This window comes from Pedobacter sp. CFBP9032, from assembly GCF_034045265.1.
Classification (GTDB): Bacteria; Bacteroidota; Bacteroidia; order Sphingobacteriales; family Sphingobacteriaceae; genus Pedobacter.
On the sequence record NZ_JAXCWE010000003.1, the window covers coordinates 1 to 57,671 of the forward strand.

Below are 57,671 nucleotides of genomic sequence, written 5' to 3' on the forward strand. Positions count from 1 at the left end.
AGTAGAAGAATCAGTTAAAGTTGTATCAGCACCTTCAGCTTTTTTTTCTGAGTTACAAGCAACAACTGATAAAGATAAAGCTAAAGCTAAGAAGCCTAATTTGAATGCATTTTTCATTTTTGAATTTTTTTAAGTAATTAATTTTCTTGTTAATGCCGCAAAGTTAAAAAGGTAACCCAACAATTTTTAAAAAAGTGAAAATATTTTTTAATCAGCTTTTTGGGTTACCGTTTGTATAGATGAGGTATTAAAGTCTGTTAGTGGCTGTAAATTTTTTTGTCTAATATTGGGTTACTATTTACCGAAAAATGTATTAACTAGTGAATAACAGTTTAAAGAGTTCAGTTCCAACGGATAGAGAGGTTATTTTGGGTATTCTAAATAACTCTGAAGATACACTTAACAAGTTGTACAAGGCTTATTTTGCGATGGTTTTGCAATTTATCCTGAATAATAATGGTGATGAGGACGATGCAAAAGATGTTTACCAGGAAGCGATAATTATTTTATATAACAAAATTAAGGAGGGTAACTTCGAGCTCAGCAGTAAACTTAAAACATATATTTATTCGGTTTGCCGGAGGATTTGGTTAAAAAAACTGAGTCAGAGTAGTAGAAAAACAGGCAATATAAATGATTATGAAGATGTGTTTGCTGTAGAAGAAGACGTAGAAGAGCATGAGGAAAAAGATTTGCAATTTGTAAAAATGCAATCGGCTCTTGATCATCTTGGCGAACCCTGTAAAACCATTATTCAAGATTTTTATATACATAGTTTATCCATGCAGGATATTTGCGAAAAGTTTGGGTACACCAACACTGATAATGCAAAAACACAGAAGTATAAGTGCCTGCAACGGTTAAAGAAAATATTTTTTCAACCATAATCATTGAAATGAGAAACGATTTGGAGTTAGATGCAATTATTGAAGATTATCTTTTAGGTAAACTTAATTTACAGGAAACCGAAGCTTTTGAACAGTTACGCCGCAATGATCCGACTGTAGATCATAAGGTGGTTTCACATAAATTCTTTATGGAATCTATGGAAATGTTTGCCGCGCAAATTCGTCTGAAAGAACAATTAAATAGTATTCACGCAGAGATAGATGTAGATAGTCTGGCTACTAAGCTTGGCCCTCATCCTTCACGTTTGGTGCAGTTATGGCGTGAACATAAGTCGGTAATTGCAGTTGCAGCTTCATTCCTAGTTTTATCGTTGGTTTCTGTTTATTCTATTCAGCATAACACTAAGCAAAAAGAACAGCTTGTTTTGTTGAGCAACCAGGTAAACAAAGCAATCAAAACCCAGAATAGTTTAATCAGGAAGATAAATAATACCAATGCAAGTCCTGGTAAACCTGCAGTTCAAAATAGCTTCGGTGGTACCGGCTTTGCCATTTCTACCAATGGTTATATCCTGACTAACTTGCATGTAATTAATGGTGCTGATTCTTTATATGTTCAAAATAACAAAGGTGAATCTTTTAAAGTAAAATCAATTTATACAGATCCTCAAAATGATATCGCAATCCTTAAAATAAGCGATAAAAATTTCAGTCATTTATCAGCCATTCCTTATTCTATCAGGAAGAATACCAGCAGTATTGGAGAAATAGTATATACTTTAGGTTATCCAAAAGATGATGCAGTTTTGGGTGAAGGGTATGTAAGCTCAAAAAATGGTTTTATTGGAGACACCACGCAATACCAGGTTTCAATTCCTGTTAATCCAGGAAACAGCGGTGGACCACTTTTAGATGCTAACGGTAATTTGGTTGGTATTATCAGCGGAAAGCCAGATCAGACAGAAGGCGCTGCATTTGCCATAAAATCTAAGTATATTTTGGAAGCTATGCGTGCTATCCCTCAGGATTCATTAGGTTCTAATAAACTTTCATCTACAAAGAAAAGCTTAATGTCTGGATTGAAACGTACAAAACAGATCGAGAAATTACAAGATTATGTATTCATGATTAAAGTTTATAATTAAATAACCCAAACAAATTAATATTTGAACCCCCTGTTGCGTAACTTCTTCAGGGGTTTTTTGTACAATTATAATTTCGATGTCTAAATGCAATATTAAATCTATGTATTTACTATAGTATTGATTAGATTTGTTTAAATCAACTTAAAATCAATATTATTATGAGCATAAGATTAGGCGATACCGCACCAAATTTTCAAGCGGAAACATCAATTGGAAAGATAGATTTTTATGAATATTTAGGAGATAGCTGGGGCGTTTTATTTTCTCATCCGGCAGATTATACGCCAGTTTGTACCACAGAACTTGGCCGGACTGCTGCTTTAAAAGGTGAGTTCGAAAAGCGTAATGTGAAAGTACTGGCTTTGAGTGTTGATTCAGCAGAATCACACAAAGGGTGGATCAATGATATCAATGAAACGCAAAATACATCGGTAGAATTCCCGATTATTGCAGATGCAGATAAAACGGTGGCAAATCTTTATGATATGATACATCCAAATGCGTCAGAAACACAAACAGTGCGATCTCTTTTTGTAATTAGCCCTGATAAAAAAGTGAAACTAACCATTACTTATCCAGCATCTACCGGAAGAAATTTTAATGAAGTATTAAGGGTTATTGATTCTTTACAACTTACTGCTCAATATACGGTTGCCACGCCGGCCGATTGGAAAGATGGTGAAGATGTAATCGTAATTAATAGTATTAAAACAGAAGATATTCCTGATAAATTTCCAAAAGGACACAAAGTTATCAAGCCATATCTGCGTACTACGCCACAGCCGAACAAATAAATACTGATTTTTAGATAAATACGCAACATTATCGTTAACAAAGGATCGTTTTGGTCTTGTTGTACCCGTATTTATTATATTTGATTGTCTTGTTCGAAGATTGACGCTTAATAAGTAATTATTTTTTAAGTCTTTTAAGAAAATGAAGAACAAGATCTAAAGAATTATTTATTTATTGTTATTTTTTATTTTTATGGCGACTGGAAAAGTTAAGTGGTTTAATACTCAAAAAGGTTTTGGATTTATATTACAAGAAGATAATACCGATTTATTTGTTCATTTTAAAGATGTATTGGGTGGGATTGATGGCATCCAAGAAGGAGATCGGGTAGAATTTGAGGTAGCCGATGGTAAAAAAGGGCTGCAGGCAATCAACGTTAAAAAGATTAGCTAATTAACCGTTAAACAGAAAGAGCCCTTCTCCATGAAAGGCTCTTTTATTTTACATTTAAATCTGGAATAAAGATCCGATCCATTATTAAATCATGCTGGTTTATCATCAATAGTGTTGAATGATTGATGCTTTGATAATAATATTATCGCCATTGGCTACTTTAGTAAAGATGAAAAAAAGATCGTGATTGGGTGTAATTTTATATTTTTTGACTAAATCTTCCGGTTTTGCCGGATAATTTCTTACCAAAACATTGCCAGTTAAATTATTCACCTTTTTTAAGTCGGCGGCAGTTAACTGATCTTTGATTTCGAAAATTCTTCCAGGAAAATCTTTATTAATCTTTTTACTGCCATACAGTTGTGTCTGCGGATGTAATTTTACCAATTGATACCTGACCGCAATCAGATTAAAGGCGCCGGATTTGAGTAATGCTGCATCTGGCTCGTATAGATATAGTACATCCGAAAGATCATTAATGAATATTGCATCAACATTACTTTTAGCTTTTTCAAAGATAAAAGCTTTTTCCTTTTCATTTAATGATACCGCTGTAATTTCCGGATGACCAGAAAAGCGCTTGTCAATAATCCAAAGTAGCTCTTTACATTCATTTTTGACGCTCACAATGTGTATTTCACTTACGCATTTTAATTCACTCAATCCTGCAGTTATATCTAAGAGGGGAGCAGTTTTAATGATAATCCTTTCCGATTTTTGCAATAATAAATCCAGGTTAGCCGTAACATCTGGCGTGCAGTCTTTCAACATAAAAACTTTTCCTTTATTGGCTCTGCGCGCAGGGTCTACATAAATCGTGTCATATTGTTGTGTGCCATTATCAATAAATTCGATGCCATCAACAGCTTCGAAATGAATAGAAGATGAACCGAGTTTTTTCGCATTATGTCTTGCTATCTCTGAAAGCTCCGGGTTAATTTCACAATGGGTTACCGCAGGAACCTGCTTAGCAAAATAATAAGCATCAATGCCAAAGCCTCCTGTCAGATCAATAAGTGTATTACCAATTGCTAATTTTGATTTATACTGTGCTGTAGTTTCTGAGGAGGTTTGTTCGATAGATAAAGCAGGCGGATAATAAATGTCTGGTGTTTGATACCAGGTAGGCAGTTTCTTTTCGGATTTTTTTTTACTAAGTATCTGTCCGGCTAATTCCGCTGACGTTACCCCTTCGAATTTACTTTTAGCCAAAGCAATCTGATTTACATCTGCATTTAAGTTTGCGTTGATGTAATCTTGGACGGATTTCGCTAAAAGTTCGAGGTTCATTTTTAGAATCGGGTAATTAGTATTGGGTAATTAGTATCAAGTATTTAGTATCGGGTATTTAGTATCAAGTATATAGTATCAGGTATTTAGTATCAGAGTGGACTTATTGCTGAATTCCTAATTCAATTTGTTACCTATTTATTTTTCATTACCATCTGGCAGGTATGGCGGCTTTTCACCTCAAGTAAAATATCTTTATCTACCGTTACCCGATCAATAGTGCTTTGGTTATAATACCTGATGGTTACTAACTCCAGGTTTTTGTTATATTTAACATTAAACTCTGTTGAAAGGTCTTTGATTAATTGCGCTATCCTTTCTGATTGATCATCAACGCTCACCGAAAAGCTGATGGCCGAGTTCAACATGGTATTAATCTTAATTTTATGCTTGTGAAAAAGTTCGAAGATGTTACTTAGATTTTCTTCAATAATAAATGAATAGTCTTTTGGAAAAATAGAAATTAAAGCTTGATTAACCTTAAAGATAAAAGAAGGAATAGGAAGTGGATTATTGTCTTTCGTAATGGCTGTTCCAACACCCTCTGGCTGAATAAATGAGCGTACAAATAACGGAATGCCTTTATTTTGCAATGGTTTTATCGTTTTAGGATGAATCACCGTTGCTCCATAATAAGTGAGTTCAATAGCATCGTGATAGGAAAGCTGGGCAATTTTTTCCGTTTCATCGAACCATTTTGGATCGGCATTGAGTACGCCTGGAACGTCTTTCCAGATGGTTAGCGCTACAGCGTCCAGGCAGGAGGCAAAGATAGCAGCAGAGTAATCTGAGCCTTCTCTACCCAAAGTTGTAGTATAATTTTCGCTCGTGCCACCAATGAAGCCCTGAGTAACGATAATGTAATTATTAAGGAGAGGTACTAAATCGCGTTGAATGATTTGACTGGTTTTAGTCCAGTCTACTTTTCCTTCCCGATAAGTATTATCTGTCTGAATAAAATTTCTGGCATCGGCCCATAATGCTTTGTTATTATTTTCATTTAACCAGGCCGCTACAATTTTAGTGGAAATCACTTCACCAATAGATACAATCTGGTCATAGATATAATCAGCGTCATTATCAGGCTCATCCTCAATTAACCAATCGATCTCTACAAAAGTATTGGCAACATCATCATAAACAGAATTGGATTTACCCTCAAAAAGTTCCTCGATGATGTGAAAATGAAAGTGTTTTATTTCGTCGAAAATGGCATGGGTTTCCTCACTGCCATTTAAATAGGCATGTGTTAATTCTTCCAGCTTATTTGTTATTTTTCCCATGGCAGAAACCACCACCAGCAATTTACCATTTTGGTAATCGCGTACAATATTGCAAAGGTTTTTTACGCCAGCCGCATCTTTTACAGATGCGCCTCCAAACTTAAAAATATCCATATTAAATCCCCTTAACCTGATCTGTAGAAAGTGCCGCATTTAACCAGCCACTTTCTAAAGATGCATGGTATTTATTGTAAAAGTTAATCGCTGGTTCGTTCCAGTCTAACACCTGCCAAACCATTCCATTAAAATTACCATTCTTAGCTTCATCAATAACCTTTTCAAAAAGAAATTTACCAATGCCCTGGCCTCTGAAAGCTTCAGTAACGAAAAAATCTTCCAAATATATGCGCGAGCCTTTCCAGGTAGAGTAACGGGTGTAGTATAAAGCGAAGCCTATAATTTTTCCATCCACCTCAGCTACGAAAGCCTTCCAAACCGGGTTTTCACCAAATCCAGCTTCAATAAAGTGATCCAGGGTTACAGTAACTTCCTCTGGTGCACGTTCGTAGACAGCCAGTTCGTTAATCAGCTCAAGAATCCTCGGACAGTCTATGGCTTTTGCAGTTCTGATATTTAAATTCATTAAAGATTATCTGATGTATTTTTAAAATGTTTGATGGTGCGCTTTCCAAAAATACTACTTCCAATACGTACCATGGTACTTCCTTCTTCAATCGCTATTTTGTAATCGGCACTCATGCCTGTAGAAATTTCTTTAAAAGAATCTTCTTTCGGAAAAAAGCTTGCCTTAATGCCATCAAAAAATACTTTCAATTCGTTAAATTCAATGGTGATTTGCTTTTCATTTTTGGTATTCGTTGCTATTCCCATTAAACCAACAATCCTAATGTTTTTCAGTTCGGCAAATTCGCCTGAGCGAAGTAATTCAATGGCTTCATCATGAGCCAAACCAAATTTAGTTTCTTCGTCGGCAATATAGATCTGCAATAAACAATCTATTATGCGTTTATTTTTTAGTGCCTGTTTGTTAATTTCCTGAAGTAGCTTCAAGCTGTCCACACCATGAATCATGCTCACGAACGGAGCAATATATTTTGCTTTATTGCTTTGTAAATGGCCTATTAAATGCCATTCAATATCCTGAGGTAATTGTGCCTGCTTCTCGACCATCTCCTGCACTACATTTTCGCCAAAAATACGCTGACCAGCATTGTAAGCTTCCAGTATCGTATCGGCAGATTGTGTTTTTGAAACGGCGATCAGTTTGACGCCATCAGCCTCCACTTCGTTTTTATATTGTTTAAGATTATCAGCTATGCTCATTTATAACTATTTTTGGGTAAAATTAACAACCTTGCCGCAATTTGGGCAAAAAATAATATTTTAATTGAGCATGAAAAGATTAATTTGGGGTTTAGTGGTGGTGGTTCTGGCTTTTGGCTGCAAGTCGAAAACACCAGATGGCATCATTGATATCACCAGAATGGAAGGGATCTTATTTGATATTCATGTAGTGGATGGCTATATTTCTACCATTTATGTTCCAGATTCTGCCAGGAAAGTTGCCTCCGCTTATTATAAGGGCATTTATAAAAAGTTCGATACCGATTCTGCAGAATATACCCGGAGTTTAAATTATTATTATCAGAATCCTGAAAAGTTGCAAGAAATGTACAAAGTGATTTCTACTCGTTTAGATAAGCAAAAAGCCAATATTAAAGTGGCTGATTCCCTGTTGCAGAAAAAGAGATTCAAAACAGATTCACTTAAAATAATTAAAAAATTCAAAGCAGATTCTTTATCCATTAGAAAAAAGATGAAAACTGATTCTTTATCTAAGGTGAAAGCCGATGCACAAATTAAAAAGAAAAAAGCACAGGCTGATTCGATTTTAAATACCAGAAAAAATGGTGATTTAAGACCGTTATCAGTAGCAGTACAATAATATGTTATATCCCGAAAATTGTTTAGAACGTTTAGGTTTTGTAGAGATAAGGCAACTTATTAGCAAGCATTGTTTGAGTCCGATGGGGCAGGCGATGGTGCAAAAGATGCAGGTGATGAATCGTTTTGATCAGATCGATAAATTTTTACGTCAAACTAACGAGTTTAAAAGCATCCTGCAGAACCAGGAGCCACTACAAATTAATTCCTTTTTTGATATTAAATCTCTGGTTGATAAGATCAGGGTAGAAGGCACTTATCTTCAGGAAGATGAATGGTTTCATGTGTACACTTCTCTGCAAACTGTTTTTTCTGTTTTGCGGTTTTTTGAAGAGCGGGCGGAGGTTTATCCAACCCTGGAAGCACTTTTTGAACATTTACCCATTGAAAAAAATATCCTCAGGAAAATAGAAACGGTGATTGATCCTAAGGGAAAAATAAAGCTGAATGCTTCGAAAGAATTACAAGAAATTACCTCTTCAATTTCTCGTGCCGAGCAGGATGTGCGGAAGCGCATGGATTCGATTTATAAACAAGCCATTGCCAATAACTGGGTAGCCGATGGAAGTTTAACTATTCGGGATGGCAGAATGTGTATTCCGGTGTTGGCTGAAAATAAACGCAAATTGAAAGGTTTCGTTCATGATGAGTCGGCTACGGGGCAAACCGTTTACATTGAGCCAGAAGAAGTGTTTACGCTAAACAATAAGCTTCGCGATTTAGAATTTGATAAACGAAGAGAAATTATTAAAATTTTAATAGCACTTACTGATGATTTGCGTCCTTATTCACCTTTACTGCTTTCCTATCATGGCTTTTTAACCAAACTGGATTTTGTACGGGCGAAGGCTTTATTTGCTTTAGATATCGAGGCAGAAATGCCTGGTTTACTGAAAGAACCGAAGACAAAGCTAATCAATGCAAGGCATCCTTTACTGGCACTTTCTTTTGCAGCAGAAAAGAAAACCGTTACTCCACTCAATATTCATATCGATGCAGAAACCCGTGTTGTTTTAGTTTCCGGACCAAATGCAGGCGGTAAATCTGTTTGCATGAAAACAGTGGGTTTACTCCAAATTATGTTGCAAACAGGATTATTAATTCCGGTTGATGCGAATAGTGAGGTTGGTGTTTTTGAAAATATCTTTGCAGATATTGGTGATGATCAATCCATAGAAAGTGATTTGAGTACCTACAGTGCCCATTTAAAAAAGATGCGTTATTTCGTAGAGCATGCTTCTCCAAAAACAATGGTTTTGATTGATGAATTTGGTACAGGTACCGATCCTCAATTTGGCGGACCGATGGCAGAAGCGGTTCTGGAAGTGTTGAACAACAAAAAAGTTCGTGGCGTAATTACCACTCACTATTCTAACTTAAAACTATTTGCAGGGAATACGCCCGGTTTAGAAAACGCATCTATGCTTTTTGATAATGCAAAGATGAAGCCGCTTTACATTCTGGAAATGGGTAAACCCGGAAGTTCTTATGCTTTTGAAATTGCGCAGAATATCGGACTCCCGAAAGAAGTTATTCAGTTGGCGAGAGAAAAGACGGGTTCAAACCAGAACCGTGTGGATACGATGCTTGTGGATCTGGAGCGTGATAAAAAGAACGTTTATGATGCAAAGGTAAGTTTAGCCAATCAACAGAATAAGGCTAAAAACTTAATTGCGGAGAATGAAAAGCTAAGAGAATTTTTAGACGAAAATAGGCGGATTTTAATTAAGGAGGCTAAGCAGGAGGCACAAAACATTATTAAAAATGCCAATAAGCTGGTCGAAAATACCATTGCTGAGATTAAAGAAAAACAAGCAGATAAAGCCATTACAAAAGAACTTCGTCAGAATTTGCAGCAAGAACTTATTAAAAATACAGTGCCAAAAGAGCGGCCTAAGCCTGCGCCAATAGTGGTTGGTGGAGAGATTGCAATTGGCGACTGGGTAAAGTTTACTGATAGTGAAACCACTGGAGTTGTGATGGAAATTAACCGCAATGAATTGATTTTAGCCATTGGCGATTTACGTTCTACAGTTAAAAAGAATCGTGTACAGCGGATTAGTAATAAAGAGGCGAAGAAAGTAGTACAAAGCATTGGAAGTTCATTCGCAGGACGAATGAATGATGCTGTTTCAGGTTTCCGGGCAGAATTAGACTTGAGAGGTAAACGTACTGAAGATGCTTTGTTTGAAGTAGAAAAATACCTGGATAAAGCTATTATGTTAGGCTTTCCGTCTATAAAACTTATTCACGGTAAAGGTGATGGGATTTTAAGAAAAATGATCAGAGAATACCTTCGGAAATATAGCCAGGTAAATAGGATGGAAGACGAACATGCGGATAGAGGCGGAGACGGAATTACCTATGTGTATTTGAATTAGAGAAGTAGAAAGGGAAATAGGAAATTGCGAAAAGAGAAATAGATTGGGACGTTATAAACGAAGGATGTTATACGCAAAATAGTTAGGGAAATACTTTATTGTATTAAAACGAATAATGTTAAACGACTAAGAAAATAGATTCATTAAACGAATAACGTTAAACGGTACTTAGGCGAAATACCCAACAGCTTTACTTCTTCTTATCTCCAGGACACTTCTTACAACGCTTCCCTTTTTTATATTTTTCACAACACTTTTTGTGTTCAGCGGTACAGCTGAAAATAAACCCCATTCCTTTTTGAAATTCAGGATCGGTAGGGATAATCATTGTTTTGTCTTCGTCTCTCTCGTAAATCATTGCTAGGCAAAGGTAAGTGTTGTTTAGATTAATTCCAATTTAATGTTATTCTAAAAAGATTTAAAAGCAAATGTTTGTTTAATATCTAAAGGCATTTACTAAATTAGCGAACTAACCAAAAATTCGTAAAATGATAAATAAAGTGGTATCAGGCGCTGAAGAGGCGATCAAAGATATTTCAGATGGCGCTACAATTATGCTTGGCGGTTTCGGGCTTTGTGGTATTCCGGAAAACTGCATCAATGCCTTAGTAGAAAAAAAAGTAAAAAACTTAACCTGCATATCCAATAATGCTGGTGTAGATGATTTTGGTATTGGTTTGCTGTTAAAGCAACATCAGGTGAAGAAAATGATTTCTTCTTATGTTGGTGAAAATGCTGAGTTTGAAAGACAGTTGTTGAGCGGAGAACTGGAAGTTGATCTCATTCCGCAGGGAACACTCGCAACCCGCTGTATGGCTGCAGGATATGGTATGCCAGCAATTTTTACACCAGCAGGTGTGGGAACCGAGGTTGCTGAAGGTAAAGAAATTCGAAATTTTGATGGGAAGGATTATCTGCTGGAATATGCATTCGATGCAGATTTTGCCATTGTAAAAGCCTGGAAAGGCGATGCTGCAGGTAATTTGGTATTCCGGTCGACCAGTAGAAACTTTAATCCGGTAATGGCAATGGCCGGAAAAATTACTATTGCTGAAGTTGAAGAGTTAGTGGCCGTTGGAGCATTAGATCCAGATCATATTCATACACCAGGAATTTACGTTCATCGCATCTTTCAGGGCAAGGATTATGAAAAAAGAATTGAACAGCGAACTGTTCGTGTGAAGCCTTAAGGCCTGCATTCGCACCATCCATTCATTCATTCAATCAATCAATCATTCACTCATTCAATCAATCAGTCACCCATTCGATCCCTCAAAATCATTTTATGCCATTATCTAAAGAAGAAATAGCGAAACGCATCGCAAAAGAAATAAAAGACGGTTATTATGTAAACCTTGGAATAGGAATTCCCACCCTGGTGGCTAACTATATTCCTAAAAACATAAATGTTGTACTACAATCAGAAAATGGCTTGTTAGGCATGGGGCCTTTTCCTTTTGAAGGGGAAGAAGATGCCGATTTAATCAATGCCGGAAAACAAACCATCACCACCCTTCCTGGTTCATCTATCTTTGATTCGGCCATGAGTTTTGGGATGATAAGGGCACAGAAGGTAGATCTGACTATATTAGGTGCAATGGAAGTTTCAGAAAACGGAGATATAGCCAATTGGAAAATCCCGGGCAAAATGGTGAAAGGAATGGGTGGCGCCATGGATTTGGTGGCCTCCGCTAAAAATATCATTGTAGCCATGCAACATGTCAACAAAGCTGGCGAAAGCAAATTATTAAGTAAATGTACACTGCCGTTAACGGGGGTAAAATGTATTAAAAAGATCGTTACCGAAATAGCAGTACTTGCTGTTTTGCCTGAGGGTGGCTTTCAGTTGCTAGAACGGGCACCGGGAGTGAGTATTGAATTTATTCAACAATCTACTGCAGGTAAATTGATTGTAGAAGGGGAAATTCCGGAAATGAATTTTGATTAAATTAATTTCTTCTAAACGAGAAAAGGATAGCAGAAGCTATCCTTTTCTCGTTTAATATATGTTTACCAAAATATTGTTCCGGAGATCATTTGAAATGTCTTCCGTAATGGCAATTAATTCATCTGGTTCGTTAGTGTTGTTCATCACCACCTTATCGCAATTATCTCTATAAGGTAAAAGATATTCCTTATAGGCAGGTACAACATGATTATGCCACTTGTAGATCACATCTTCTTCAGGATAACCACGTTCTAGGCCATCACGTTTAACACGACGGTCTAACGCAACCTGTTCGTCGGCATCAACAAAAATAGTATGGTCTAACAAGGCGGCAATTTCTTGAAAGTGAAGAATAAAAAGACCTTCTACAATAATAATTGGAGCAGATTTAATTTCTAAAATCTTAACCACTGCAAGTGGGTTATTGAAACTATATTCCTTTTTATACACCACCTCGCCATTCAGCAACTGCTTAATATCTTTCAGAAATTGTTCGCTATCTATGGTAGACGGGAGATCAAAATTATAGAGTTTATTTTCTTCCTGTGTCATGTCTCCTGCCGGGATGTAATAATCATCCTGGGAAACCAGTGTTACTTCATCTTGTTTAAAATGGTGAAGAAAGCAGTTCAAAAAAAAAGTTTTACCAGATCCGCTACCGCCGGCAATACCAATCACAAAGGGTTTTTTGTTTAAACTCATTGAGCACTATAGGTTAAATTACATAAAAATCGCTTGTCTAAAGCACCTAATGAATCGGCAACAGCTTTAGTCATTACAATGATAACATCTTTTGTCGACTCGTTCTCTGTAAATTTACCAACAACCTTGGCGAAGGTGGTACGATTTGTCATTGGGTTCGTTAATTTAATTACACGTCCAACAGGTGCACTGCGGTGTAAAACTAACATTTTGGTGCCATCTAAATCAGCATCAGCAATCCATATGGCGGTGCCTTTTTCTTCAATCTGGCTCAAACCATAAACACTCGGATCGCGACGAAGTTTCGGATCTTTCACCATCGTGCTATCTGGTTCATTTTCCTGCTCCTCTTTAGACAAGTCATTAACTGATCTTGGCTGTGGCGGTCTAGGGATGATTAATTTCTGATCAGTTTTAATGGTATTTTCATCCATTTTATTTGCTGATCTGATTTGATAAGCGGTAATATTATATTTTTTAGCAATAGTAAAAATGGTTTCACCGTCAGATACGGTATGGATAAAGCTTTCATCTTTCGATGCAGGCGCCGGTTTAGCTGTTTGTTCGGCTTGTTTTTCCTTTGGAACCTGAACTTCGGTAACAATTCCACCTGGAACCTTCAAAACCTGGCCTATGGTAATGGCATTATCTGGTAAGTTGTTTAACTTTCTCAACTGGTAGGCTGTAACACCATACTGTTTAGCAACAGTAAAAATGGTTTCGTTTCTTAGTACAGTATGCGTTCCAGATGCATCTGGAGCTTTTGCCGTATCGGTATTTGCCGGCGTTTGTTCTGAAACACTCACTACCTTGTTTTCTTCTACGTTTTTAGTAGCAGGGATTTTTAACTTCTGTCCGATACGGAGATTATTTCCCGATAGGTTATTGGCTTTTTTAACTTCCTCTACGGTGGTACCATATTTCTCAGCAATTTTACCTAAAAATTCTTTTGACGCTACCGTATGTTCGATCATGGTTGGATCTGTTGCAACTGCAGGAGTTTGTTGAGGCGCCACAACTGGTGTTTCTGGCTTTGCCGTTTGTGTAGGTACGGTCGGAGCATCTGCTACGGTCGTATTTTTTGAAGCAATTTTAAGCACCTGGCCAATGCTCAGATTATTGCCTTTGAGATTGTTCAGTTTTTTAATTTCGTTAACGGTTGTACCGTATTTTTCTGCAATGGCATTTAAATTATCCTTTGCTTTAACGGTATATTCAATTATGCCGCCATCTGTAATAGTGGAAACAGTGGGAGTGCCAGGAGTTGATCCCCAGGGAAGATTAGTAGGAATTTTAATGATTACCCCAATTTGCAGATACTTGTTTTCGTTGAAAGCCATGATATCTTTTGGAGATACATTGTACCTTCTTCCAACAGAATAATAAGTGTCTTTGGCTACAATTTGATGAACAATAAGTTTTTTGCCATTATTATTTTCTACGCCGATAGAGTCTCTCGCTGTGTTGGCTTTCGCATTTGCAATATTTAAAGCAAATAGAACAACAGCAGATAAATATATTTTGTGCATTTATTTTTTATAAATTTCTAAGTCAAATTAAGCAATTATACGAATAATATTATTAAACATATCCAGATTCTGGAGGCAACATCAACTGAGGAGATCTTTCTTTAAAGTTGCTTTTTAATCTATATAATTCATTCACAATTACTTGTAAAGGCATTAATTGCTATGGTATTGATTAATAAACGCACTAATAAATAAGGTATTGCATGGATGCAGGTTTAGATTAAAACTTTTATAAAACTTGTTTGTTACGTTCACATTAAAACAATAATAAATACTGTAATAAAATGGACGCTAAAGAAATAAGCTTAAACGAAAAAGAGGTTAAACCGGTAGTTGATCTTTTAAATGATTATTTGGCTAATTATCATATTCATTACCAGAAATTAAGGGGATGCCATTGGAATATCAAAGGACAAAACTTTTTTACGCTTCACGTAAAGTTCGAAGAATTATATACTAATGCACAATTAACAATTGATGAAATTGCAGAACGTGTGCTTACGTTAGGGAAACCGCCACATAGCCGTTTTGCAGATTATATTAAGGAATCGCAAATTAAGGAAATTGATACCATCGGCATGAAGGATCTTGATATGGTTGATGCCCTCCTTGATGATATGGCGAAATTAATAGAAATCGAAAGAGCGCTTTTAGAAGCAACTGATGAAGCCGGAGATGATGGGTCTAACGATATGGTGAACCGTTTCATGCAGTTTAAAGAGAAAAACACATGGATGTTGCGTTCTTTTGCTGGAAAAAAATAACACTATAATTAATGTAAAAGCCTCAGGTAAATTGATTTTATAAAATCTGTTTATCTGAGGTTTTTTGTTTTTCCAAAATTCTAAATATTTATCTTTGGACATGGCGTACAAAAGTTTAGCAGAATGTGTATCAGATCTTGAAAAAAATGGTCATTTAATCAGGATAAAAGAGGAGGTAGATCCTCATCTGGAAATGGCTGCTATTCACCTGAGGGTTTACGAAAATCAGGGGCCGGCAATATTGTTTGAAAAAATTAAGGGAAGTCCTTTTCCTGCAGTTTCAAATTTATTTGGTACGTTGGAGCGCTCTAAATTTATTTTTAGAGATACTTTGCCCAAAGTACAGCAACTGGTTTCCCTGCGGAATGATCCAATGAAAGCATTGAAAAATCCTTTTAAATATGCAGGTTCGGCCATGTCTGCTTTATCAGCGCTGCCAATGAAAACGCCGGCTGCCAAAAATAAGTTTTTAAAAACCACAATAAGTGCCTTGCCGCAGGTTGTTAACTGGCCAATGGACGGAGGGCCATTTGTAACGATGCCGCAAGTGTATACGGAAGATGTGGAAAAACCTGGAATCCTGAATGCAAACCTGGGAATGTACCGTATTCAGTTAGCTGGTAATGATTATATAAAGGATCAGGAAATAGGTCTACATTATCAGATTCATAGGGGAATTGGCGTTCATCAATCGAAAGCTAATAAGCTCGGACAGCCCTTAAAGGTGAGTATCTTTGTAGGTGGTCCGCCTTCGCATCCTTTGGCTGCGGTAATGCCTTTACCAGAAGGTTTATCTGAAATGACGTTTGCAGGTGCGCTGGGCGATCGCAGATTTCGTTATTTTTATGATGATGAAGGTTTTTGTATATCGGCAGATGCTGATTTTATCATCACGGGAACGGTTTACCCGAATGAAAATAAAGCTGAAGGGCCTTTTGGCGATCATTTAGGCTATTATAGTCTAACCCATCCTTTCCCTTTGATGAAAGTGCATAACGTTTATCATAAAAAAGACGCCATCTGGTCGTTCACGGTTGTTGGCCGTCCACCCCAGGAAGATACCAGTTTTGGGGCATTAATTCATGAAATTACCGGTTCTGCTATTCCACAAGAAATTCATGGTTTGAAAGAAGTTCATGCGGTTGATGCAGCTGGCGTTCATCCACTTCTTTTCGCCATTGGCAGTGAGCGGTATACACCTTATTTAAAAGAAAGAAGACCACAGGAAATTTTAACTATTGCCAATCATATTTTAGGTAAAAATCAACTTAGCCTTGCCAAGTATGTTTTCATCACTGCGCGGGAAGATGATGAAAAGTTAAGTACACATCATATACAAGAATTTTTGACTCACATTTTAGAGCGAATAGATTTAACCCGAGATGTACATTTTTATACGAACACTACAATTGATACTTTAGATTATAGTGGGGATGGTTTAAATAGTGGCTCGAAGGTAGTAATTGCCGCTGCAGGCGAAAAAAAACGCGAGCTTTGGGATAAAATCCCTGCTGATCTTAAACTCGGAGATGGTTGTTATACCTCAAAAATTGCTATCCCGGGCGTGTTGGTTTTGGAGTGCGATAAGTACATCAGCGTGGAAAAAACGGCAGCTGAAATCGCAGCACTAAACATTTCTTTAATTGATCAGGATCTTCAAGGTTTGCCTTTCATAGTGATTGCAGATGATGCCGAATTTACGGCAGCCACTATCGATAACTTAGTTTGGGTGACTTTTACAAGGAGTAATCCGGCGGCAGATATTTATGGCGTAAATGATTTTACTATCAATAAACATTGGGGATGCAAAGGCTCGTTAATTATTGATGCCAGGAAAAAACCACACCATGCACCGGAATTGATTAAAGATAGCAACGTTGAGCAAAAAGTTAATGAATTAGGAAAGCAAGGCCAGGCGCTTTATGGTGTGATTTAATTGATTAATCGGAAAAAAATTTCGAATTTTAAGCATACTACCCATTATGCTTTCAAAATTCATTTCTATTTGTTGCTTTCTTTTTTGTAGTGGTTTTGTGCTGGCACAAAACCAGGAGCTGGATAGTGTAGCTTACAACCTGCAGCGATATAACCTGAATACACCTCGGTCAAGTCTGTTTATTCATTTTGACAAAAATATCTACACCAATAATGATCAGGTTTGGTTTACAGGCTATTTGCTTAATACCATAGCGGAAGCTGATCGATATCATACGCTTTATTTATCATTAATTAACAACGCAGATACTTCCATCGTTTTAGCGGAAAAGTTCCTTATCAAGGAAGGTATTGCTTTCGGAAGTTTAGTGCTGCCTGATTCGCTCCCAAGTGGCGAATATCGGTTTGTTGCCCATACTAACATTAAGATTAACGATCAGTTTGATGGCGCGTTTTCGCAACAAATTACGATAAAATCGACTACAAGTAATCCCTTAATTGCCAACGTTTCTATTGTTAAAACTTTCGATGAACAAACAAAAAATGGAACCGTGTTGTTGCAAATTTTATCTGGTAATAATCGTTTTGTAGAAAACGCCGAGATCAGTTATCAGATTGGCAATGCTGACCAAACTATCAGCATCGGTAAAGCAAAGAGCAGTGTGATTGGTGAACTGATGATCAATTACCCGGCTGAACAAATTACGAAGGAAAACAAGTTGCTTAGAATCTCTATTAAAAAAGATAATCTTATTCGCTATGTAAATTTTGACTTGCCAGCAAAAGATGAAAAGCAGTATTCACTTAATTTTTACCCAGCAGGTGGACATCTCGTAAATGGCCTAACAAATGAAGTTGGCCTTGAACTCAAATCTAAGAACGGAAATGCAGTTCAGGGTAAAGTTGTTTTATATGGAGATGATGAAATTCTTGATACAATTAGTACCAACCCACAGGGTATTGGACGTTTTCTTTTTAGACCAGATCAGGGCAAACATTATTATGTCAAAGTATTCGGCGCGCAAAGTAAAACGCAGCAATATGATTTACCTACAGTCCAAGATCATGGTTTGGCACTCAGACTAGGATCTGCAATTTCAAATCATGAATTAAAAACACAGATAGAAAGTAATCATCAGCAACAAGTTTACGTGGTAGTTCATGATTTTTTAAACATTTTATTAAAGTCTAGCTTTAAGCTGCTGGCTAACCGACCTCAAAATATGCGGTTTAAACTTGATTCCCTACCGATTGGTCTGTATGCGGTTACGGTATTAAATGAGGAATACAAGCCCATTGCTGAGCGAATCTTTTTTGCACACTATAATAAGATTAACCGTATTTCGGTAACTTCAGAGAAAGAAAATTATACTACCCGGGATTCGGTTGAGGTTGATCTTCGCGCTTTTGGAAAACAGGATAGATTATTGCAAGGGTTAGTTTCTGTGAGTTGTGTTCAGGCGAATCGATTGTCAATTAATAACAATCAAAACATAACCGATTTTTATTTCTTTCAGAAGTTACTAACTGATCTGCCTCCTCACCAATCTAATTTGAAGTATAATGACATTAACTACCTGAATAATATCTTGCTGGTAAAAGGATGGAGGAGGTACCGGTGGCCGACAGAAAAACTTCCTGACGAAAGTCCGAAATTTTCATCTCTAGAATATAGTGGTCAGGTTTTGAAAAGAAATAAGCCACTAAAGTTGCCGCTTGTATTGAATACTTTTGGCGCCTCCAATATTAATGCAATTCAAACCGATAGTACTGGAAAGTTCAGTTTATCAGCTGACGATCTATTATCCGCAGATAGGGGTAGAGTTTGGTTAAACATTGGTGATAAAAATTATGCGGATTATACCATCCATTTGAATGATCCTTTTCATGAAGTTAAAGGAAAATTGAAAAATCAAATATTTAGTACTCAAAAAAATGAATCAACACAGCTGAACGATTTAAATCCATCGATAAATGTGAATAATGGTATTAAGTTAAAAGAGGTAGTAATTAAATCTAAAAAAGATGAACTTATCCATTTTGCTGATCGTGGATCTAACAGATGTGGCGATTATGTATGCCGTTACAAAATTTTTAATTGCGTAAACCATTGGATGGATGGGGATAATGTAAAACCAATAAAAGGGCAACGTTATGTAAAATCCGGTGGAGGCACAATTATATACGCTGGTTGTACCGAAGTTGATGATAAGCCAAATTTAAAGATTTTAAAAGGCATTAGCCTGGCTAAAGAGTTTTATATGTCTGATGTTTCCAATATGGACGAACCGATTAGTTTCCCAACGGTGTACTGGAACTACCAGGTAATGCTTAATCAATCGGGTAGCACTAAGTTACTTTTTAATACAGGAGATGTTAAAGGGAAATTCAAAATCATTGTACAAGGCATCACTTCGGAAGGCGTGGCTTATGGGGAAAAGGAGATAAATGTGGTTGCAAAATAAAAAGAGCCTTTGGTTTTTAAATCAAAGGCTCTTTTATTAAAAATTTTTAACTTAAAATCTTACTCCGAAAGTTAAGTAAACATTATCTCTGGTGCTTTTTACATCAGCAACAGGTTCTGAGAAATCATAAAGCTCGTATGGTGATGAATTATAATTGGTCTTATAGTTTTGATAAGCTACATCGAAATAGTAATTATTTACACGGTAACCAATACCTCCGGTATAATACTGACCTTGATAAAAAGATTTATCGCCACCTTTAATACCATTTCCATTTAATCCGTAACCACCTCTTAAGCTGATTTCCGGAGTAACTTTAACCTCCGCTCCAACTCTGTAATTTACTGCTTCTTTATAATTATTTTTAATATCGCGATTGTTTACGCTTATCGAATTTAAATCAGATCCGTTATCAGCAGAAAAGCGGATAGAAGAATAATCAATATAATCAACATCAGCAGAAATTAAAGCCATTCCACCAATTACATAACTTAAACCAGCTGACGCTTTTAGCGGCGTACGTAAATTGTAGGTGAAAGTATAGTACTGAGGGGCATTATTATATGAATCAGCACCGTTAGTGGCATTTCCGGCTAAATTCGCCTGCAATGTTTCAGCGGTATTATCCTGAAGATTCATCCAAGTTGGTGTTTGAAAATTCAAACCAATTCGCAAGTCACTGGTCGGTCTGTAGATCAAACCCAGTTTAAGATTAAAACCTCCACCTTTTGTCTCCTGATTTCTCAATTGTGTTAAATTATAATTTTCGTTTCCATTGAAACTATTTAGCTTTTCATCAAAGACGTTTGTAATTCCAGATTCTGTAAAAACGGCATCGCTAGTATATCTAACATTTACAAAACTAGCTGTTGCACCTAAATATAATTTATTTGAAAAATTCAAAGCACCTGCCACATTAAACTCCGAAGTAGAACCAGATCTATTTTCAACCCAGTTTTGGTTAAAGTTGTTGTTTCCAAAAGGAGCCGCAGAATAGCTATTTGTAAATCCCGGTGCGCCATAATTAATTAAGTAGCTATTGTAAGCATCACCAGCAATAGTTCTATCAACACCAACATCATTCGCCTGATCGACGTAGGCATTTCTGATTGAATTGTTGTTATTAACACCATTGTAAGCAATATTGCCTAGAAAATCATTGTTTCTGGTATAACTGACGCCGAAAACGGTACTCACCAAACCTTTATTTACATCCGAGCCTTTCATTTTGGCTGCGGGGCTATAGAATACAACTCCTAAATTATTTAAATTAATTTGGCTTTTACTGGCTTTTGTATTGGTTCCTAAGAAAGCGCTATTATTATCAACAGAATTGAATTCAGGTGTAATACTGAATTCCGATTTCGTAAATAATCCTAAACCCGCTGGGTTAGCACTAATGGAACTGATATCGCCACCTACACCAATTTGTGCACCACCCATTCCTTTGAAACGGGCGCTACTACCATAATTGGTTTGAGAAAAACGGAATGCATCGGGAGCATAACTTTGTGCGTGCAATGAACCTACAGAAGCTACTGTAGCCACTATAGATGCTAAAATGTATCTTTTCATTTGTTGTTTGTGTTGCTAATATTAACCTCTTCCCGCTCTTGATGGTCTACCACCACCGCCTCCGCCGCCGAAGGAACCACCTCCGCTACTGCCTCTACTTGCTGGAGGAGCTGAGTAGGTTGGTCTGGTTTCTTGTCTCTGAGGTTGAGGTGCATAATTCTCGTTTCTGCCTGGTCTGCTAGAATTTGCATCTGGTCTTGAATATCCTCCAGATTGTCTTCCATCGCCATTAACCTGACTTCTTGTTGGTCTGCCTGCATTATAATTAGGCGAATATCCCTGTCTGTTGTTACCGTTTTGAGGCGCTACACCAGATCTGGTTGGTCTGCCAGTATTTGTACTTCCATTATTACCGTAACCCCTGCTGTTTAGGGTGTTTCCTGGTCTTGCTCTGTAGTTATTGTTTCCTGAATAAACGCCGCCACCGTAGAATCCGCCGCCATAGCCCCAGCCTCCGCCGAAACCACCGCCGCCCCAACCGAAGCGATCGTAATAAGAATAAGGTCCCCAATTATTCCAACCAAAGTTGTTCCATCCAAAGCCCATGTTACCATAGTAAAAAGGATTATTCCACATGCTACCGTAACCAAATCCTAAACCGAAACCACCGCCCCAGCCACCTAATCCATAACCACTACTCCAGCCCAAACCACCATAACCTAAATAATTGGTGGCGCCGTAAGAATTGCCATAAGAAAAGTTGTCATAGTAAGGATCATAATATCCACGCCAGCTAGTGCCGTTAGAAAAACGATTGATCCTGGATGAATAATCCATGTCATAATAAGGATTACTGGTTCCGTAATATTCATCGTAACCATCCTGATCCTGACCTTGATCCTGGTTTTGGCTTTGTGCGTATTGTTGTTGAGGGATTATCTCCACCTCTCTGGCCTTTGCCACAGAATTATAAACATCATCATTTTGACTGGTTGTGGCCAATTTCGATGTCGAGCATGATGCCACCAGTCCTGCGGCGGCAATCATAACAATGGGAAAAATTTTAATTGGTTTCATTGTGCTTATATTTAGTTGTGTGTGTTTTACTTATTAATTTAACGAACGCTAAAGGCAATAATTTCACTCAATTACTAAGATATCGTAAATGCCAGCAGTTGATAATCGTTTTGTAGGCATAAATTTATAAATTTGTGATCTAATTTCACATTATTTAACACACAAATTACGTTCCAAATACATAACATGAGCAAAGAAATTACAAGTAGAGAAGCAGATTATTCACAGTGGTATAATGATATCGTAATAAAGGCCGACCTTGCTGAACACTCGGCAGTTAGGGGATGTATGGTTATTAAGCCCAATGGCTATGCAATATGGGAAAATATGCAGGCTGTGCTTGATAAAATGTTTAAGGATACAGGTCACAGTAACGCATATTTTCCATTGTTCATTCCTAAGTCATTTTTTTCTAAGGAAGCCTCCCACGTAGAGGGTTTTGCTACAGAATGTGCAGTTGTGACACATTATCGATTAAAAAATGATGGTAATGGCAACATTGTTGTCGATGAAACCGCCAAATTAGAGGAAGAGTTAATCGTACGTCCAACATCTGAAACCATTATCTGGAATACCTATAAAGGTTGGATTCAGTCTTACCGCGATCTTCCAATCTTAATTAATCAATGGGCGAACGTAGTGCGTTGGGAAATGAGAACCCGTCTGTTCTTACGTACTGCAGAATTTTTATGGCAGGAAGGGCATACTGCCCATGCAACCGCACAAGAGGCCATAGAAGAAACTGAACGTATGTTGCATATCTATGCCGATTTTGCAGAAAACTGGTTGGCGTTGCCGGTAATCAGAGGCAGGAAATCACCAAATGAAAGATTCGCGGGTGCGCTAGATACCTATTGTATTGAGGCACTTATGCAGGATGGTAAGGCCTTGCAAGCTGGAACCTCACACTTTTTAGGACAAAATTTTGCAAAAGCATTTGATGTAAAGTTCACCGGTAGAGATGGTAAGCTTGATTACGTTTGGGCATCATCATGGGGTGTATCTACACGTTTAATGGGCGCTTTGATCATGGCCCATAGTGATGATTCTGGTTTAATTATTCCACCAAAATTAGCGCCAACCCAGGTCGTAATTGTTCCAATTTATAAAAGTGATGAAGATTTAGGTAAAATAACAGGTTATGTTAATGAACTAACGATGCGTTTGAAAGGGTTAGGCGTTTCTGTGAAATACGATAACCGCGACACACAACGTCCGGGATTTAAATTTGCCGATTATGAACTGAAAGGTGTGCCCATCCGTATTGCCATCGGGGGCAGAGACCTGGAAAATAAAACTGTCGAAATTGCCCGAAGAGATACAAAGTTAAAACAAACTGTTCCTCAGGAAGGACTTGATATTTACATTGTAAAACTACTAGAAGATATTCAAACCTGCATGTTTAACAAAGCACTGGCTTATAGAGACGCGCACATTACTGAAGCAAACTCTTACCAGGAATTTAAAGATTTGTTAGATACTAAAGCAGGTTTTATTTCTGCTCACTGGGATGGTACACCTGAAACAGAACAGAAAATTAAGGAAGAAACTAAAGCCACTATTCGCTGTATTCCCTTAGATAATAAACTGGAAGATGGGATTTGTATTCACTCCGGCAAGCCATCTATCCAAAGGGTATTGTTCGCAAGAGCGTATTAGAAGGAGTCTGGAGTCATGAGTTCGGAGTCTTTAGTCTCTTTCTAATGTATTAAAGAGCGTTAAGAGTCATTACTTAATACTCAATTTATAATAAATAAATGGGCTGATTATTGTTAAAACTGATCAGCCCAAATCTATCATCTCATATCTATTTAAGAAATGAAATTCGGAACAAAAGCAATACATGCAGGCCAGGAGCCTGATCCAACAACCGGTGCAGTAATGACACCAATATATCAAACTTCCACTTACTGGCAAAAAACGCCGGGAGATAACAAAGGTTATGAATATTCCAGAGGAACAAATCCAACACGTAAAGCCCTCGAAGATTGTTTGGCTGCATTAGAAAATGCTAAATATGGTTTAGCCTTTTCCAGCGGAATGGGTGCTACAGATGCTGTGCTGAAACTACTTTCTCCTGGTGATGAAGTAATTACCGGGAATGATTTATATGGAGGTTCTTATCGGATTTTCACAAAGATCTTTTCTAAATACGGTATTAAATTCCACTTTCTGGATCTTTCTAAACCAGAAAATATGTTGCCTTATATAAATGATAAAACAAAATTGGTTTGGATTGAGACACCTACAAATCCAACGATGCAAATCATCGATATTGAAGGCGTAGCTAAAATTACTAAAGAGAAAAATCTTATTTTAACCGTTGATAATACTTTCGCATCACCCTACTTACAAAATCCTATTGATTTAGGCGCTGACATCGTGATGCATTCGGTAACCAAATATATTGGCGGTCACTCTGATGTTGTAATGGGTGCTTTGGTTACGAGTGATGAACAATTGTACAAAGATCTTTGGTTTATCTATAATGCTTGTGGTGCAACACCTGGTCCGCAAGATTCTTTCCTGGTTTTGAGGGGAATTAAAACACTTCACCTGCGCATGAAAGCGCATTGTGAAAATGGCGAGCGAATTGCACACTTCCTTAAAAATCACCCTAAGGTAGATAAGATTTACTGGCCAGGTTTTGAAGATCATCCTAATCATGATATTGCTAAAAAACAAATGCGTGGTTTTGGAGGAATGATTTCCATTACACTCAAAGGTGCTGATTTGCAGGAGACATTCAGAATCTCTTCGAACTTTAAGGTTTTTACATTGGCAGAATCTCTTGGAGGGGTAGAATCTCTAATTAACCACCCAGCTACTATGACTCACGGTTCAATTCCCAAAGAAGAACGAGAAAAAGTTGGTGTGACAGATAATTTACTTCGCTTAAGTGTTGGAGTAGAAGATATTGAAGATCTTCTGGAAGATCTTGGAAATGCGCTGGCATAAAATTTCGGGCAGGTGATTTCATCTGCCCGATTTTCTTTTCTGGTACTATGTTGAAAAGATAATTGATCTCCTTTTTTAATGGGGCATGAGTGATGTGCCTTTTTATTCTTCTATTCTATTAAATACTTTCCTGCGCTATTGTTTATCCATAAGCTGATGCAATTTTTAGAGCTAAAAAATTTTCTTGATCAAAAAGTTGCACAGTATAATCAACTTGATTTTATTTCGAACGATCCGGTTTGCATCCCGCATCTTTTTACCAAAAAACAAGATATTGAAATAGCGGGCTTTTTTGCTGCAATTTTAGCCTGGGGACAGCGAAAAACCATTATTAATAAGTGCAAGGAATTACTTGGGCGGATGGATAACTCGCCCTATGAATTTATGATCCATCACAGTGATGATGATTTGAGAGGATTATTAAACTTTAAACACAGAACGTTTAACGATACCGATTTACTTTATTTTGTGTCTTTTTTCAAGTCTCATTATCAAACTTTTGATAGCCTGGAACATGCGTTTGTACCCAAGTATTCCATTTTATCTGATGAGTTATTACCAACTACAGCTGTAGATACGACCAAAACAAGTATTTCTATTGAAGATTCATTAAATTATTTCAGGGCTTATTTTTTTTCTCTGGAAGATTTCCCGCATCGTACAAAAAAGCATATTTCTTCACCAACGCAAAAGTCCACCTGCAAACGCTTAAATATGTTTTTGAGGTGGATGGTGAGGAAAGATAATAATGGTGTAGACTTCGGCATCTGGAATACGCTTCAGCCAGCTGATTTAATTTGCCCCTGCGATGTTCATGTAGATAGGGTAGGACGTTTACTGGGACTAATTAACAGAAAACAAACGGATTGGCTTACTGCTGTGGAACTTACGCAACATTTAAAACAATTCGATACCAATGATCCGGTTAAATATGATTTTGCATTATTCGGATTAGGAGTAGAAAAGATTCTTTAAAATTGGTAAACCTTGAGAAATGTCAATAAAAAAATCTTTTCTTTGATGTAGTGTTGATTTTATATCTGGTAATTGCAGTTTAATCAATGCTATTACCACCATATTAGTTGTTTATAAATGATCGCCGTTAATTTATCTGAGGAGGATAGATGGAAAAAATTCAATAATTTTTCGCCATTTATTTCAATTTTTAAAAAATTTCATCCGCTCAATGAGGATATCGAACAGCGTATCAATCAGCATACTTTCCCGATAAGCTTTAAAAAAAATAAACTTATCATTTCTCCTGTAGACCCCAATAAACATCTTTTTCTGATAGTTAAAGGCATTGTAAGGGGATTTGTTAAAGATGGTAATACTGAGATTACCACGTGGATTGCCAAAGAGAATGAGATTGTTGGAACAATCCGGAATCTTTGGTTAGACGGCCATTCTGAAGAACATTTACAAGCGTTGGAAGATGTGGATTTGATTGCCATTCCACACGTACTTACAGAATATCTTTTTGAAAATTATCCCGAAGCAAATATTGTCGGTCGTAAAATAATGGAACTCTATTATCAATCGGCAGAGGAACGAGCTTATCTGTGCAGGATATCATCTGCAGAAAAAAGATATAAGAGATTTTTAGTTTCATTTCCTGATTTGACTAACCGGGTTTCCTTAAAATATATTGCCTCTTTTTTAGCCATTAGATTAGAGACTTTAAGTAGAATCAGGGCACGCATTTAACATTTATGGAATTTCTTGATATCACCTGCTGTATATTAAGGTATTATCATAATTACCTACCCTAATTCATTTAAAACATTTTTTAAGGTTTGCAATAGCTTATCCTATTCTATCTCATTTTGAATAACATATTAATGTAATTTTATTTTATCTCGTAAGCATTGATTAGTAAACACTACTGATTAGGGGCTCATATGGAAGATAAATTTGAAAGTAGCTGTTATAAAGAATGCTTTTGATTAATAAATCCTTAAAAGTTCATGTAAATTTACAAAGCCGTTAATACTGGTGTAGTCATTTATGTATCTCATTATGAGCGCTTTATCCTCTTTTTAATAAATGCTCTTTAATGAATTTGTACTAATAATTGATTAAATTCAGTAAATCTATGCCAAGGCGAGCCACGCAGGCTTAACGTTTCTGTAACACTAATTAATGATCTTAATTTAGTGCTCCATATTATAATAACATTGTTTTATATTGCCCATAAATTAATCGATTTAGTAGTTTTTTTAACCTACGTATAACGATTTAGTAAAACTAGGCAAGAATTTTATAGCTTGCACGTTTATTAGACGAACATGATGTAAGCTTAAACAATTTTTTTTTCAAAAATGTGTAAAAATGAGCAAAATTGTATAATAATGTCTACATTTGTGAGATTAAAAAAGTAGTCTTTTTTTGAAATGAATAGACTACGAATTACGATAAAATTGATAACTTTGTTAATATTTATATCCTTATTTATACACAATGAAACCTAAGAATACTGCAAGTACCTTCACTGTACTAATTGCTGATGATCATGAAATCATCCGCCGGGGTTTAAAAAACTTAATTTCTGATTTCTGGACTGGAGTAGAAATTATTAACGCCTCTACGCTAGAACAGGCTTTAGTTGAAGCCGAAAAAGCACCTAACTTAATTATCATCGATGTGAATTTGCCTGGTGGCAATAATCTGAAAGTGATTGATCAAATCAAATCAGTTCAGCCAGCTGCTAAGATATTGGTTTTCTCCTCTCTGAATGAGAACATCTATGCTGTTCCTTATTTAAAATCCGGAGCTTCAGGGTATTTGACTAAAAATGCAGAAGAATCTGAAATTGTAACTGCAATTACAACAATATTGGCTGGTAGTCGCTATTCGAGCAGAAATGTTAAAGAAAATATGTTTAACAGTATTTTAGGAAATGATGCAGATAATCCTTTCACAAAACTATCAGGGAGAGAGTTGGAAGTTGCAGAACTATTAACTAAAGGAATTGGTGTTTTGGAAATTTCAAACCAGCTTAAGTTGCAAATGGGTACAGTTAGTACATATAAGCTTAGGTTATTCCAAAAATTAAAGATCAAAAGTATAATCGAACTTGCTGAGAAAATGAGCATTTACGAAAAATAGAAAGAGTTATACTCTTTCTATTTTTTTGTTTGCTTCTTTGCTGTACCAATACCATCTTCGTCTGCAGATTCGTTTGGGGTAGATCCAGCTGCTCCATATTTTTCTGATGCGCCTTGTCCATTTTGGTCAAAAGATGCTTTTTCCTTAGCTGTTCCTTTGGTTTTATCTTTGCTGTTGTCTTTTTCCTTACTCATTTTCATTTTTTTTATACTGTTTTCCAATGGTTTTAATAATAACAAGCTTAAACAATTAAAAGTTTTTTATAAATAACATCATTGTAAATAGGAATTTAATATGATGATGTTATTGCCATTTTTATTTAGCTATAAAGAGCATTTTTATTCATAACTATTTGATTTTACAATGATTATGAATATTTTTGTTCAAGCCATCAAACTCCCTGTTATTTATGTCTTCCAATGTAATTATTCAACCGCCAAAGGTGTGTCCTACATGCCCGTCTTGTAAAAATCCAGAGACTTCCCGGGTTCCGAGAGGTTTTGTCTTTAAGGTGCTTATGCCTTTTGTTCCGGTAAGGCATTTCAAATGTTATAGGTGTTTTAAAAAATTTTACGTTTTTACTCGTTAACTGAATTTTTTAAGTTAAATGTCTGGTTAGATTGATATTTAACAACCATGTCTATTCTAAATATTCTGATATTTTTATTTAAACGTAAGTTGTAACGATTTAACTTTTGTCTACTATATAACTGGTAATATTATACCTTTATCACAAGTAATTAGTTTTTCTTGTCGTAGTGTAATTGCGTCTTCACTACATAGATTTCTTATCGGTAAATACCAAAAGCCTAATTATTCGTTACACAAAGTTTGGGTATTCCAGATTTCTCTAGAAAATGAATTGATAATTGTCAATAAAATATTTTTTTGTGTGTTTAATTAGACGGTAGAAAAGAAGAACTGAAGTTCATTTCCGATATTTGTTGCCTTATTGATGAATGAAGATTTAAGCGTTCAAAAGACCGTTGTTCTTTTCTTTTGACAATAAAGCTAAGGTATAAACTGTACCTGAAAACTATTATTAATCAATTCATCCTTATTGCTGCATTGAAGCGTTATGTCCCCGTATGTCTAAAACTTTACTAAGCTTACTTGTTCAAGTATATCAAAGTTTTATGTTTAACAATTATAAGACAAAGAAGTTTGTTAATTGTTTTATAAAATTCACTTTGATTTTATTTTTTTTTATTTCGCAGGCTACGCCAGTGTTTTCACAGTTCACCATTTCGGAAAACTTTAGAGGATCTGGCTCACCACAAGTGATCATCGGTGGACCTGGCGGAATAGATGGTACAGCAATTTTAACTTCTGGAATAACTGATCCGCTAGGTGCCGGATGGTTACGTTTAACAAATTCAACGGTTAATCAAAGAGGATATGCCTATGTAGATAAATCCTTTCCTTCTACATTGGGCGTATTAATCGACTTTGAATATAAGATGTGGCGTAATGCTGCAAATAATGAAAATAACTACAACGGTGGAGATGGTATTGCTGTATTCTTGTTTGATGCTACCCAGCCATTTCGTCTGGGTGGTTTTGGGGGATCCTTAGGTTATGCCCCCAATATTCAATCAACGCCCCCTGTTCTCGATGGTTTAGCCGGGGGCTATATCAGTGTTGGCCTGGATGCCTTCGGTAACTACGGAAATGCTATTGAAGGTAGGAATGGCGGATTCGGTACGAGTGAAACGGCTAATGCTGTTGTGGTAAGGGGGATTACCACCTCAAACAGAACAGAAGAAACCGCTGCTGGAATATTACCAACCAACAGATTTTTAACTGGAGTAAGTTTAGGCAATAGAAGTGGTACAATTGGGGATATCAGGCTAAGAAATGAAATCGATTATAACCTTGGTACGGGACCCGAAAATTCATTTTCTGATGTTAGGCCTACCGATGAACAATTCTTCAGAAGAGTACAAATTGAAATAAAGCCGGAAGCAGGGCAGTACAGAGTAGTGGTAAGAATGGAAAAATCTGCAGAAGGTCCATTTGTAGAACTGATTAATTATTTATCTCCTGATGTGCCGCCGGCAACACTGAAAATGGGCTTCGCCGCATCGAGCGGTGGCGCTTTCAACTATCATGAGATCCGTAATTTACTGGTAACTACGCCTGGTAACATCAGGGTTGTGAAACGCGCAAACCGTGATATTCTTCAGGCAGGTGAAAATAACGCGGTAACTTACACATTGGATGTTGTTAATGATACCAATGCCCCATTAACCAATGTGCAATTTAATGATCAGCTAACTGATGCGATCGGCAATCCATTAGCTAATGGTGCATTTACCATTAACAGTATTACCCCAACCGGATTTATAAGTGCTAACTTTACACCTGCCAGCCTGAATACAAGCGGCCGGATTACCGGTAGTTTTGACATTGAGGCAAAGGCATCTGCAAAAATTGTAATTTCAGGATCGCTTAATACAATACCTGCTGGTAATGTGCTTAACAATACGGTCAATATTACCACCACCGATATCCAGGACGAGGATTTAAATAATAATACATCAGTTGCGAGTATTCCTGTGCAGGCAACGGGCACCGATGCTATCATTGATAAAACAGCTGATCGTTATTGTCTGAATACTGCTGGTAATACTACCACAACTTTTACCATGAGGGCTGGCAATATCGGCAACAGGCCGATGGAAAATTTATCCAATACCGCAATTGGTAACCATTTGGTGATTACGAAAACTATTCCATCCGGATACGCCTTTACTGCAGGTTCAAGTGCAGGATGGGACATTTCACAATCTGGATCTACAGTAACCTATATCAGTAATCAACCGATAGATGTTCAAGGCAGTAAGTACTATAATTTCCCGATCACCTACACGCTAACTGGCACTGGGAATTATATCGACGAAGCAAAAATTGCCTATAGGAACTATAATACGGCAAGTGCTTCTAATGATATCGAACCACCTGAAAATACATCAAATAATACGAGTGCCACCAGGCTTTCCACGCCAGTGAACCCAATAATAGTTAAAAGCCCGGTGATGTATTGCCAGGGTGCCACTGCATCATCATTGGTTTCCTCTGTATCTAATCCACCTACGGGTGAAACTTTATTGTGGTATACGGATATAAACGGAACCTCGAGCATCAATGCTCCAATTCCCGGAACATCAATAGTAGGTAATACCACCTATTATGTTACCCAAACCAATGGAAGTTGTGAAAGTGATAAAGTTCCGATCGTAGTTACCATAACTCCTGCACTCACAGCGGGAACGATCTCCGGAAATCAGACATTTTGTACAACAGGAGATCCAGTACCCTTTACTGAATCGGCCCCATCAGGTGGATCTGGTAGCTATAGCTATCAATGGCAATCCTCTACCACGAGTGCAACAGCTGACTTTACAGATATTTCAGGTGCGAATTCAGCTAGCTATGATGCGCCCACTGTAGGTCAAACCACCTATTTCAGAAGGTTGGATAGTGCTACGGGAATTGGATGTGATGGTGTGGTAACAAATGTATTAACCATTACCATACAATCCGTATTAAGTAATAATATCATTACTGCACCTGCCGTTGCAGCCTTTTGTGAAAGTGGCGATCCAGAAATAATAACAGGTACGGTGCCAATTGATGGATCAGGTAATTACAATTATCAATGGCAATCTAGTTCGGATAACTTAATTTTTACAAATATTAATGACGCCACTCAGATTTCTTACGACCCTGGTGTGCTTACTTCAACTACCTATTTCCGCAGGCAGGTAACTTCAGGAAGTTGTGCTATCCCAACGGTAAGCGGAGTTGTTCAGATTACAATTAATGCTTTACCAGATATTTACAATGTTACTGGCGGAGGTACTTATTGTGCAGGCACTTCTGGCGTGGTGGTTGGTTTATCCAACTCACAGGCGGGCGTTAGTTATCAAATGCAGATTGCAGGCGTTAATATGGGTAATCCGGTTCCGGGGAGTGGCGCTGCCATTTCATTTGGTAATCAAACAGTGGCTGGTATCTATACCATAGTAGCCTCGGGTTCCAATACGCCAGCTTGTATACAGTTAATGAACGGTAACGCAACAATTGGGGTTACCAATAAGCCATCTGCAAATACCTATACGGTAACTACCAATGAAGATGTTGTTTTAACAGGGAGTGCAACCACGACAGACCCTGACGGGGATAATCTGATTTATACGAAGGCCACCGATCCGGTTTATGGAACAGTTACGGTTTCTGAGACAGGTATATATAGTTATACGCCGGGATTGAATTATAACGGAACTGATTCCTTTACGGTCTTGGTAAACGATAAGGTATGCGGCACGTCACTGGTAACCGTTAATATTACTGTAATTCCTGTAAATGACATGCCTGCATTTATAAAAGGTAGCAATCAGTTGGTTAATGCAAATTCGGGTATGCAAACCGTAACAGGATGGGCTACAGGAATCGGTATCGGCCCGGCAAATGAATCATTACAGGCTGTTGATTTTATCATCAGCAATAATAACAATGCCTTATTCAGTGTTCAGCCAGCTGTGTTATCAAATGGGAGCTTAACCTTTACACCATCAGGCAATGTTGCAGGCAGGGCAACTGTTTCGATAGCTATTCATGATAATGGAGGTACTGAAAACGGTGGAATTGATCAAAGTCAGGTGCAAACCTTCACTATTGAAGTTAGGCCTGTTGGCGTTACAGACGATGTTACAACATTGGCGAACACACCGGTTATTACTGAGGTAAAGGCAAATGACGGAGCAACGGCTATCAATAGTACAGTTAATGCTACCAATGGGACTCATGGCTCAACAACTGTTGATGCCGGAGGAAAAGTAACCTACACCCCGACCGGCGGCTATACCGGAACAGATACTTATACTTATACCCTCACTACAGCAGACGGCGTGGTGAGTGATCCAATATTTGTAAAAGTCGTAATTTATCCTACAGTGGTATTATCGGGTCCCGCTTCTGTAAATGAAAATGCAGGATCTGTTAATTATACGGTGTCCCTTTCCGGATCAGCAGGTACAGTTCTGGCATCGCCGGTTTCCGTGGTTACCGGAATTACTAATGGAACTACAAATTCTTCTGATTATACCTTCACCTCACAAACACTTACATTTCCTGCAGGTACGATTTTAGGGCAGCCAGGTAGTACCATTACTTTTCCGCTGATTATTAATGATGATGGCATAACTGAAGATGACGAAAATTATACCATAACCATTCAAAACCTAAGTGGACCGGCTACTCTTGGAAATACAGCTGTGCAGACTACCATTCTTGATAACCGCCCCATTGTTGCCACCATCACGGCAGGGAATGACGGGAACGAAAATGGTTTGATCAATGGAACATTTATAGTTAGGTTAAGCAAACCCTCTACTAATAATACCTTAATCAATTATACTTTAAGTGGCACAGCGAAAGAAGGAGAAGATTACACTATCGCGGTTAGAACAGTAACGATCCCAGCGGGTGAAACTACAGGCGTGATTCAGATTCCAGTGCTTGGAGATGGGTTAATTGAAGGAAACGAAACCGTAATCGCAACCTTAACCACTTCAAATAATCCGGCACTGGTGGTTCTTCCCACAACTGCAACCATCAATATCATTGACGGAACAACCGGAACGGTTATCGTAACCGGAACAAGGGATGGCGCAGAACCATCAACTCCCGGGCAATTTACCTTTACGCTTAGTCAGGTTTCTACAACCGATACTAAAATAGGCTTTGTCGTATCAGGGACAGCAACATCTGGATTAGATTATACCTCGATAGGTTCTTCAGTGATTATCCCGGCAGGTGTATCATCAGTAACCTTAAATGTACCTGTGCTGGATGATAACCTTAATGAAGGAAATGAGACAGTCATTTTAACCATGATGGGCGCTACTGATAATCCACGCATTACAGCAATTACAATACCTGCCATAGTTAATATTAGAGATAACCGGGCGCCTGTTGTGAGCGCTCCTGGAATTACCACGACTGAAAATACACCTTTTAATGGAGTCATTACGGCATCCGATATAGATGGCGACGTACTGACGTTTAATATTCAGGTTGCACCAGCTCACGGAACGGTAGTGCTGAGTAACGGCACCTATGTCTATACGCCAGCAACAGGATATACCGGCGCAGATTCATTTACCGTTACAGTGAGTGATGGTAAAGGTGGTATTGCTTCCGTTACTATTCCGGTAACCGTAATCCCAGCGAATATATCCGCCAGCAGTGCTATCGCCTTAGTTAAAACAGCTGTGTTAAACGGCAATCAAATCACATATACATTTTTTATCAAGAATACAGGAGCACTAACCTTAAACAGTGTAACCTTAACCGATAGCAAGCTAGGGATTGATAATAAAACGATCACGATTGCAGGCGGCCTGGTTCCGGGCGCATCGGTAAATGAGGTAGCCGTTTATACCATTACGCAGGCAGATAAAGATCTGGGTGCGGTAACCAACATGGCAAGCGTAAACGCTAAAACAGCTGGAGGAGGCAATGTGAGCGATATTTCCGGTACACAGGAAAACAATGATGTGCCTACCGTTATCAGTTTCCCTAAATCGCCAAAAGCAGTTGATGATACTGGGGTAAGTACGGCAAATGCACCGATAACAATTAACATCCTGTTAAATGATGATGCCGGAAGTTCGACTTTTGTAAAATCAAGTATAGAAATTGAGATTCAGCCTAAAAATGGCCGCCTCGTTGTAAATGCAGATGGTACAGTAACCTTTATACCTAATACAGGCTTTACCGGTAGTGATACCTTTACCTACAGGGTGAAAGATGCCAATGGATACTATACCAATATAGCTTCAGTCGTAATTACAGTCAGTTTTACAGAAGTTAAAATTCCAAACCTGTTTACGCCCAATGGTGATGGTATCAATGATGCCTTTGAAATTAATGGTCTAAACCAATATCAAACAAATGAACTGCAAATTATTAATCGCTGGGGTAACGAAGTCTTCCACGCAAAGGGATATCAGAACAACTGGACAGGCGAAGGCTTAAATGAAGGTACTTATTATTACTTACTGCGTGTTAGAAAAACCGGAAGTGGTGAAGTGGAAGTATTTAAGGGATACATTACATTAATCAGGGCGTTTAAAAACTAGAAAATGACTTTCAAGAGGTGATCCTTTTAGCAAGATTACTGCTCTTAAAGATATTGAGATGATGAAAAAAATAATACTATTTATCGGCTGTTCTGTTCTATTGCTGTCGCAACGCTCGGCTGCCCAGCAGGATGCGCAATACAGCCAATATATGTTTAACGGAATTTATATCAACCCTGCTTATGCTGGTTATAAAGAAGTACTCAATGTACATAGCTTTTACCGCAGTCAGTGGACGGGCATTACCGGAGCGCCACACAGTATGTCGTTAGCAGTAGATGCCAGTGCGAACAATGGTAATGTCGGGCTAGCTCTTCAGGTGTCCAGCGATAAGCTCGGCGCACAAACCCATCTGGGCATTTATGGTAATTATGCTTACCGCATAAGGATGAATGATGATGGAAGCTCAAGACTGGCACTTGGTTTAGGAGTTGGTATGGTGCAGTTGGGGATTGACGGATCTATGCTTAACCCAAACAATCCTGAACCCTTTCAGCCAATTGGTGTACAAAGCACAATTATTCCTGATGCGAGAGCCGGAGTATATTTTGCCAATGATCGCTATTATGCAGGTTTTTCTGCAGATAACCTGATTGCCACTTATATTAATATAGACCGTTATGCTTTTATTCCACAACCCAAACCACATTACTATTTAACTGCCGGTGCATTATTCCCACTTTCTGAAAATTTTCAGATCAAACCGTCATTTTTACTTAAAGACGACCGGGGAGGGCCTACCAGTTTAGATCTGAATGCATTTTTGATGATTAAAGAAGTTTTATGGGTAGGAGGTTCTTATCGTACAGGCGTAAAAATTTATGACAAAAGCTATCTTCAAAAAGACCTCAGTCAGCGAAATTCAGCAGTTGCATCCATTCAGATCTTTCCTTCAGAAAGGTTGAGGATTGGCTATGGCTATGATTTTTCCATTGGTGCTTTACAAGGCTACAGCGGTGGCACACATGAAATATCAATTGCTTATTCCTTTATCAAACCAAACATCAGGTTGGCCACGCCGAGGGTATTTTAATGAATTTGATTATTAAAGGAATTATTCAGCTATTATAATGAACAAAAAACTACAAAGAATATGTTTTGCCGCCTGTTGCATGCTGGCTTTATCGGGTTCGGTAAAAGCCCAATACATATTAAAAGCCGCAGATCATCAGTTCGAGTTGTTTAATTACGCGAAGGCTATAGACCTCTATGAGCAGGCCTTTAGAAAAAAAGAAAGTTTGTATACAGCGGAGCGCCTGTCCACAGCATATGCCATTATGAATAATTATAAACAGGCCGAAAGCTGGTATGCCATCGCTGCAAAAATGCCTGGGAGCAATCCTGATAATATACTGGGTTATGCGAAGGCACTTCAAAGCAATTCAAAATACAGGGAAGCCAAAGCACAATATAAAATCTATATTGGTGCAGGTAAAGATATTTCAAAAAAACAGGCAAATATTTGGCTGGCTTCTTGTGATTCGGCTTTGAAATGGATGAAGCGGCCCAAACAAATTGAGATAATTAATCAGAAAGAACTAAATAGCCCGCAATCTGATTGGGGTTCAGTTGAATACAATGGTTCCACTGTATTTACATCAGATCGAACTACATTTAGTTCCGGGCCAACAGAACAGTCTCCTTTTTTAAGATTTGATGGCACAAGAATGCCCGATCAAAAGATTTATGGCTGGACGGGTAATGGTTATCTGAAATTGTATCTTAAGGCTTCTTCTACGGATAGCTTAAAATTGTTTCCCCTGCAAACCGGCGTTAGTTATCATGTTGGTTCAGCCACTTTTACAGCTGATGGAAATACGATGTACTTCACGATGACCAAAATTCCGGAATCCTTAAAGCGGGTAAGCAATAAACCCAGTACCGTAAATGTGTCTATCTACAGCAGCGTGAAGGATACTGATGGCAATTGGGGAGCACCAGTTGCCTTTGCCTACAACTCCATAAACGAATATTCTGTTGGCGATCCTTTTATTTCCGGCGATGGTACAAGTCTGTATTTTTCTTCAACCAAACCTGGCGGAAAAGGCGGAACAGACATTTATGTTTGTTTGAAAAATGATGAGGGCAAATGGGAGAGCCCAATTAACCTGGAGCAAATTAATACGGCGGGTAATGAACGTAGCCCTGTTGCTGCCGGGAGCAATTTGCATTTTGCAAGTGATGGCTATGTGGGAATGGGCGGTCTGGATATTTTCTATGCAGTAAAGAATAGTACAGGTGACTGGCAGGTTGAAAATCTGGGCTATCCTTTTAACTCGCCGCAAGATGATTTTGCCTTTAGTTTAGATGAAAAGAATGGGGTAGCACATCTGTCGTCAAACCGTTCGAATGGAATGGGTAACGACGACATTTATTTGCTTGATTTGAAGTCTGTTCACACCATTGAGCTAACCGGAAAGGTTTATGACCGAAAAAGTAAACAACCTATTACCGGGGCGTTGGTTACCTTGGCGAAAATTAATGGTGGAAGTTCAAAAGTAGAAACAGGTGATCATGGGGAATATAAATTTAGTTTATCTGCCAGATCAGCATATACGGTATCGGCAGAGGCCACTAATTTTCGTACGGATGCCGTAAACCTCAATAACATTAATTCAGGCCAGACAAGCACGATTGATCAGGATTTGTATCTGGAGCCAATAGAGCTGAACAAAGGAATCAGGTTAGAAAATATTTATTATGATTTTGATCAGTGGAATATCCGTGCTGATGCAGCCATTGAGCTGGACGCTCTTGTTAAAGTGATGAAAGACAATCCAACCATATGGATCGAAATTGACTCACATACCGATAGCCGCGGTAATGATGCCTTTAATTTAAGGTTATCACAAAAGCGTGCTGAATCTGCAGTGGATTACATTATTTCCAAGGGTATAAATAAAAACCGGATCGAAGCCAAAGGCTATGGCGAAACACAGTTAATCAATTCATGTGCTAACGGAATAATTTGTAACGAGGCCGACCATCAACTCAACAGGCGTACAGAATTTAAAATCGTTAAACAATAACCATCCCATCAGGTCATTCATCTTCTAAATAATTCTTTTAATGCGCTGGTAGTCCTATCTGCGCATTTTTTGTGCAGCGACTTTAATATAATACCGCTGACTCATTCTATCTATGGAATATACTAAATATCATTTAAACTAAAAATGTTAGTATTTTGTTAGTAATTCAAATCGTTTATAAGTTATTTAAACTAAATATATTAGTAATTTTGTTTGAGATGGTATTGTAAAATTTAAACTGATGAGGAGATGACGGACAAGGATAAACAGATTATTCATATGGATCAGGATGCTTTTTTTGTATCGGTAGAATTGAAAAAGAATCCAAAGCTGATTGGAAAGCCTGTTATTGTAGGAGGCAGTACTGACCGGGGAGTGGTTACCTCTTGCAGTTATGAAGCACGGAAGTTTGGTGTACATGCAGCGATGCCAGGCAGAATGGCTAAGCAGCTTTGTCCGCAGGCAATTTTTGTACGGGGAAATATGGATGATTATTCAAGGGCTTCTCATGAGATTACGGAGATTATTTCTGAGCGTGTTCCCTTGTTTGAAAAGGCTAGTATTGATGAACATTATATTGATATGACGGGGATGGATAAATTTTTTGGCTGTATGAAGTTTGCTTCCGAACTCCGGCAGACCATTATCAGGGAAACCGGCTTGCCCATTTCCTTTGGTTTATCTGTAAACAAAACCGTCTCCAAAATTGTAACCAATGAATGTAAGCCAAACGGAGAAATGGAACTTCCTTTTCCCGATGTGAGGCCTTTCCTGAATCCTTTGGCCGTTCATAAGATACCTGGAATTGGTGATGCCACGCATAAAAAACTAAGTGAAATGGGGGTACGGAAAGTGCAGACATTAGCCGAGATCCCTCAAGAACTGATGTTTAAAATTCTTGGTCAGCATGGTTTAGGAATCTGGCAAAAAGCCAATGGAATCGATCTTTCTCCAGTGGTGCCCTATCGCGAGAGAAAATCGATCGGTACACAAACAACCTTCGAAAGCGACAGTATGGATATTTCAAAAATGAAAGCCATACTAAGTGGAATGGTCACCAATTTAACTTATGATCTTCGGAGCCAGCAAAAACTAACCTCCTGTATTACGGTAACCATTCGGTATTCAAATTTTGAAACGGTAACTCAACAAGCCCGGATTCCTTATACCGCACTAGATTCTCTGCTCATTAATAAAGCACATGATTTGTTCAAAAAGCTTTATTCGAAACGGATGTTGTTGCGCCTGATTGGCGTTCGACTCTCTCATCTGGTAAGTGGCTTTGAACAGATTGGTTTATATCACACCTCTGAAGAAGAATATGATTTGTATCAGGCAATGGATAAAGTCCGCAACCATTATGGCCTCGAGTCTGTGGTGAAAGCCTGCATTGTAAAGCGGCCAGAACGGGATGAACACGGAAAAGTTATCAAGTATAATCCCCGAAAAAAGCATTTGGAAAAGCAAGAGGAAGACCAGTCCGTAGAAGAACGCAAAAAATCCAGGATCAGAACCTTCATTAACTCCGATCTGGGTACAGCAACGAAACTGGATGGGTAGTGGTTGGGGAATGGGAAATAGGAAATAGGGAATAGGAAGTAGGAAGTAGGAAATGGAGAATAGGAAACGGATAAAGGAAAATGGGAAATAGGGAAGGAATAAATATTAACGATTAACGAAAACCACCAACAACATGTTCCTTAACGTACATTCCGCTTACAGCCTGAAATATGGAACGATGGATATCCCAACGATCGTTTCAAATGCACGTGCGTTAGGCATTCATCAAATGGTATTAACTGATATCAATAATTCTACTGGAGCAATTGAGTTTATCAGGGAATGTTTTAAACAGGGAATTGCCAAAGAACCAGATGAAATACAAGCAGGTAATATACCCTATTATTTAAAACCCATTGCAGGGATCGAGTTTCGGAAAGATGGCCAGCTTTTATATTTCGGTATCGCAAAAAGCAAAGAAGGGATGCGTGAACTGAATGAGTTTCTCAGTATCCACAATATTGAGGATCAGGCATTGCCAAATGATGCACCTGCTTTTGAAAACGTTTTTATCATTTACCCCTTCATTAAAAACTTTAACCGCAAGCTTAAACCAAATGAATTTGTTGGCATTAAAAGCAGTCAGCTAAATTTTCTATATAAACATCCGTTACTTCATCAAAAGGATAAACTGGTGATTTGGCATCCGGTTACGGTGGGCAGTCGCGTTGAGCATCGGTTACACGAATACCTGAGGGCTATCGAAATAAATACGCTGTTGAGTATGGTACCTGACGATTGCAAATGTAACCTGGACGAAGTTCTAATTTCTGAAGAAGTACTTAAATCCAAATTCGAGACCTTTCCTTTTATCATCGAAAATACGCAGAAACTAATGGATGCCTGCGATCTGAGCGTTTACTTTGAGCCGCAGGTAAAATCTAAAAACAGATTTGCCTATACTAAAAACGGGGAAGAATTTGATAGGATATTGCTCAGGCGCATTGCATATAAAGGTTTAGCCTATCGTTATGGAAATGATAATCCGGTGGCCAGGGCAAGATTAGAAAAGGAACTTAAAATTATTGAGTTTAAAAATTACTGTGCTTACTTTTTAATTACTTTCGATATTGTTCGCTATGCGATGGGCAGGTGCAATTTTTACCATGTAGGTAGGGGCTCGGGCGCCAATAGCATTGTCGCTTATTGCCTGCGAATTACCGATGTAGATCCTATAGATCTTGATTTATATTTTGAACGGTTCTTACATGAAAAGCGCACCAGTCCGCCAGATTTCGATATTGATTTTGCCTGGGATGAGCGGGAGACGATCCAAAGATACATTTTTAAGAAATATCCTAAATGGCATGTTGCCTTTTTAGGCACGATGAGTACGTTTAAAGACCGGGCAATTATTCGGGAAATTGGAAAGGTGCTGGGATTGCCGAAAGAAGAAATTGATAGCTTTACTGATCCCACTAAAGAACGCGAAAATCAGCAAAATGCCACTTACCGAAAAGTAGTGGCTGTTCATCAGCATATGAGAAATATGCCTAATCAGCGCTCAATTCATGCAGGTGGGATTTTGATTTCTGATGAACCAATTACCTATTACACCGCTCTGGATTTGCCGCCAAAAGGCTTTGTAACGGTGCAGTGGGATATGTATGAGGCAGAAGCCATTGGTTATGAGAAGTTTGATGTGTTAAGCCAGCGGGGAATTGGACACATCCGCGAGGCTGTTCAGCTCATCAGGCAAAACCAAAATAAGGAGATTGATATACATGATTTCAAGAATTTTAAGAATGACCCAAAATTAAATGCCATTCTTCGTGAAGGACAACCCGTAGGCTGTTTTTATATTGAATCGCCTGCCATGCGGCAACTGCTCAAAAAACTTAAATGCGAAGATTATTTAACACTGGTGGCTGCCAGTTCAATTATTCGGCCCGGTGTGGCAAGTTCAGGCATGATGAAATCTTTTATTGAGCGTTATCATGCTCCGGATAAGGTGGTTTACTTGTGCAAGGAGATGGAAGAACAACTGAAAGAAACCTATGGCGTAATGGTTTACCAGGAAGATGTGATTAAAGTTTGCCATTATTTTGCTGGTCTGGACCTGGCTGATGCCGACGTATTGCGAAAGGCCATGAGTGGTAAGTATCGTTCAAAGCTTGCTTTTGAAGAACTGGTAAATAAATTTTTCCACTCTGCCAGGCTTCAGGGGCATTCAAAAGAGTTGATTACAGAAGTTTGGCGGCAGATTTCTTCATTCGCAGGTTATAGTTTTTCAAAGGCACACTCCGCATCATTTGCCGTAGAAAGTTATCAGAGTTTGTACCTTAAAACTTATTATCCGAAAGAATTTATGGTGGCTGTTTTAAATAATTATGGTGGCTTTTACAGCCGCTGGGTTTACGTTCATGAGCTCCAGAAAACGGGTGCAAAAGTACACTTGCCTTGCGTAAACCACAGTGATGAAGTGGTGAATATTAAAGGAAATGAGGCTTACCTGGGCTTTGTTGGTGTGCAAGGTTTGGAACATAAATTTATCGCCCAGATTCCTCTTGAACGTAGAAGAAATGGTCCTTTTAAAGATTTAGAGCAGTTTGTAAAGCGAACGAATATCACATTGGAGCAGGCTATTTTATTAATTAGACTTGGTGCTTTAAGGTTTACCGGAAAGGATAAAAAAACACTGCTCTGGGAGATTTACAATTACCTCGGCTACAAGCAAAAAAGAATTGATGCTGCAGAATTATTCAGCCTGGAAAGTAAAGAATATAGCTTGCCGAAATTAGAAAATTCAGCGCTTGAAGATGCCTATGTGGAACTGGAGCTGCTGGGTTATCCCTTAAATTTTAACATGTTCGATTTCCTGAAAACCAGTTATCGCGGGGATGTGATGGCTGCTGAATTGAATCAAAATATTGGGAAAACGGTCCGCATAGTGGGCAACTATGTGTGCGAAAAAACGGTGCGAACCATCAAAAACACCAAAATGTGGTTCGGTACTTTTCTGGATGCAAATGGTGATTTTTTCGATACTACCCATTTCCCGAATACTACACCAGTATATCCATTTAAAGGTAAGGGTTGCTATTTAATTTTAGGTAAAATAGTGGAAGATTTTGGTTGCCCCAGCATAGAGGTTATCAAGTTTGCTAAGCTGGATATTCACATCAATCCGGTCGCTGGAGATTAACTGATGAGCCGAATATACGAATTAATCGGCTCAAAAAATTGGATTTTATGAGCCGATTAATTCGTATATTCGGCTCATGAGTTATAATTGGGAGTTGCCAGACTGGCCAAATTTCACTTTTTCAGTCGCAAATGTCGAAGTGAAGCTTTATGAGTTTGCGCAGGAAACCGGTGCATTTAACGCACTAATTAATACGTTACCTGAAGAAATCAAAAGTCAAATTACATTGGAACTCATTCTTTTTGAAGCGATTAATACATCTGCTATAGAAGGGGAATTCTTAAGTAGGAAAGACGTAATGTCGTCTATAAAAAATAATCTTGGCATAAATAAAACGATTGAAGTTGTAAAGGATAAAAGGGCGTCTGGTATTGCTGATTTAATGATAGAAGTGAGGAAAACTTTTAATCAGGATTTAGATGAAAAGACCTTGCATCATTGGCATAAATTGCTGTTCGGTGAAAGCCGCTACATCAATGTTGCAGAATGGCGAAAAGGTGATGAAGCCATGCAGATTGTTTCCGGCGGAATGGGCAGGGAGAAAATCCATTTTGAAGCACCACCATCAACGGTGATTCAAAGGGAAATGGATCACTTTTTTAAATGGTTAATTAATACAAGACCTAATCAGCAGGCGGAAATTAAAGATCCTGTAATCAGGGCAGGAATTGCACATTTATATTTCGAAAGTATCCATCCATATGAAGATGGAAACGGCCGTATTGGAAGAGCTATCGCAGAACAGGTGCTATCCCAAACATTGGGACGACCGGTTATGCTTAGTCTTTCCAATACCATTGAACGCAATAAAGATGCTTATTACCAGGCACTCAAAATTGCACAGAAAAGCAATGAGATTTCTGGCTGGCTGGAATACTTTGTAGATATCGCACTGAATGCACAGTTACAAGCTAAACAAATGATCGACTTTACTTTAAAAAAAGTCAAGCTGTTTGATGTTGTCAAAGAAAAAGTTAATGAACGTCAAGTTAAAGTTTTACAAAAAATGTTTAGTGCCGGGTTAGCTGGCTTTCAGGGAGATATGACAGCCAAAAAATACATCTCCATTACCAGGGCCTCCAAGGCAACCGCTACCCGCGATTTACAGGAATTAGAAAAGCTTGGCGTCCTGGCATCTTACGGCGGAGGCCGGAGTGTACATTATAAGATTAGCGATACTTTTGATATTTGAGTTATCTTTAGCGGCTGATCGCCATACCAGAAAACTGGCATTTGAAAAGAGCAGGTAAGCGCTGAGATCGGACTAAGGAAAAGCAAAGCTTTAGATCACAAAACATTATTCTTATGATACATTTTAAAGCAGAAATAGAAAAATTCGAACAAATGGGTGAAAAAACAGGCTGGAGTTACGTTTTTATTCCGGCTGCCATTGCTGATAAAATTAAGCCAGATTGTAAAGTATCTTTCAGGGTTAAAGGGAAGCTTGATGACTTGGAAATTGCCGGAATAGCTACTGTGCCAATGGGGGAGGGAGATTTTATTATTGCCATCAATGCTACACTCCGCAAAAAAATAAGAAAGGAAGCCGGTGCTAAAATAGAATTATGGCTAGAAGAGGATAAGGATTTTAAAATTGAAATGCCTGCAGATCTGGAAGTATGCCTGGCTGAAGATGAAATACTACTTACTCGTTTCCTCCAACAACCTAAATCCCATCAAAATTATTTCATTAAATGGATTAACGATGCTAAAACAGAAAAGACACGCACCAAAAGATTAATAATGACCGTTGATGCCATGGAAAAGCTACAGGATTATGGCGCGATGATTCGAGGGGGAAGGAGTTTGGAGTCGTGAGTCACTAGTCTTAAGTCTTCAGTCTTGAGTCTTGAGTATTGGATGCAGCGTTTGGCTTTTATGCATTTGAAAAGCTAACCTTCTAACCCATACTAACCTACTTCTAACCCACTACTATTACCCGTACTAGCCTTTCCTCTTATAATCCCTAAACCAGCTGCTTACTTTCATTTGAATAACACCCAAAAAAGCCTCGCGGAAAATTCGGGTACTCATTTTAGATGTTCCTTCTGTTCTGTCAGTGAAAATAATGGGCACTTCGACCACGTTAAAGCCAAACTTAATGGCTGTAAATTTCATTTCAATCTGAAAGGCATAACCTACAAAGCGAATTTTTTCTAAGGGAATAGTGTCGAGTACAATTCTACGGTAGCATTTAAAACCGGCAGTTGCATCCTGGATATTAATCCTGGTAATAAAACGAACATACATCGAGGCAAAATACGACATCAGCACCCTTCCCATCGGCCAGTTGACTACATTTACGCCTTTCACATATCTTGAACCAATGGCTACATCTGCACCATTTACACAAGCATCACGTAAGCGGGCCAGATCATCAGGATTGTGAGAGAAATCAGCATCCATTTCAAAAATAAATTGATAGTCTTTTTGCAGTGCCCAATTAAATCCATAGATATAAGCTGTACCCAAGCCCTGTTTTCCTGCACGTTCTACAATAAAAAGATGGCCATCATATTCAGCCTGTAATGATTTAACAATATCTGCTGTACCATCCGGTGAGCCATCATCAATAATCAGTACATGAAAAGGTTGATTTAATGAAAATACCTTTCGGATTATCCGCTCAATATTCTCCTTTTCATTATAAGTTGGAATGATTACTAAACTGTCTGACACGTTTGTTCGTTTTATATAAAATGCATTTTGAGCTAAAAATGATCTTAGCTTTAGAGGGCGAAAGTAAATATTATAAATTAAAAAAACCGTATCAACCCTGTTGATACGGTTTAAAATGTATTAAAATGTTTTTTATCTCACTTCTTGCATCAGTTTCTTAATTAACTGAGAGAATAGAATTAAAAATATCCCCGCAATTAAAGAATAGAGGGCAAGGGATTTATAACCTTCTGTATAAGATGTTAATTTGGCCATTAGGGATGCATTTTCGATATTCGACATTTCCGCACCTAACTTCCCGGCCGCCAGCTGTCCGAAGGCACTAAAAAGGAACCACATTCCCATCATCATCCCGAACATTCTTTTTGGCGATAATTTGGTAATGATCGACATTCCGATTGGACCGATGCATAATTCGCCCAGCGTAAGCAGCAAGTAACCTAGTGTAAAAATATTTAAAGAACTAATGCCTTCATCATTAGCGAAAAACCTAGTGGCATAGAAAACATAGAAACTCACCGCTAATAGAACAAAGCCCAATCCAAATTTTACCACCGTATTGGGTTCAATTTTACGTTTGTACATCCCAATCCATAATAAGCCTATCAACGGACTAAATACAATTACGAAAAATGAGTTTACACTGTTGTTTACTACATTCGGATCAATAGAAAAGAATAATAAGTTATGGTCTAAGTTATCTTTTGCAAACAAAGAAAGTGAACCTCCGCTTTGTTCAGAAATTGCCATGAAAATGAAATAGCAAAGAATGAAAATAAAAGCAGCAAGCAATTTATAGCGTGCTTTAACTTCTTTAATACTGAACATTTCATAAAAAAAGTAAATCAGTGCCACTACACCCAGCGTATACATAAAGTAGTCGGTATAAGCTGTGTTTCTCACCATGATAAAAATCAATGGGATACATAACAGCGAACCGATATAAACCACTATTTCGTAAATGGTGCGTTTTGATTTTTGTAAATGCAGGAGCGGAGAACTACCAATTGGCCCCAAGTACTTTTTAGTAAAGATGAAAGTACCTAGTCCGAAAGCCATTACCAGGGCTGCAGAAAGGAAACATAAATTCCAGGAAACATATTTGCCCAGGTAGATACACATGGCACCACCCAGCAAACCACCAACATTAATTCCGGCGTAAAACAATCCATAACCAGCATCTCTTCTATTGTCCTTCTCATGATAAAGTTCGCCTACCATCGATGAGATATTGGGTTTGAAAAAACCGGTACCAATGATGGATAGTGTAATACCTACATAAAACAAATCATGCGGTGAAAAGGCCAGGATCAGGTTTCCTACAATCATCAGTGAGCCGCCCCAAAAAAGCGATTTTCTAAAGCCTAAAACCTTATCAGCAAAGATGCCACCGATAAAGGTAAAGGCATAAACAAAAGCCTGGATGGCACCATATTGGAGGTTAGATTTTTGATCAGTTAATCCCAATTGATCAACCATAAAAAATGCCAGTACACCACGCATACCATAGAAACAGAAACGTTCCCACATTTCTACCAGTGATAAATACCAGAGTTGTTTTGGATACTTGCCTTCGAAATTTTGAATCGCTTCTAATGTTTCAATAGAAGGCGTTTTTTCAGTTATAATCTGCATTTTATTTAACCCCGTGCATTAGTTTTTTAATTATTGGTGTAAGCAACATAATAAAGATACCCAAACTTACAGGAATAAGAGTAAAGATGAGGAAGAAGGTAGACATGGAGTACTGTGCTGTAATTTTATCAATCATACCGCCCATGGTACCAGCAATTTTATTTCCGATAGCCAGTGCTAAATACCAGATACCGAACATAATTCCGATCATACGACCCGGAACCAGTTTACTCAGATAGGATAGGCCGATAGGAGAGATAAATAATTCGGCCATGGTATGGAAAAAATAAGCTAAAATAAGCCAGATCATACTTACCGATGCCACTTTAGCACCTGCAGGTATGGAACTTGAACCATAAGCCAGTGCCGCAAAGCCAATACCCAATAATATCATGCCTATGCCGTTTTTAACGGTTGCGGTTGGACTATATTTACTTTCCCAAAGTTTAGATACAATAGGTGCACATGAGATAATAAATAGTGAATTTAAAATACCAAACCAAGTGGCAGGAACCTCAGTTTTAACCGAGCTGTATTGGTTTTTTAGCATATATATTACCATACACCATATTATAGCAAAACCAACTGCCAAAATGATATTGCCTAATGCAAACCTCGAGAATGTTTGCCTGAATAACTTAAATAATACGTAAGAAATGATGGTTAGCGGAATAATCGTAATTAAAGTGTTGGCAACGTTAAAAATAATCTTTGAATTTCCTTCCAGTATTCTGGCTGTATAATCTTTAGCGAAAATGGTCATGGAACCACCAGCCTGCTCAAATGAGGCCCAGAAGAAAATGGCCACAAAGGCAAGCACAATAACCACAATCATTTTATCTCTGAGTTGTGGCGTATATTGAACGATTCTCTTAATTAAAACAAAAATAAATAAGCTTAAAGCTAAAATAATGGCGAAGTTATCACCGGATAGCCCACCTAAAGAAAAGTTAAAAACGGTATAGCCAGACACTTTAGAATAAGGGTCATTAATAATCCAAACGAGGCCTATAACGGCAATAAATACAATTAATACAATATCAATAATAGAAAATGGATTTCTTTTAGCTTCAGCCGGATGCTCATCTTCGTCTACGCTATCTTCATTTTTAACTGGTTTTAAACCAATAGAGCCAAATATATTTTTGGTAAAATAGAACTGTAACATGCCTACAAACATGAAAATACCTGCAAGACCAAAGCCATAACTCCAGCCTATTTTTTCACCAATGTAACCACATAAGAGCATTCCTAAAAAGGAGCCGCAATTTACACCCATGTAGAATATCGTGTAAGCGCCATCTTTTTTCTCAGGATGTTTTTTATACATGTGAGATAGGATGGAGGTCATATTTGGTTTGAAAAATCCATTACCTAATACTAAAAGGCATAAGCCCAGATACATAAAAATTGGATTGAACTCAAAAGCCATCGAAAGATGGCCCAATGTCATTAAAAATGCACCGATAATAACTGCCCAGCGATAACCTAAAAATCTGTCGGCAATATATCCTCCTAAAATAGGCGTAAGGTAAGCAAGTGAAGTGTATGAACCATAAATAGCTAAAGCGTGTTCGCGAGGCCAACCCCAACCAGGGTTATCACCCAAAATAGATGAAGTTAGAAATAAAACGAGCAGGGCTCGCATCCCATAGTACGAAAATCTTTCCCACATCTCCGTAAAGAAAAGTACGAATAAACCTGCCGGATGCCCCAATACTTTGCTGCTAAAGAAATCGTCTTTGGTTTCAATTGATGTTTGCATAAAACATTTATTGGTTTTAGTTTATGAATTCAGAATTTGTGTGTTGTTTAAGCTAGTTTGCAAGGCGCAATATAGTCAGCGGAGGGCAAACTCACAAATATTTAACTTAGTGGAAAGGTAATGAAGAGGTTAAGATTTTTTGAAATTAGAACTTTCGAATGGGTTTTACATTTTTCTTTGGATCGGCATATAACTCGTCCATTGCACTGGGATCATTATTTAGTTCTAAGCCTTCCTGCAGTTTTAATCGCCCATTAATAATCTTAAATCCATCGAAGGTGCCATCAGATCCATAAAACTCATACTTGCCTGCCATTTCAGGATCGAAAGGCGCTAAGTGGTCAAAAACAATCATACCCGCCTTTTGATCAACTTTAAGCGTCATTGCATTTGATTTGGTATATTCGAAAATCACCCTGTTTTTTCCCTTCAGTTCCTTACCATCGAAAACAGAGGCCCCGAAATTTACTTGCTCCTTATTAAACGAAAGGATGTCTATCACTTTTTTCGTAGTGTTTTGAGTATTTCCTTTCCAGCCCAATAAGACGTAATAAGGTAGGCGGTTGCCACTGGTTACGGGAACAATTTCATAATAACGGGCGCCAAACCATATCTGGTTGCTGGTAATGGCATTAGCATCTGTAATATTATCTGTTTGATCAATTAAAGGATAAAGTTTTAGCGGACCATTGCCGGTATTCATCTGGATGGTACCAAAATACCGGTAAGTGCCATTTTCCTGCTGCACATACCAACTTAAAATTCTGAATGCTTTATCTGGTGATTTGATCACTGAAACATTTTTCAGAGAATCGAACGGATAAGCGAAAGAGTTAGGCGTTTTTAAAGCTTCTACTAAGGTTTTAACAAAACGGCCGTTAACTTCTGCTTTCCTGGCATCGGTTTCGCCTGCTATGGTAGCCATAGAAATTTTAATTAGCGAATCCTGAAAAACGTTTAAATTGTTTGTGCTTTGCTGCGCCCTGGTGTTGAGCCGCAACAAAGCAAAAATAAAAAGAATATAATATTTTATTTTCATCTATTAAAGTTTCTCAATAACCAGTGCACTGGCTCCGCCGCCACCATTACAAATGCCTGCAACGCCAATTTTACCATTATTTTGGGCGAGCACTGAAAGTAAAGTAACTACAATTCTGGCGCCCGATGCGCCAAGTGGGTGGCCTAAAGATACTGCACCTCCATTTACGTTTACCTGATCCTCTTTTAGATTTAGTTTTTGATTATTTGCGATAGAAACAACCGAAAAAGCCTCATTAATTTCAAAGTAATCCACGTCTTCAATAGCTATATTTGCTTTTTGTAAAGCTAAAGGAATTGCTTTCGATGGGGCAGTAGTGAACCATTCCGGAGCTTGTTGTGCATCTGCAAAGCCTAAGATTTTAGCCAATGGTTTTATGCCTAATGCTTTAGCCTGGTCTGCACTCATCAATACTAGTGCAGCTGCGCCATCATTTAATGTAGACGCATTTGCAGCCGTAACGGTTCCATCTTTTTTAAATACGGGTTTCAACGATGGGATTTTATCAAATTTTACCGCTGTAGGTTCATCGTCTGTATCTATAAATGTAACCTCACCCTTCCGGTCTTTCACTTCAAGGGCAATAATCTCACCGGAAAACTTGCCATTAGTTTGTGCATTTTGCGCTCTTTTATAGGATTCGATAGCAAAATTATCCTGCTCTTCGCGACTGATATTGCATTCGCTTGCGCAAAGTTCTGCGGCCGAGCCCATGTGGTAATCATTGTAAACATCCCAAAGGCCATCTTTAACCAGGCCATCTGTAATTTGTCCATGTCCGAGGCGATAACCATTTCTGGCCTTATCCAGGTAGAAAGGTACATTACTCATGCTTTCCATTCCACCAGCAACAATGATATCCTGATCGCCATTTGCGATACTTTGTGCGGCTAACATAATGGCTTTGGTGCCCGAAGCACAAACTTTATTAATGGTAGTGGCTGGTAAATCTGGTAAGCCCGCCAACTTTGCAGCCTGGGTGGCGGGTGCCTGTCCTAAATTAGCAGACAATACATTACCCATATATACTTCCTGGATTTGTTCCGGAGTTAGACCAGCTTTTTCTATTGCAGCCTTTATGGCAAAGCCGCCTAACTGTGTAGCAGAAAATTGAGCTAACGAGCCGCCGAAACTGCCAATAGGGGTTCTTACAGCTGATACAATTACAACTTCTTTCATGAATTAAAATTTTTATGAACTCTTGGTTAGACCGCTAAGTTATGCATTTTTTAAAATGCTGGTAAGGAATAAACATTCATTTTAACAGGATTTAAATGTTTAGATCTTTTGTGGTCTGGCGTTCAACTATCTTCTAGCTATTCCTCTTTAGTTTTACCCTTTTTTCTTGATTTGAGTGCCTGATTCAATAGGAACTCAATCTGTCCGTTAGTACTTCTGAACTCATCACCCGCCCAGGTTTCTACTTCCTTCAATAACGCAGGACTGATCCGTAATACAAAAGCTTTTTTATCTTTCTCCGCCATTTCTACTGTATTGCCTGTATATTATACTTTATTTTAATATTGATGAGGAATGCCTCCACCTCCTCAATCTTGTTGGTGCTGAAGAGCAACTTTTTGCCATTCTTAAATTCGAGTTGCAGACCTCGGTTACCATCATTTAAGAGATAAGCCTTATCGTTCACTTTAAACCAGAGCCGGCTTTTTACCCCATAGCCACCATATTCGGAGAAAGCATCATATTTTCTTAAGTATGCCTTTTCCACGTTTTCCCAGTTTTGTGTTTTATATTTAAACTGCAATGGGAAATACCGGTAAGTTAAGCCGTGTTGATCCATCTTTAGGGTAAGCGTACTTTTTTCGATCAGGTAAATAATCAGGAAGGGTGAGAGTAATGCTAAGATAGGTGCAAAGTACATGCCTTTGAGCTCCTCCAGGGAAAGACCGTCTTTACTAAGAAAGATAATGGCCAGCCCCGGAATAATACTTACCCCGGTGATGAGGTATAACCACCAGATTTTTAATCCTTGCTTTTCCTCGAATTCCATATTAATTATACAATGTTCCGGTATTGACTACGGGCTGCACATGTCTGTCGCCACAAAGCACTACCAGGAGGTTACTTACCATCGCTGCTTTACGTTCTTCATCAAGTTCTACAATTCCTTTTTCCGATAATTTCTCCAGTGCCATTTCTACCATACCAACCGCACCTTCAACAATTAGTTTCCGTGCTGCAATTACTGCTGTGGCTTGCTGGCGTTGTAACATGGCGCTGGCAATTTCCGGCGCATAGGCCAGGTGAGAAATACGTGCCTCCAAAACATCAATACCTGCCCTGGAAAGCCTTTCGTTCAATTCTTTTTCTAAAATTTCACTTACCTGTTCTGCACCATCTTTTAGCGTGATACTTGATTCTTCCCCTTCAGAATGATCATATGGAAAAATATTGGCTAAATGCCTGACTGCAGCTTCGCTTTGGATATTTACATACTGCATGTAGTTTTCTACAGCGAATACCGCTTTAGCCGTTTCATTTACTTTCCATACTACAACGGCAGCAATCTCAATCGGGTTGCCTAATTTGTCGTTTACTTTTAGTTGTTGTCCGTTCAGGTTATTGGCCTTTAAAGAAAGTCTTCTTTTGGTGGTAAGGGGATTTACCCAGAAGAAACCATCAGCCTTAACCGTTCCGATATATTTTCCAAATAAGGTTAATACCATTGATTGGTTGGGGTTGATAATGAGAAAACCCGGGAAAACCAGGAACAAATCAACCGCTAGTATGATGGCTCCCCAGATAAATATTTCTGAAACAAAACAGAAAATAGATCCGGCTAATAATAATAGCGATAGTGTAAATGTTAAATACCCGGATGGCGGGCTAATAATTTTTTCCTGATACATAATTGATATTGATTTGATATCATAAAGTAAATTATAAAATCTGGCAATCGCAAACAAAATCAGCAAAATGTATATTAGATAAAAATGTTATTTTTGACAATACAATAATCTACTCGTTTTGGCTAAAATCAAGAAAAATTCACACAAAATCTTTTACCGTAAATATTCATCTAACCTGAAATATGTAATGATGGTATTTACAGTTTTCGTTATTACGCTGTTCCTACCAAAACAACCCCGGTTTAGATACGAGTTTGAAAAGGGAAAAGTATGGATGAATAAGGATTTGATCTCTCCGTTTAGCTTTGCTATTTTGAAAACTAATCCACAGGTAAATACCGATAAAAAAAATGCACTTAAAGATGTGTTGCCAGTTTATCAGTACGATTCGTCAATCAGCAGCAATGCACTCGAAGCTTATATCAATGAGTTCGATATTAAGTGGAAATCCAAGCAGTTGGATGAAAAGGATAAACTGAAGTTTAAAACGGAATCTTACCGACTACTCGGTAATATATATCAGCGTGGGATTATCGGCTTAAATGCCAAGCAACAAACAAATGGTAAACATTATGATTTTTCCTTAATGGAAAATAATGTTGCCAACCAGAAAAACACCCAGGATGTTTTTACTACGGAGACTGCGTTGCTTCATTTCAAAGCTAATTTTAAATCGCCAAACCAGGTAATGGTCGATCTGATTGTTAACCTGGCGGAAGATCACATTACCCCTAATATTATCTTTGACGAGCGGTTAACGCAGATTATTCAGCAAAATACGGTGGATAATATTTCTACAACCAAAGGGATGGTGCAAAAGGGAGAGTTGATTGTAGCGAAGAATGATGTAATTGATGATGAAATTTATCAGAAACTAGAATCTTACAAAGCTACCTATGATGCGCAAACCAAGACTATTGGGAGCAAGGCTTTAGTATACCTAGGCCAGATCGTGCTGGTGAGTTTTATGCTCACGATATTGATGTCGTTTTTATTTCTCTTTAGGAAAGATATCTTTTCAGATAACCGCCAGTTGTCTCTAATCCTGATTGTGACGACAGGCATGTTGCTGGCGCTTACCTGGGCAATCAAGATCGAAATTCCAAGTTTGTATTATATTCCATTTTGTGTCGTCCCGATTATCATCAGGATCTTGTTTGATACCAGGCTGGCGCTCTATCTCCATTTACTGGTTATTTTAATTGCTGGCTTCTTTGTGGCAAATAGTTTTGAATTTGTTTTCTACCAGGTTACGGCGGGCATGGTGGCTATATTTAGCATCAAAAACTTTGTGAAACGGGAGCGGTTCCTGGTTTCTGCGTTGTTTATCCTGATGGCTTATTTTGTATCGTTTGTAGGTATCGCTTTGCTGCGGGAAGGTTCTTTCCGTGAAATTGAGTGGGGAAATTTTATTCCGTTTGTGTTTAGTGTACTGCTCTCACTACTTGCTTATCCTTTAATTTATTTGTTTGAACGTATTTTTGGTATCACTTCTGATGTGGCGCTGATTGAGCTGACCAATACCAATAATAAGTTACTTCGAGAGTTGGCCTTTAAGGCGCCTGGTACTTTCCAACACTCTTTACAGGTGGCTAACCTGGCAGAAGCTGCGATATTTAAAATTGGCGGTAATTCTGTACTGGTGAGGGCAGGAGCACTTTATCATGATATTGGAAAGGTTGATAACCCGCAATACTTTATAGAGAACCAAAATACGGCTGTTAGTCCGCACGATAAATTACCATATGAACAAAGTGCGCAGATTATTATTCAGCATGTGCATAAGGGCATTGAAATTCTCCGGAAAAATTTAATCCCGGAAGCGATCATTGATTTCATCAGAACGCATCATGGAAATACGCGGGTAGATTATTTTTATCAGTCGTTTTTAAAAAATTCTCCTGAAAAATTTGTGGATGAAAACATTTTCCGCTACCCCGGACCGATCCCTTTTAGTAAGGAAACTGGGGTGTTGATGTTAGCAGATTCTGTCGAAGCGGCCTCAAGAAGTCTGAAAAATCCAGATGCGCAGAGCATAAATGACATCGTTGAAAGGATTATTAACTACAAATTGGAACAAAATCAATTAGATAACTGCGATTTAACATTAAAAGATATTGAAACTATCAAATTGATATTCAAGACGATGCTAATGAGTATCTATCATGTGCGCATAGATTATCAACAAGTTTTATAATTTTCTTTTGTAGAATAACATGTTTTACTATATTTGCAGACCTCAAAACAAGGTCGGTAGGACAAATTTAGAGGTTGAAAAGGAGAGGTGCCTGAGTGGCCGAAAGGAACAGTTTGCTAAACTGTCGTACTGGTAACGGTACCGCGGGTTCGAATCCCGCCCTCTCCGCTCAAAAAAAAAAGTAATAAAAAAGATGAATATGTCATTTTAAAATCGTTACTTTGCAGCCCTTAGAAATAAGGAAATAAAAAAGAAGATACCAAGTTCGGGATGTAGCGTAGCCCGGTATCGCGCCTGCTTTGGGAGCAGGAGGTCGTAGGTTCGAATCCTGCCATCCCGACAAAAGTTCAATCCACTTTTAAAAAGGATTAAAAAAAGGTGATACCAAAAAGTTCGGGATGTAGCGTAGCCCGGTATCGCGCCTGCTTTGGGAGCAGGAGGTCGTAGGTTCGAATCCTGCCATCCCGACGATTAGACTTCTAAAAGTCATCAAAACCCCTTAATTCGTATGATTTAAGGGGTTTTTTGCTTTATTTCAATCCAGTTTAGGATCAAGCGGAAAAAAAGTTGGGGCTATAATTTTTAAGCACAGATTTAGATAGCTTGAAAAGAAAGAATTTGATATCTCTAACACCTTTTGAAGTAGCGCTGAATGCCTTTACTTTGGCATTGAAACTCTGCCGATGCATTTGTGCTCCTGTCGATGAAGAAGTTCAGGATCGACAGGTGATCCAATGAAACCTATTCTGTTACCCATTTTTATTTTTTTATGTTTGGTCACTGAAAGCCGATAGGGAAATGCTAGGTGTTAAGCTGGCTTAGCTAATAATGTATCCGTTAGCTATTTATAGTTTTACTCCATCCATCCTTCGTGAAAAGTGATTTCGCTATTCGCTATTTTATATGGTAGAAAGTATAAGTTATTAAACTTTTTATATTTGAACTTTGCAATGATGGTATCCAGTTTTTCACTTTCAGCATTTCGTCTTGATATGCTATCGTACAACACTGCATAGCCTTTAATCTCGTTTTTGGCAAATTTTTCTTCCAAAATAGACTGTAATAGTTTGACCAATTCATTACTCAACGGAAAATCATCGCCAAAGAACGATATGAGTTGCTGAGGTTTATCGTCACCGTCGATATAAACACCTATAGGATAAAACTCCCCTTGCTCTTTCAAAACGTACTCAACAACAGTAAAGCCGAAGTTCAGTAATTGCTCAACTGTATCTTCAGTGGTCACCTTTTACTCGCTGGTTAGTTCAATCATTCTGGCAATTCTTTCCTCAGCTTCTTTTTTGCTTATTCCGCTATAGTAATCTTTCACAAAAGGATAGTCAAAATCCTGATGGGGAACTATCTCTGTCTAGAATTCCCTTTTTTTGTATACACTGTTGTAGGTACTGCTGTTGTTTCCGCATAATTTGATATGTCATTGCTGAGCCAGCCGAAGTAAGATACTTCATGATTTTCGTTATCATAATTGTCCTTATAGTCCTTGAAACTTTTTTCGCTTAATGAAACCCATAATCCATATTCTAAGTTTTCACAATGGTCATTTACCGTTTGGGTTAAAGTACATCGAATAAATAAATCGGTTGTATCTTGACCCTCAATCTCGCACTTGGTTAGTCTGATATTGAAAGGGAGTAGCCATTAATACAATTCGAGATGTTCAGTTGAATCAAATCATATTATAGTATGATTTTACCGTCAACAACTAGGCTATTTGGATCTTTTTCCTTAAAAATCTTATTGTAATGTGATTTTTGTTGTTTTGAAGCAAAGAGTTTTTTAATTTTAATAAAAATCATACTATAATGGGAAAAACGGTTGGGGATCTTTTATTAGAGCGGCGTAAGGAACTGAAAATGACACAGCCTTACTTAGCCGAACTTGCTGGTGTTAGTATCAATACGCTTTATAAGATTGAACGCAATGAAGGAAACCCAACTTTAGAAGTTTTAAGGCGTATCGGACTCATTTTGGGCTTAGAGGTGACCTTCAAACTGGCGGAATTAAACGAAGGTAATCTATGAGAAAGGCGGGTGTATTTTTGAATAACAGATTGGCAGGGTATTTATCTGAATACAATAGGAATGATTATGTTTTCAGGTATGAGGATGAATACTTTATCGATGGTGTACTGCCTGCAATCAGCTTAACTCTGCCGAAGGAGAAACAGGAGTTTAGAAGCAGTTTTCTATTCCCTTTTTTCTATAATATGCTCTCAGAAGGGGTAAACAAGAAAATGCAGACCAGGCAGTTTCAGCTTGATGAAAACGACGCATTTGGACTGCTTTTGAAAACAGCTGGGGAGGATACAATTGGTGCAGTTACCGTTAAAGAAATTATAGAATGAAGATCATAAATGATCCTGGAACGCTCGCCGAAGGTTTTGATACTTATAGCCCGCTTGCCAGACGCAGGCTCTTCGGTGGAAGAGAGGTAAGTCACGTTCTGCCTTACGCTGCCCCCGGTAAAGACGATAGGGATGCAGAGATTTTTCTGGAAAATCGTAAGCGGATTTCTATTTCAGGGGTACAGGAAAAACTCTCGGTGC

General features: G+C 38.1%; 46 protein-coding genes and 3 tRNA genes (1 of these 49 running past the window's edge). 30 read left to right on the forward strand and 19 right to left on the reverse strand.

What is annotated here, in order from left to right; genetic code table 11:
- Positions 1-320 precede the first annotated feature (320 nt).
- The 4 genes from SOM16_RS06705 to SOM16_RS06720 all read left to right on the forward strand — a co-directional run bounded on the left by SOM16_RS06705 (position 321) and on the right by SOM16_RS06720 (position 3,181).
- The gene (locus tag SOM16_RS06705) at positions 321-887 is read left to right on the forward strand and encodes a sigma-70 family RNA polymerase sigma factor (RefSeq protein WP_320463222.1); all 567 of its coding nucleotides are present in this window, start codon (positions 321-323) and stop codon (positions 885-887) included.
- Between the two features lie 8 nt (positions 888-895).
- Positions 896-1,993, forward strand: a complete 1,098-nt coding sequence (locus tag SOM16_RS06710; protein ID WP_320463223.1) for a S1C family serine protease — start codon at positions 896-898, stop codon at positions 1,991-1,993.
- 158 nt (positions 1,994-2,151) lie between these two features.
- A complete protein-coding gene (locus SOM16_RS06715; protein ID WP_320463224.1) occupies positions 2,152-2,787 on the forward strand; it encodes a peroxiredoxin in 636 nt (211 codons plus the stop codon).
- A 193-nt stretch (positions 2,788-2,980) separates the two neighbouring features.
- Complete coding sequence (locus SOM16_RS06720) at positions 2,981-3,181, forward strand: cold-shock protein (protein WP_320463225.1); 201 nt, start codon at positions 2,981-2,983, stop codon at positions 3,179-3,181.
- 105 nt (positions 3,182-3,286) lie between these two features.
- On the opposite strand, the gene SOM16_RS06725 is transcribed toward SOM16_RS06720, so the two are convergent.
- From SOM16_RS06725 to SOM16_RS06740, 4 genes are all read right to left on the reverse strand, one after another.
- Positions 3,287-4,471 (reverse strand): class I SAM-dependent methyltransferase, encoded by a 1,185-nt coding sequence (locus tag SOM16_RS06725; RefSeq protein WP_320463226.1) that lies wholly within the window; start codon positions 4,469-4,471, stop codon positions 3,287-3,289.
- A 134-nt stretch (positions 4,472-4,605) separates the two neighbouring features.
- On the reverse strand, positions 4,606-5,868 hold the full coding sequence (locus SOM16_RS06730) for an aspartate kinase (RefSeq protein WP_320463227.1): 1,263 nt from the start codon (positions 5,866-5,868) through the stop codon (positions 4,606-4,608).
- A 1-nt stretch (position 5,869) separates the two neighbouring features.
- Positions 5,870-6,337: a GNAT family N-acetyltransferase gene (locus SOM16_RS06735; RefSeq protein WP_320463228.1), complete on the reverse strand. Its 468-nt coding sequence runs from the start codon at positions 6,335-6,337 to the stop codon at positions 5,870-5,872.
- Complete coding sequence (locus tag SOM16_RS06740; RefSeq protein WP_320463229.1) at positions 6,337-7,038, reverse strand: YggS family pyridoxal phosphate-dependent enzyme; 702 nt, start codon at positions 7,036-7,038, stop codon at positions 6,337-6,339. The genes SOM16_RS06735 and SOM16_RS06740 overlap by 1 nt, the downstream gene beginning before the upstream one ends.
- A gap of 70 nt (positions 7,039-7,108) precedes the next feature.
- Here SOM16_RS06740 and SOM16_RS06745 point away from each other — a divergent pair, with 70 nt between their 5' ends.
- The 4 genes from SOM16_RS06745 to SOM16_RS06760 all read left to right on the forward strand — a co-directional run bounded on the left by SOM16_RS06745 (position 7,109) and on the right by SOM16_RS06760 (position 11,988).
- On the forward strand, positions 7,109-7,660 hold the full coding sequence (locus SOM16_RS06745) for a DUF4296 domain-containing protein (RefSeq protein ID WP_320463230.1): 552 nt from the start codon (positions 7,109-7,111) through the stop codon (positions 7,658-7,660).
- A gap of 1 nt (position 7,661) precedes the next feature.
- A complete protein-coding gene (locus SOM16_RS06750) occupies positions 7,662-10,040 on the forward strand; it encodes an endonuclease MutS2 (protein WP_320463231.1) in 2,379 nt (792 codons plus the stop codon).
- A gap of 488 nt (positions 10,041-10,528) precedes the next feature.
- A complete protein-coding gene (locus tag SOM16_RS06755) occupies positions 10,529-11,230 on the forward strand; it encodes a CoA transferase subunit A (protein WP_320463232.1) in 702 nt (233 codons plus the stop codon).
- Between the two features lie 95 nt (positions 11,231-11,325).
- Positions 11,326-11,988 (forward strand): CoA transferase subunit B, encoded by a 663-nt coding sequence (locus SOM16_RS06760; protein WP_320463233.1) that lies wholly within the window; start codon positions 11,326-11,328, stop codon positions 11,986-11,988.
- Between the two features lie 51 nt (positions 11,989-12,039).
- Here SOM16_RS06760 and SOM16_RS06765 read toward each other — a convergent pair whose 3' ends face one another.
- Both SOM16_RS06765 and SOM16_RS06770 read right to left on the reverse strand, forming a co-directional pair.
- Positions 12,040-12,690 (reverse strand): uridine kinase family protein, encoded by a 651-nt coding sequence (locus tag SOM16_RS06765; protein ID WP_320463234.1) that lies wholly within the window; start codon positions 12,688-12,690, stop codon positions 12,040-12,042.
- Entirely contained in the window at positions 12,687-14,219 is a 1,533-nt protein-coding gene (locus tag SOM16_RS06770; protein WP_320463235.1) for a LysM peptidoglycan-binding domain-containing protein, read from the reverse strand. The genes SOM16_RS06765 and SOM16_RS06770 overlap by 4 nt, the downstream gene beginning before the upstream one ends.
- A gap of 284 nt (positions 14,220-14,503) precedes the next feature.
- Between SOM16_RS06770 and SOM16_RS06775 the strand changes: the two genes are divergently transcribed.
- From SOM16_RS06775 to SOM16_RS06785, 3 genes are all read left to right on the forward strand, one after another.
- On the forward strand, positions 14,504-14,983 hold the full coding sequence (locus SOM16_RS06775) for a DNA starvation/stationary phase protection protein (RefSeq protein WP_320463236.1): 480 nt from the start codon (positions 14,504-14,506) through the stop codon (positions 14,981-14,983).
- A 100-nt stretch (positions 14,984-15,083) separates the two neighbouring features.
- Complete coding sequence (locus SOM16_RS06780) at positions 15,084-16,919, forward strand: UbiD family decarboxylase (RefSeq protein ID WP_320463237.1); 1,836 nt, start codon at positions 15,084-15,086, stop codon at positions 16,917-16,919.
- Between the two features lie 46 nt (positions 16,920-16,965).
- The gene (locus tag SOM16_RS06785; RefSeq protein WP_320463238.1) at positions 16,966-19,383 is read left to right on the forward strand and encodes a hypothetical protein; all 2,418 of its coding nucleotides are present in this window, start codon (positions 16,966-16,968) and stop codon (positions 19,381-19,383) included.
- A 51-nt stretch (positions 19,384-19,434) separates the two neighbouring features.
- Here the strand turns inward: SOM16_RS06785 and SOM16_RS06790 are convergent, their stop codons facing one another.
- On the reverse strand, positions 19,435-20,958 hold the full coding sequence (locus tag SOM16_RS06790) for an outer membrane protein transport protein (RefSeq protein ID WP_320463239.1): 1,524 nt from the start codon (positions 20,956-20,958) through the stop codon (positions 19,435-19,437).
- 21 nt (positions 20,959-20,979) lie between these two features.
- Complete coding sequence (locus SOM16_RS06795) at positions 20,980-21,975, reverse strand: hypothetical protein (RefSeq protein WP_320463240.1); 996 nt, start codon at positions 21,973-21,975, stop codon at positions 20,980-20,982.
- A gap of 186 nt (positions 21,976-22,161) precedes the next feature.
- On the opposite strand from SOM16_RS06795, the gene proS reads away from it, so the two are divergent.
- From proS to SOM16_RS06820, 5 genes are all read left to right on the forward strand, one after another.
- Positions 22,162-23,634 (forward strand): proline--tRNA ligase, encoded by a 1,473-nt coding sequence (gene proS, locus SOM16_RS06800; protein WP_320463241.1) that lies wholly within the window; start codon positions 22,162-22,164, stop codon positions 23,632-23,634.
- A gap of 159 nt (positions 23,635-23,793) precedes the next feature.
- Positions 23,794-24,933, forward strand: coding sequence for a cystathionine gamma-synthase (locus tag SOM16_RS06805; protein WP_320463242.1), 1,140 nt, complete (start codon positions 23,794-23,796; stop codon positions 24,931-24,933).
- A gap of 156 nt (positions 24,934-25,089) precedes the next feature.
- A complete protein-coding gene (locus SOM16_RS06810; protein WP_320463243.1) occupies positions 25,090-25,908 on the forward strand; it encodes a TIGR02757 family protein in 819 nt (272 codons plus the stop codon).
- 117 nt (positions 25,909-26,025) lie between these two features.
- Complete coding sequence (locus SOM16_RS06815; protein ID WP_320463244.1) at positions 26,026-26,640, forward strand: Crp/Fnr family transcriptional regulator; 615 nt, start codon at positions 26,026-26,028, stop codon at positions 26,638-26,640.
- Between the two features lie 753 nt (positions 26,641-27,393).
- Entirely contained in the window at positions 27,394-28,041 is a 648-nt protein-coding gene (locus SOM16_RS06820) for a response regulator transcription factor (protein ID WP_320463245.1), read from the forward strand.
- A 17-nt stretch (positions 28,042-28,058) separates the two neighbouring features.
- Here the strand turns inward: SOM16_RS06820 and SOM16_RS06825 are convergent, their stop codons facing one another.
- The gene (locus SOM16_RS06825; protein WP_320463246.1) at positions 28,059-28,235 is read right to left on the reverse strand and encodes a hypothetical protein; all 177 of its coding nucleotides are present in this window, start codon (positions 28,233-28,235) and stop codon (positions 28,059-28,061) included.
- 996 nt (positions 28,236-29,231) lie between these two features.
- Here SOM16_RS06825 and SOM16_RS06830 point away from each other — a divergent pair.
- The 7 genes from SOM16_RS06830 to SOM16_RS06860 all read left to right on the forward strand — a co-directional run bounded on the left by SOM16_RS06830 (position 29,232) and on the right by SOM16_RS06860 (position 44,741).
- Complete coding sequence (locus SOM16_RS06830) at positions 29,232-35,189, forward strand: Ig-like domain-containing protein (RefSeq protein WP_320463247.1); 5,958 nt, start codon at positions 29,232-29,234, stop codon at positions 35,187-35,189.
- 58 nt (positions 35,190-35,247) lie between these two features.
- Entirely contained in the window at positions 35,248-36,222 is a 975-nt protein-coding gene (locus SOM16_RS06835; protein WP_320463248.1) for a type IX secretion system membrane protein PorP/SprF, read from the forward strand.
- A gap of 37 nt (positions 36,223-36,259) precedes the next feature.
- The gene (locus SOM16_RS06840; RefSeq protein WP_320463249.1) at positions 36,260-38,218 is read left to right on the forward strand and encodes an OmpA family protein; all 1,959 of its coding nucleotides are present in this window, start codon (positions 36,260-36,262) and stop codon (positions 38,216-38,218) included.
- Positions 38,219-38,467: 249 nt separating this feature from the next.
- Complete coding sequence (gene dinB / locus SOM16_RS06845; RefSeq protein WP_320463250.1) at positions 38,468-39,778, forward strand: DNA polymerase IV; 1,311 nt, start codon at positions 38,468-38,470, stop codon at positions 39,776-39,778.
- A gap of 133 nt (positions 39,779-39,911) precedes the next feature.
- Positions 39,912-42,923: a DNA polymerase III subunit alpha gene (gene dnaE / locus SOM16_RS06850; protein WP_320463251.1), complete on the forward strand. Its 3,012-nt coding sequence runs from the start codon at positions 39,912-39,914 to the stop codon at positions 42,921-42,923.
- A gap of 76 nt (positions 42,924-42,999) precedes the next feature.
- Positions 43,000-44,115, forward strand: a complete 1,116-nt coding sequence (locus SOM16_RS06855; protein ID WP_320463252.1) for a Fic family protein — start codon at positions 43,000-43,002, stop codon at positions 44,113-44,115.
- Between the two features lie 113 nt (positions 44,116-44,228).
- Positions 44,229-44,741 (forward strand): YdeI/OmpD-associated family protein, encoded by a 513-nt coding sequence (locus SOM16_RS06860; RefSeq protein ID WP_320463253.1) that lies wholly within the window; start codon positions 44,229-44,231, stop codon positions 44,739-44,741.
- Between the two features lie 126 nt (positions 44,742-44,867).
- On the opposite strand, the gene SOM16_RS06865 is transcribed toward SOM16_RS06860, so the two are convergent.
- From SOM16_RS06865 to SOM16_RS06900, 8 genes are all read right to left on the reverse strand, one after another.
- Positions 44,868-45,602, reverse strand: a complete 735-nt coding sequence (locus SOM16_RS06865; RefSeq protein WP_320463254.1) for a polyprenol monophosphomannose synthase — start codon at positions 45,600-45,602, stop codon at positions 44,868-44,870.
- Positions 45,603-45,734: 132 nt separating this feature from the next.
- Entirely contained in the window at positions 45,735-47,237 is a 1,503-nt protein-coding gene (locus tag SOM16_RS06870; RefSeq protein WP_320463255.1) for a peptide MFS transporter, read from the reverse strand.
- A 1-nt stretch (position 47,238) separates the two neighbouring features.
- The gene (locus SOM16_RS06875) at positions 47,239-49,002 is read right to left on the reverse strand and encodes a peptide MFS transporter (protein ID WP_320463256.1); all 1,764 of its coding nucleotides are present in this window, start codon (positions 49,000-49,002) and stop codon (positions 47,239-47,241) included.
- 145 nt (positions 49,003-49,147) lie between these two features.
- Positions 49,148-50,041 (reverse strand): hypothetical protein, encoded by an 894-nt coding sequence (locus SOM16_RS06880; protein WP_320463257.1) that lies wholly within the window; start codon positions 50,039-50,041, stop codon positions 49,148-49,150.
- 3 nt (positions 50,042-50,044) lie between these two features.
- Complete coding sequence (locus SOM16_RS06885) at positions 50,045-51,220, reverse strand: acetyl-CoA C-acyltransferase (RefSeq protein ID WP_320463258.1); 1,176 nt, start codon at positions 51,218-51,220, stop codon at positions 50,045-50,047.
- A gap of 137 nt (positions 51,221-51,357) precedes the next feature.
- Complete coding sequence (locus SOM16_RS06890; protein WP_320463259.1) at positions 51,358-51,525, reverse strand: Arc family DNA binding domain-containing protein; 168 nt, start codon at positions 51,523-51,525, stop codon at positions 51,358-51,360.
- A 2-nt stretch (positions 51,526-51,527) separates the two neighbouring features.
- A complete protein-coding gene (locus SOM16_RS06895; RefSeq protein ID WP_320463260.1) occupies positions 51,528-52,049 on the reverse strand; it encodes a hypothetical protein in 522 nt (173 codons plus the stop codon).
- Between the two features lies 1 nt (position 52,050).
- Positions 52,051-52,908 carry an SPFH domain-containing protein gene (locus SOM16_RS06900; RefSeq protein WP_320463261.1) on the reverse strand — a complete coding sequence of 286 codons (858 nt, stop codon included), beginning with the start codon at positions 52,906-52,908 and terminating at the stop codon, positions 52,051-52,053.
- A gap of 190 nt (positions 52,909-53,098) precedes the next feature.
- On the opposite strand from SOM16_RS06900, the gene SOM16_RS06905 reads away from it, so the two are divergent.
- The 4 genes from SOM16_RS06905 (at position 53,099) to SOM16_RS06920 (ending at position 55,573) form a co-directional block, all read left to right on the forward strand.
- Positions 53,099-55,105: an HDIG domain-containing metalloprotein gene (locus SOM16_RS06905; protein WP_320463619.1), complete on the forward strand. Its 2,007-nt coding sequence runs from the start codon at positions 53,099-53,101 to the stop codon at positions 55,103-55,105.
- Positions 55,106-55,186: 81 nt separating this feature from the next.
- Positions 55,187-55,273 (forward strand) — tRNA-Ser (locus SOM16_RS06910).
- 98 nt (positions 55,274-55,371) lie between these two features.
- Positions 55,372-55,445 (forward strand) — tRNA-Pro (locus tag SOM16_RS06915).
- Between the two features lie 54 nt (positions 55,446-55,499).
- Positions 55,500-55,573 (forward strand) — tRNA-Pro (locus tag SOM16_RS06920).
- Between the two features lie 385 nt (positions 55,574-55,958).
- On the opposite strand, the gene SOM16_RS06925 is transcribed toward SOM16_RS06920, so the two are convergent.
- Entirely contained in the window at positions 55,959-56,351 is a 393-nt protein-coding gene (locus SOM16_RS06925; RefSeq protein ID WP_320463262.1) for a hypothetical protein, read from the reverse strand.
- A 113-nt stretch (positions 56,352-56,464) separates the two neighbouring features.
- Positions 56,465-56,746, reverse strand: a complete 282-nt coding sequence (locus SOM16_RS23215) for a DUF2199 domain-containing protein (protein ID WP_414692252.1) — start codon at positions 56,744-56,746, stop codon at positions 56,465-56,467.
- A 182-nt stretch (positions 56,747-56,928) separates the two neighbouring features.
- Between SOM16_RS23215 and SOM16_RS06930 the strand changes: the two genes are divergently transcribed.
- The 3 genes in view from SOM16_RS06930 to SOM16_RS06940 are tightly spaced (each overlapping or abutting the next) and all read left to right on the forward strand, a layout consistent with a single transcriptional unit that may run on beyond the window.
- Positions 56,929-57,147, forward strand: coding sequence for a helix-turn-helix transcriptional regulator (locus tag SOM16_RS06930; protein ID WP_320463263.1), 219 nt, complete (start codon positions 56,929-56,931; stop codon positions 57,145-57,147).
- Complete coding sequence (locus SOM16_RS06935; protein ID WP_320463264.1) at positions 57,144-57,470, forward strand: HipA N-terminal domain-containing protein; 327 nt, start codon at positions 57,144-57,146, stop codon at positions 57,468-57,470. The genes SOM16_RS06930 and SOM16_RS06935 overlap by 4 nt, the downstream gene beginning before the upstream one ends.
- Positions 57,467-57,671, forward strand: partial view of a HipA domain-containing protein gene (locus SOM16_RS06940; protein WP_320463265.1) — the start only. It continues 791 nt past the right edge of the window; the window shows 205 of its 996 coding nt (coding positions 1-205); its start codon is at positions 57,467-57,469; its stop codon lies off the right edge, out of view. Before SOM16_RS06935 ends, SOM16_RS06940 begins: the two co-directional genes overlap by 4 nt.

Excerpts from the sequence above, each read along its gene's own strand:
- SOM16_RS06710 (WP_320463223.1), top strand. The coding sequence starts at position 896 with ATGAGAAACGATTTGGAGTTAGATGCAATTATTGAAGATTATCTTTTA.
- SOM16_RS06715 (WP_320463224.1), top strand. The coding sequence starts at position 2,152 with ATGAGCATAAGATTAGGCGATACCGCACCAAATTTTCAAGCGGAAACA.
- SOM16_RS06720 (WP_320463225.1), top strand. The coding sequence starts at position 2,981 with ATGGCGACTGGAAAAGTTAAGTGGTTTAATACTCAAAAAGGTTTTGGA.
- SOM16_RS06725 (WP_320463226.1), bottom strand. The coding sequence starts at position 4,471 with ATGAACCTCGAACTTTTAGCGAAATCCGTCCAAGATTACATCAACGCA.
- SOM16_RS06730 (WP_320463227.1), bottom strand. The coding sequence starts at position 5,868 with ATGGATATTTTTAAGTTTGGAGGCGCATCTGTAAAAGATGCGGCTGGC.
- SOM16_RS06735 (WP_320463228.1), bottom strand. The coding sequence starts at position 6,337 with ATGAATTTAAATATCAGAACTGCAAAAGCCATAGACTGTCCGAGGATT.
- SOM16_RS06740 (WP_320463229.1), bottom strand. The coding sequence starts at position 7,038 with ATGAGCATAGCTGATAATCTTAAACAATATAAAAACGAAGTGGAGGCT.
- SOM16_RS06745 (WP_320463230.1), top strand. The coding sequence starts at position 7,109 with ATGAAAAGATTAATTTGGGGTTTAGTGGTGGTGGTTCTGGCTTTTGGC.
- SOM16_RS06750 (WP_320463231.1), top strand. The coding sequence starts at position 7,662 with ATGTTATATCCCGAAAATTGTTTAGAACGTTTAGGTTTTGTAGAGATA.
- SOM16_RS06755 (WP_320463232.1), top strand. The coding sequence starts at position 10,529 with ATGATAAATAAAGTGGTATCAGGCGCTGAAGAGGCGATCAAAGATATT.
- SOM16_RS06760 (WP_320463233.1), top strand. The coding sequence starts at position 11,326 with ATGCCATTATCTAAAGAAGAAATAGCGAAACGCATCGCAAAAGAAATA.
- SOM16_RS06765 (WP_320463234.1), bottom strand. The coding sequence starts at position 12,690 with ATGAGTTTAAACAAAAAACCCTTTGTGATTGGTATTGCCGGCGGTAGC.
- SOM16_RS06770 (WP_320463235.1), bottom strand. The coding sequence starts at position 14,219 with ATGCACAAAATATATTTATCTGCTGTTGTTCTATTTGCTTTAAATATT.
- SOM16_RS06775 (WP_320463236.1), top strand. The coding sequence starts at position 14,504 with ATGGACGCTAAAGAAATAAGCTTAAACGAAAAAGAGGTTAAACCGGTA.
- SOM16_RS06780 (WP_320463237.1), top strand. The coding sequence starts at position 15,084 with ATGGCGTACAAAAGTTTAGCAGAATGTGTATCAGATCTTGAAAAAAAT.
- SOM16_RS06785 (WP_320463238.1), top strand. The coding sequence starts at position 16,966 with ATGCTTTCAAAATTCATTTCTATTTGTTGCTTTCTTTTTTGTAGTGGT.
- SOM16_RS06790 (WP_320463239.1), bottom strand. The coding sequence starts at position 20,958 with ATGAAAAGATACATTTTAGCATCTATAGTGGCTACAGTAGCTTCTGTA.
- SOM16_RS06795 (WP_320463240.1), bottom strand. The coding sequence starts at position 21,975 with ATGAAACCAATTAAAATTTTTCCCATTGTTATGATTGCCGCCGCAGGA.
- proS (WP_320463241.1), top strand. The coding sequence starts at position 22,162 with ATGAGCAAAGAAATTACAAGTAGAGAAGCAGATTATTCACAGTGGTAT.
- SOM16_RS06805 (WP_320463242.1), top strand. The coding sequence starts at position 23,794 with ATGAAATTCGGAACAAAAGCAATACATGCAGGCCAGGAGCCTGATCCA.
- SOM16_RS06810 (WP_320463243.1), top strand. The coding sequence starts at position 25,090 with ATGCAATTTTTAGAGCTAAAAAATTTTCTTGATCAAAAAGTTGCACAG.
- SOM16_RS06815 (WP_320463244.1), top strand. The coding sequence starts at position 26,026 with ATGATCGCCGTTAATTTATCTGAGGAGGATAGATGGAAAAAATTCAAT.
- SOM16_RS06820 (WP_320463245.1), top strand. The coding sequence starts at position 27,394 with ATGAAACCTAAGAATACTGCAAGTACCTTCACTGTACTAATTGCTGAT.
- SOM16_RS06825 (WP_320463246.1), bottom strand. The coding sequence starts at position 28,235 with ATGAGTAAGGAAAAAGACAACAGCAAAGATAAAACCAAAGGAACAGCT.
- SOM16_RS06835 (WP_320463248.1), top strand. The coding sequence starts at position 35,248 with ATGATGAAAAAAATAATACTATTTATCGGCTGTTCTGTTCTATTGCTG.
- SOM16_RS06840 (WP_320463249.1), top strand. The coding sequence starts at position 36,260 with ATGAACAAAAAACTACAAAGAATATGTTTTGCCGCCTGTTGCATGCTG.
- dinB (WP_320463250.1), top strand. The coding sequence starts at position 38,468 with ATGACGGACAAGGATAAACAGATTATTCATATGGATCAGGATGCTTTT.
- dnaE (WP_320463251.1), top strand. The coding sequence starts at position 39,912 with ATGTTCCTTAACGTACATTCCGCTTACAGCCTGAAATATGGAACGATG.
- SOM16_RS06855 (WP_320463252.1), top strand. The coding sequence starts at position 43,000 with ATGAGTTATAATTGGGAGTTGCCAGACTGGCCAAATTTCACTTTTTCA.
- SOM16_RS06860 (WP_320463253.1), top strand. The coding sequence starts at position 44,229 with ATGATACATTTTAAAGCAGAAATAGAAAAATTCGAACAAATGGGTGAA.
- SOM16_RS06870 (WP_320463255.1), bottom strand. The coding sequence starts at position 47,237 with ATGCAGATTATAACTGAAAAAACGCCTTCTATTGAAACATTAGAAGCG.
- SOM16_RS06875 (WP_320463256.1), bottom strand. The coding sequence starts at position 49,002 with ATGCAAACATCAATTGAAACCAAAGACGATTTCTTTAGCAGCAAAGTA.
- SOM16_RS06880 (WP_320463257.1), bottom strand. The coding sequence starts at position 50,041 with ATGAAAATAAAATATTATATTCTTTTTATTTTTGCTTTGTTGCGGCTC.
- SOM16_RS06885 (WP_320463258.1), bottom strand. The coding sequence starts at position 51,220 with ATGAAAGAAGTTGTAATTGTATCAGCTGTAAGAACCCCTATTGGCAGT.
- SOM16_RS06890 (WP_320463259.1), bottom strand. The coding sequence starts at position 51,525 with ATGGCGGAGAAAGATAAAAAAGCTTTTGTATTACGGATCAGTCCTGCG.
- SOM16_RS06895 (WP_320463260.1), bottom strand. The coding sequence starts at position 52,049 with ATGGAATTCGAGGAAAAGCAAGGATTAAAAATCTGGTGGTTATACCTC.
- SOM16_RS06900 (WP_320463261.1), bottom strand. The coding sequence starts at position 52,908 with ATGTATCAGGAAAAAATTATTAGCCCGCCATCCGGGTATTTAACATTT.
- SOM16_RS06905 (WP_320463619.1), top strand. The coding sequence starts at position 53,099 with ATGGTATTTACAGTTTTCGTTATTACGCTGTTCCTACCAAAACAACCC.
- SOM16_RS06930 (WP_320463263.1), top strand. The coding sequence starts at position 56,929 with ATGGGAAAAACGGTTGGGGATCTTTTATTAGAGCGGCGTAAGGAACTG.
- SOM16_RS06935 (WP_320463264.1), top strand. The coding sequence starts at position 57,144 with ATGAGAAAGGCGGGTGTATTTTTGAATAACAGATTGGCAGGGTATTTA.